Raw genomic sequence first — 56793 nt, forward strand, 5'->3', positions numbered from 1 at the left:
GCCCCCGGGGGTCGCGGGCGGGGGGGGCCCCCGGGGTTTAACCCCGGGCGCTTCCCCCCCCCCCCGCCGCCCCCTGCCCCCTTAAACACCCCACGAAGGTGGGTTCAGGCCGTGGCTGCTTGGTCTGCCAGTCGCTTCGCGACTGCCACGACCTCCGGCAGGATGCGCGACACGGCTTCCTTGGTGAGGCGTCCCTCTGGGCCGGAGACGGACACGGCGGCCAGCGTCGGGCCGCCGACCACGGGTACGGCGATGCAGCGCACGCCCAGTTCCTGTTCGGACTCGTCCAGCGCGTAGCCGCGGGCGGCGATCTCGTCGAGCGAGTCGAGGAGCTCTGACGCGTCCGTGATCGTGTTCGCGGTGTAGGCCGGCAGGCCGGTGCGGTCGAGGAGCTGGCGCACCTCGTCGCGCGGGAGCTGCGAGAGCATCGCCTTGCCGACGCCGGTGCCGTGGGGGAGCAGGCGGCGGCCGACCTCGGTGAACATGCGCATGGAGTGCTTCGAGGGCACCTGCGCCACGTAGACGACCTCGTCGCCGTCCATCACGGCGAGGTTTGCCGTTTCCTCCACCGAGTCAACCAGCTGCGAGAGGAACGGGCGCGCCCAGGTGCCGTACTGACGCGAGGCGGTCTCGCCCAGGCGGATCAGGCGGGAGCCGAGGGTGTAGCGGCGGTTGCTGTTCTGGCGCACGTAGCCCAGCGTGACCAGGGTGCGGATCAGGCGGTGGATCGTGGGCAGCGGGAGGCCCGAGACCGTGGCAAGTTCGGACAGGGAGGCCTCGCCTCCTGCGTCTGCCAGGCGTTCCAGCAGCTCGAAGGCCCGTTGCAGGGACTGCACGCCACCTGTGGACACGTGCGGCTCCTCTCATTGCAGTTCCGCAATGCAAAAACTATAGTCCACACAGCAAAACCGAGAGAGGTGGATCCAGGTGCAGGTCCTCACCGAAGAGGCTCTTGAGTTCGTTGCGAAGCTGCACGAGGCGCACGCCGCGCGCCGGGACGAGCTGCTCGCCCTGCGCAAGGAGCGGCGCCCTCTCGGGTTCCTGCCTGAGACCCAGCACGTCCGGGACGGGGAGTGGCGGGTGGCGGAAGCGCCGGAACCGCTGCGGGACCGCCGGGTCGAGATCACCGGGCCCACCGAGCGCAAGATGACGATCAACGCGCTCAACTCGGGAGCCAAGGTGTGGCTCGCGGACCTGGAGGACGCGAACACGCCGCACTGGGACAACGTCGTGCAGGGCCAGGTCAACCTCTACGAGGCGGCACGCGAGACGATCGAGTACACCTCGCCGGAGGGCAAGGAGTACAAGCTCAAGGGCGGGCCGTACCCGACGATCGTGGTTCGGCCGCGTGGATGGCACCTCGACGAGCGGAACCTCACCTTCAACGGGCGGACCGCCGTTGGTGCGCTGGTGGACTTCGGGTTGCACTTCTTCCACAACGCCGAGTTGGGCAGGCCCTACTACTACCTGCCGAAGATGGAGTCGCACCTTGAGGCGCGGCTGTGGAACGACGTCTTCACCACGGCACAGAAGCTCAAGGGTGTCCCGTACGGGACCATTCGCGCGACGGTGCTCATCGAGACGATTCCCGCCGCGTTCCAGATGGAGGAGATCCTCTACGAGCTGCGCGACCACGCGTCCGGGCTCAACGCCGGGCGGTGGGACTACCTCTTCAGCGTCATCAAGTACTTCCGGGACGCCGGCGCGGACTACGTGCTGCCGGACCGCAACAGCGTGACGATGACGGCGCCGTTCATGCGCGCGTACACCGAGCTTCTGGTGAAGACGTGTCACAAGCGCGGGGCGTTTGCCATGGGTGGCATGGCCGCGTTCATCCCGAACAGGCGTGATCCCGAGGTCACCGAGAACGCGCTGCGCAAGGTGCGTGAGGACAAGACGCGCGAGGCGAACGACGGCTTCGACGGGTCGTGGGTCGCGCACCCGGACCTCGTGCCGATCTGCCGCGAGATCTTCGACGGCGTGCTCGGGGACCGGCCCAACCAGATCGACAAGCAGCGGCCGGAAGTCAGCGTCACGGCCGAGCAGTTGCTGGACTTCAAGTCGGCGGGCGGTGCGGCCACGCGGGCGGGGCTGGAGTCCGCCGTCGACGTCGGCGTGCGGTACATCGCGTCGTGGCTGGGCGGCAACGGTGCGGCGGCGATCCACAACCTCATGGAGGACGCGGCCACCGCGGAGATCTCGCGCAGCCAGATCTGGCAGTGGATCAACAACAAGGTCGTGCTCGACGACGGCACGCAGGTCACCGCGGACGCAGTGCGCGAGGTGCTGGCACGGGTCGGCGCCGAACTGGAGGGGCCGCACGTCGCGGCCGCCGTCGAGCTGTTCGAGCAGGTCGCGCTGTCCGAGGACTTCGTCGACTTCCTGACGCTGCCGGCGTACGAGCGCATCTGATGTACCGGACCTCGCTGTCACCCGAGGACGTCGCGCGGGTGACCGCCCGGTTGTCCACTGTGGAACGCAGCTGGCCGGTGGGCCGTCAGCCCGTGCACACGTGCTACGTGCCCGCCGGTCGCGTCATCGCGACGACCATCGGCGACTGGGGGCGGGAGGCGCTGGCGTCCATCGAGCCGGAGCTGCTGCCCGAGCTGCCGGAGGGTGTGCTCGGCCGCGTCGAGGCCAAGCTGCGCCGGGAACCGGTCGAGGACCTCAGGATCGACTTCGAGGACGGCTACGGCGCGCCCGAGGACGACGTCGAGGACATGGACGCGGAAAGCACGGCGCACCTCGTGGCGAGGTGGCTGGAGGAGGGCGTCGCGCCGCCGTCGTTCGGGCTGCGGATCAAGTCGTTCGACACCAAGGCGTTGCGCGAGCGCGGGCTGCGCACGTTGGACATCTTCCTGACAGCACTGGGAGAGGTTCCGCCAGGTTTGGTGATCACCTTTCCGAAGGTGACATCAGTCGACCAGGTCGAGGTGTTCGGCGAGGTGCTGGACCTCTTCGGCGAGGAGCTGAAGTTCGAGATCCAGGTCGAGACCACCCAGTCCATTGTGGAAAACGAGGGACGGCTGGCGATCCCGCGGTTCATCGAGGCGGGCAGGGGCCGGGTGACAGGTCTGCACTTCGGCACCTACGACTACACGGCGGGCTGCGGGCTCTCCGCGGCGCAGCAGCACCTGGCGCACGGCGCGTGCGACTTCGCGCGGCACGTCATGCAGGTTTGCGCTGCTGGGACCGGGGTGCGGCTGTCCGACGGCTCCACCAACGTGCTTCCCGTGGGAGATCAGAAGAAGCTCGGCTGGGACACGCACTACCGGTTGGTGCGGCGATCACTGGAGCACGGTTTCTACCAGGGTTGGGATCTGCACCCGGTACAACTGGTGACACGATATGCCGCCGTTTACGCCTTCTACCGCGAAGGTGCGGCCGCGGCCGCGTCACGGTTGAAGTCCTATGTGCAGAACGTCTCGGGTGGTGTTCTGGACGAACCCGCGACCGCCCAGGCGTTGTCGTCCTTCTTCCTCCGAGCGGTGGACTGCGGTGCGCTCGATCCGGTGGAAGTGCAGGTCGCGACTGGTCTCGACGAGTCAGCGCTGAGGAGCCTCGCAACCCGATCAGGCTGACCGGGTAATCACCCGTTCGTGTGGTTCTGTCAATGGGTGTCGAATGTTCCCGGCAATGGGTGCAGGGTGGCTCGCATGAGCATGCGTGCTGGTCTCTGGACCGGGCTACCCGACCTCGACGCGGCGGAGCACAAGTACCAGGTCGTCGCGTGCGAGGCGGATGTGGACACGTTGATCGGCCTGCTGGGCAGGCCCGAGTGCAACGACGGATCGCTCGACCACTTCGGCAGGCCGCTGACCGCCGAGGGGGATCCGGACCACAACGTCGTGCTCGCCGTGCGAGGCGAGTGGGGCTACATGTACTACGTCGACAACACCTTCATGGGCTGGCCGAAGGGGTCGGCGGAAGCGCCGTACGTCAACGAGAAGTACACCGACTTCCCGCCCGGCGTCGGCGTTCCGCTCGACCTGTACCGGCAGCTGCTGATCGAGTTCATGACGACCGGCGAACGTCCGACCGGCGTGGACTGGTACTGCGAGGCGGACCTGTTCCACTCGTGGCGCGACCAGCAGATGTCCCTGCGGACCGGCGAGAACCGCTGACCCTCGGCTGACGGCTGGTTCAATGGCCTCATGAAGGCCGTGGTGATCGGTGGGGGAATCGCCGGCTTGCTCGCCGCTCGGGTGCTGACCGAGTCGTGCGACGACGTGGTGGTCCTGGAACGGGACGAGCTGTCCGACGAGCCCGAGTACCGCGCGGGCGTGCCGCAGGGCAGGCACGTGCACGGGTTGCTCGTGCGCGGCGGCGAGATCATGGAGGGGCTGTTCCCCGGTTTGTACGACGAGCTCGTGCAGGCGGGAGCGCACCTGATGGACGCGGGCGAGATGCGCATCCTCAACCCGCTGGGGTGGGTGGCCTCGACGCGGACCGGTCTGCCGCTGCTGGTGGCGAGCAGGCCGTTGCTGGAGACGCACCTCCGCCGCCGGGTGACCGCGAAGATCGTGGACGGCGTGCACGTCACCGGACTGTCGTTCCGGGGCTCCACTGTGGACGGTGTGCGGACCCGGGACGGCCGGATCGACGCCGATCTCGTGGTGGACGCGTCCGGTCGTTCGTCGAAGCTGCCCGCCTGGCTGGCGGATGCCGGGATCACGGTGCCGGAGCCGGTCGTGGTCGACTCGCGGACCGGGTACGCGACACGGCTCTACACGGCGCCGCCGGAGGTTCCGGTCGTGGTCGCCGAGTCGCTGGCCGCGCCGCACCACCCGCGCGGGGGCATCGTGATGCGCGTCGAAGGCGACCAGTTGATGGTCACGGCCCAGGGTGCTGGTGGTGATCACCCGCCGCGGGACCCCGAGGGGTTTCAGCGGTTCCTGGACTCGTTGCGCGGGCCGATCGCCGAGATGCTCGCGGACGCCGAACCCGTCACGCCGGTGTACCTGTTCGCGCGGACGGCCAGCCGTCGCAACGCGTTCGAGCAGACGCCGGGGTGGCCGGGCGGGCTGGTCGCGGTCGGCGATGCGGTGTGCGTGTTCAACCCCGTGTACGGGCAGGGCATGACGGTCGCCGCGATGGCCGCGCTGTTGTTCCGGCGGCACAAGGACTTCAGCGCCAAGGGGTGCCGCACCTTCCAGCGGAAGGTCGCGAAGACGGCCAAGGGTGCGTGGGCGCTGTCCAGCAGTGCCGACCAGGGCTGGGCGGGCGGGCAGCACGCGCCCGGCCCGGTCGAGCGTGTTTTCGGCTGGTACCTGAAGAAGTGGCAGACGGCCCTGGTGCACGACCAGGACGTCTTCCGGCGGTTCCTGCGCGTCGTGCACCTGGTGGACTCGCCTGCCGCGCTGCTGAACCCGGTCGTGTTCAGAAGGCTGGCAAAGTACTCCAGGCCAAGCCCGCGTCGGGAGCGTCGTCGCGCAGGATCGAACCCTCGATGAGGCCGTACGGGCGGTCCGCCGCGTAGAAGACCTCGTTGTCGTTCTCCAGCCCGAACGGGCTCAGGTCCACCAGGAAGTGGTGCTTGTTCGGCATGGAGAGCCGTACCTCGGCGACCTCCGGCCGGGACTGCAGCACGGCCTCGCCCATCGCGTACAACGTCTGCTGCAACGACAGGGAGTGCTTGTCCGCGAACGTCTTCAGCATGATCGACCGGATCTCGGCGAACGACTTCGCCCAGTCCACGTCCGTGCCGGCGTAGCGCCAGCGGGCCGTCACCGACGTCGCGAGAATGCGGTCGTCGGTCTCCTTCAACGTCGTGTACGGGTCCTTCGGGTAGCCGTGGAACTCGGACCCGGTCGACTTCAGCACGACGAGGTCGCGCACACCCGAGACGACCCACGCCTGCGAGCCCTCGATCGTCACGGCCGTGGTGCGCTTCTCGTCCGAGCCGCGCACGAACGAGTGGTCGTGGCCGTCGATGCGCTCCCAGCCGTGCTCGTCGATCAGGATGCGCGCACCCGTGATGGCCTCCTGCGACGACACGAAGTGCCGGCCCAGGCGCAGCGCGAAGTCCTCGATCTCCCCGACCGGCGCTTGTTTGGCGAACGCGTAGACGGTGTTCTTCTGCGTGTCGGTGGCGAGGACCTTCGCGTTGTCGCCGGTGAGGTGCGTGTCGGCGAGGTCTCCGCGCAGCGACGTGCTGACCGTGAGGTCCTTGATCGTGTGCACGGAACCGTTGCGCGACACCGTGACGAGGCGGTTCTCCGCCTTCCCGTACTGGTTCGGGCCCAGGACGATGGCCATGTTGTTCAGCTCCCGATCAGCTTCTGCAGCCGCAAGGCGGCGATCTTCGCGAGTTCGTCGTTGACGACGCGGAGCTCGACGTCCGGCGGGTTGTCCATGCGACTGGACAGGTTGTCGAGCATCTCCGCACCGCTCAGGCCGGTCGCGCACACCAGGTAGATGTGCCCGAACCGATCCTCGTACGCGGCGTTCGCCGCCGCCAGGCGATCAGCCTGGCTGCTGTCCACACCGGACTGTTCGGACCGCGACCACCTGGCCGACACCCCGCCTGTCTTCTGTCGTTCGCCGATGCGCGGGTGCCCGGCGATGGCGCCGAGCACCTCCTCGTCGGAAAGTCCTTGTGCGGCAACCGAAGAAGCCGCGAGGAGTGCATCCATCGACGCGTACGGCCTGCCCGCCGCGATCGCGTCGACCCAGCGGGGTACCGCGAGGCACTCGGTGAGCAGAGGCCGGAGTTCGTCCTCCGGGGCGCTGTTGAAGCTGTCCACGGCTCTCCAAGTTTCTGTATCGCGGAAACTAACTTCCACATTCTTGACCGCCGCCTCTTGGGCTGTCTAGTGTCTCCATAGAGTGAAATTCAACTTCCGCAGTGTGAAATTTTAGGGTGGAAGGCAGCCAGACGATGTTCGACGCAAACCTGTCCATGCTCTTCACCGAGCTGCCGTTGCTGGAACGCCCGGCAGCCGCGCGGGCCGCCGGGTTCGACGCGGTCGAGATCTGGTGGCCGTTCGCCGACGCCGTACCGGAGACGCGGGAGGTCGAGGCGTTCGAACGGGCGATCGTGGACGCGCAGGTGCGCCTGGTCGGCCTCAACCTCTACGCGGGCGACATGCCGGCGGGTGACCGCGGCCTGGCGAGCTGGCCGGGCCGGGAGGCGGAGTTCCGGGCGAACGTCGAGGTCACCGCCGCCATCGCGGCACGGCTCGGCTGCCGCACGCTCAACGCGTTGCACGGCAACTTCGAGACCACCGCGCAGACCGTCGCCAACTACCGCTTCGCCGCCGACGTCGCGGCGGAGATCGGCGCGCAGGTCGTGGTCGAACCGCTGAGCGGCGCGCCGCAGTACCCGATCAGGACCGCCCACCAGGCGTTCGAGCTGATCGACGAGATCGACCGCGGCAACGTGAAGCTGCTCGCGGACCTCTACCACCTCGCCACGAACGGCGACGACCTCGACACCCTCGCCGACCACGTCGACCGCATCGGTCACGTGCAGATCGCCGACGCTCCCGGACGCGGTGAGCCCGGCACCGGCGATCTCGACCTCTTCGGGCACCTCGCGAAGCTCCGCGCCAACGGCTACTCCGGCTTCGTGGGCGCCGAGTACAAGCCCGTCACCCACTCCTTCGCTTGGAGGGACCACGCATGACCAGGATCGGTTTCATCGGACTCGGCATCATGGGCTCGCCGATGGCGGCCCACCTCGTAGCCGCCGGGCACGACGTGACGGGCTTCGACCTCAGCTCGGCCTCGCTGGAGAAGCTGGTCGCCGACGGTGGCACGGCAGCGGCGTCCGCCCAGGACGCCGTCACCGGCGCCGAGGTCGTCATCACGATGCTGCCGAACCACCCGCAGGTGGAAGAGGTCGTCAACAGCGTCAAGTTCGACGACGGCACGTTGCTGATCGACATGAGCACGATCCGGCCGTCCACGTCGATCGAGATCGCGCGCAGGCTCACCCACGTCCGCGTGCTCGACGCGCCGGTGTCCGGCGGCCAGACCGGTGCTCAGCAGGCGTCGCTCAGCATCATGGTCGGTGGCGAGGAGGCCGACTTCGCGGCCGCGCGCCCGTTGCTGGAGGTCGTCGGCAAGACGATCGTCCACGTCGGACCGCACGGCGCCGGCCAGGTCGTGAAGGCCGCGAACCAGCTGATGGTCGGCGGCATCTACGCGCTGGTCGCCGAGTCGATAGTGCTGCTGGAGGCGTCCGGCGTCGACCCGAAGGCGGGCCTGGACGTGCTCGCCGGCGGTCTCGCGGCGAACCGGATCCTGGACCTCAAGCGCGAGACGATGATCGCGCGCGAGTTCCAGCCCGGCTTCCGGATCGACCTGCACCACAAGGACATGGGCATCGCACTCGACGCGGCACGGGCCGCCGACGTCGCGCTGCCGGTCACCAACCAGATCGCCGCACTGGTCGCGGCGGCACGCGCGCAGGGCTACGGGTCGCTCGACCACTCCGCGCTGCTCAAGGTCATCGAGAACTTCGCGGGAAGGGGCTGACCCATGCCGAAGATCCCCGTCATGCAGGCGGTCGTCGAGGTGCTGAAGTCCGAGGGCGTCGACACCGTGTTCGGCTGCCCCGGCGCCGCGATCCTGCCGCTGTACAAGGCGATGGAGCAGGACGGCACCATCGAGCACCTCATCGTGCGGCACGAGGAGGGCGCCACGCACATGGCCGACGGCTGGTCGCGCACGACCGGCAACGTCGGGGTCGCGATCGGCACGTCGGGCCCGGCCGGCACGAACATGATCACCGGCCTGTACACCGCACAGGCCGACTCGGTGCCGATCCTGTGCATCACCGGTCAGGCCGCGGTGTCGAAGCTGCACCAGGAGGCGTTCCAGGCCGTCGACATCGTCTCGATCGCCGCGCCCGTCACGAAGTGGGCGGTGCAGGTCAGGGAAGCCGCGCAGATGCCGTGGATCTTCCGCGAGGCGTTCCGGATCGCCCGGTCCGGCCGTCCGGGCCCGGTGCTGATCGACCTGCCGATCGACGTGCAGAAGCAGGAGATCGAGTGGGATTCGAGCATCGACGAACCGTTGCCGGTGCTGAAGAGCGCGCCCTCCGAGGCACGTGTCGAACGGGCGCTGGAGATGCTGCTGGCCGCAGAACGCCCACTGCTGCTCGCCGGTGGTGGCGTCATCCTGGGCGAGGCGTCCGCCGAGCTGCTGGAGCTGGCCGAGTTCCTGCAGATCCCGATCCAGGCCACGTTGATGGGCAAGGGCGCGATCGACGAGGACCACCCGTTGTACGCGGGCATGACCGGCATCCAGACGTCGCAGCGGTACGGCAACGCGTCGTTCCTGGAGTCGGACCTCGTGCTGGCGCTGGGCGCGCGGTTCGGCGACCGGCACACCGGCGACCTCGCGACCTACCGCGGCTCGCGCAAGTTCATCCACGTCGACGTCGAACCGACCCAGATCGGCAAGGTGTTCGGGCCGGACCTCGGGATCGTCGCGGACACCGGGCTCTTCCTGAAGGCCCTGCTGGACAAGGCGAAGCAGCACGGGCCTCGCGAGAAGGGCGCCTGGGTCGACCGGTGCCAGGAGCTCAAGCGCACGCTGCTGCGGCGCGAGGACTTCGACACCGTGCCGGTCAAGGCACCGCGGGTGTTCAAGGAGATCAACGAGTTCTACGGCCCGGACACCTACTTCGTCACGGCCATCGGGCTGTACCAGATCTGGTCCGGGCAGCACCAGAAGGCGCACAAGCCGCGCCACTACCAGGTGTGCGGCCAGGCCGGTCCGCTCGGCTGGGAGATCCCGGCGGCCATCGGGGTCAAAAAAGCGCGACCTGACGCCGAGGTGGTCGGCATCGTCGGTGACTACTCGTTCCAGTTCCTGGTGGAGGAGCTCGCGGTCGGCGCCCAGTACGACGTGCCGTTCGTGCTGATCATGCTGAACAACGAGTACCTCGGGCTGATCCGGATGGCCGAGGACCACGGTGGCTACGACATGAAGTACGAGGTCGACATCCACTACGACACCACGGGCTCGGACAACGTCAAGATCATGGAGGCCTACGGGTGCTCGGGCATCCGCGTGGCCGATCCGTCGGAGATCCGCACCTCCCTCGAATGGGCCCGCAAGGAAGCCGACCGCACTTCTCGGCCAGTCCTCGTCGAGATCATGATCGAACGCGAGGGCAACACCGCGAACGGCACCTCCATCGCCGCCATGCGCGAATACGAGCCCGTCCCGTGACGTTCCGTGACGGAACGCGGGGGCCCTACGTTTCCTCCAGGGAAACGCGGGGCCCCCGCGTTCCAGAAAAGCAGGCGGTGGTCGTTGCGCCGGACAAGTTCAAGGGGTCGTTGACGGCGCCGCGGGTTGCGGAGGCCGTGGGCCGTGGGCTGCGGGAGGTGGTTCCGGACGTGGCCGTGCGACTTGTGCCGGTGGCCGACGGCGGTGACGGCACGGTCGACGCCGCCGTCGCCGCCGGGTTCGTGAAGGTGGGGCGCTGGGTCACCGGTCCGGTCGGCAGGCCGGTGCCCGCGTCGTTCGCCGTCTGCGGCACGACCGCCGTGGTCGAGGTGGCGTCGGCGGCCGGGCTGACGTTGCTCGACGCGCCCGCGCCGCTCGAAGCGACGAGCTACGGCGTCGGCGAGCTGCTGAAGGCGGCGCTGGACGCCGGCTGCACCACGATCGTGCTCGGGCTGGGCGGCAGCGCGTGCACGGACGGCGGCGCCGGGATGCTCGAAGCACTGGGCCGGACGTCGTTCGACGGCGTCGACCTGGTGCTGGCCTCGGACGTGGACAACCCGTTGCTCGGGCCCACGGGCGCGGCCGCGGTCTACGGGCCGCAGAAGGGCGCCTCACCGGAAGAGGTCGAGATCCTCGAAGCGCGGCTCGCGGCCTTCGCCTCGCGGGTGGGCCTGGAGCACGCGGAACGGCCTGGTGCCGGTGCGGCGGGCGGGATCGGGTTCGCCGCGCTCGCGGTCCTGGGCGCGCGGTTCCGTCCCGGCATCGAGGTGGTGCTGGAGCTGGCCGGGTTCGCCGAGGCGGTGGCGGACGCGTCGCTGGTGATCACCGGTGAAGGGTCGCTGGACGCGCAGACCCGGCACGGCAAGGCGCCGCTGGGTGTGGTCCGGGCCTCCGGGGACGTGCCGGTGGTCGCGGTGGCCGGCCGGTGCTCGGTCGCGCCCGGTGATCTCGGGCTCAAGGCCGTCTACGCGCTGCTGGACGTCGAACCGGACGTCACCAGGTGCATGGCGCGGGCTGAGTCGCTCCTCACCGAACTCGGCGGTCGCATCGCCCGCGACTGGATGTCAGAGTGAGCGGCATGGACCTGGTCTTCCGCGCCCGCAGAGTGATCACCCCGCAGGGCGAGATCGCGGGCGACGTCGGTGTCGTCGACGGCCGGATCGTCGCCGTCGAGCCGTTCATCGACTCGCCGAACGTCGTGCACCTCGCGGACGACGAGGTGCTGCTGCCCGGCCTGGTCGACACGCACGTGCACGTCAACGACCCCGGCCGCAGCGAGTGGGAGGGCTTCGAGACGGCGACCCGCGCGGCCGCCGCCGGTGGCGTCACGACGATCATCGACATGCCGTTGAACAGCATCCCGCCGACGGTCGAGCCGGCCGCGCTGGAGATCAAGCGCAAGGCCGCCGCGAACGTCTCGGTGGACGTCGGGTTCTGGGGCGGCATCGTCCCCGGCAACCTGGAAGACCTGAAGCCGCTGCACGAGGCCGGGGTCTTCGGCTTCAAGTGCTTCCTGCTGCACTCGGGTGTCGACGAGTTCCCCGCGGTTTCCAAGGCCGAGCTCGAAGCGGCGCTGCGAGAGTTGGCGACGCTCGACGCGTTGACGATCGTGCACGCCGAGGACGCGCACACCGTCCGCGAGTCGGAACCGGACTACGCGGGGTTCCTCGCCTCCCGTCCGCGCGAGGCCGAGAACCGGGCGATCAGCGACGTCGTCGAGCTGACCCGCAGGACCGGCGCCCGCACGCACATCCTGCACCTGTCTTCGTCGGACGCGCTGTCGATCCTGGAGGCGGCGAAGCGGGAGAGCCTGCCGATCAGCGCGGAGACCTGCCCGCACTACCTCACGTTCACCGCCGAGGAGATCCACGACGGGCAGACGGAGTTCAAGTGCTGCCCGCCGATCCGCGAGGCGGAGAACCGCGAGGCGCTGTGGCAGGGTCTGCGTGAGGGCGTCATCGACCTCGTCGTCAGCGACCACTCGCCGAGCACGGTCGAGCTGAAGGCAGGCGACTTCGCCACGGCGTGGGGCGGTATCGCGTCGTTGCAGCTCGGTCTGCCCGCGGTGTGGACGGGGGCGCGGGAACGCGGCTTCCAGCTCACCGACGTCGTCCGCTGGATGGCCGCGCACCCGGCACGTCAGGTCGGGCTGGAGACCAAGGGCGCCATCGAGGCCGGCAAGGACGCGGACCTCGTGGTGTTCGCGCCGGACGAGACGTTCGTGGTGGACAGGAACGCACTCCACCACCGCAACCCGGTCACGCCGTACCACGGACGGACGCTGCACGGCGTCGTGCGGCAGACGTGGTTGCGCGGCAAGGAAATCGGTCAGACGCACGGCAAGTTGCTCAGACGAGGAGAAGCATGACGGAGTGGACCCGGCTGCCCGATCTCGCCTCACGCGCGGTCGGTGGCGGTGTGGTGTGGGCGAACGACGAGCTGTTCGCCGAGCGGGAGAACCTGATCAAGCCCGCCGAGCCGGTCTACCAGACCTACACCTTCGGCCACAAAGGACAGATCTACGACGGCTGGGAGACTCGGCGGCGCAGGGAACCCGGTGTCGACCAGGCGGTCGTCCGGCTCGGGATGCCCGGTGTGGTGCGCGGGGTCGTCGTCGACACGGCGTTCTTCAAGGGCAACTACCCGCCGTTCTGCTGGGTCGAGGGCGCCCACGTCGACGGCTACCCGTCCGCCGACGAGATCACCGAGTGGTTCCCGCTGGTCGAACGTTCGGCGCTGAAGGGCGACGAGAAGCACTTCTTCGACGTGAGCGAGGGCCGGCGCGTCACGCACGTCAGGCTCACCATCGACCCGGACGGCGGCGTCGCCCGGTTGCGCGTGCACGGCGAACCGGTGGCCGACCCGAGGCTGCTCGTCGGAGGCATCGACCTGGCGGCGCTGGAGAACGGTGCGGTCGTGACCGGCTGCAGCAACATGTTCTACAGCGCGCCCAACAACCTCATCGCCCCTGGTCAGGCCACGGTCATGGGGGAGGGCTGGGAGACCGCGCGCCGGCGTGACGACGGCAACGACTGGGTGTCCGTCCGGCTCGCCGCCGCCGGGGTGGTGCAGCTGGTCGAGCTCGACACGAGCCACTTCAAGGGCAACGCGCCGGGCTGGGCGTCGGTGCGCGGCTGCGACGAGCGCACGGATCCGGACGCGTGGTTCGACGTGCTGCCGCGCACCAGGCTGCAGCCCGACACGCGGCACCGGTTCGTCGTGGACGCCGTCGAGGCGACGCAGGTCCGGTTGGACATCTACCCGGACGGCGGGATGGCGAGGCTCCGGGTGATCGGGACGCCCACCGGTGATGGCGTGGCGCACCTGCGGTCGGTCTGGGCGGACACCACCGGCTGAATGCCCACCGGGTGACCCTTCGATCGTTGTGGGCCAAAAGCAGCAACTAAACGTGGTTGTACGACTACAGTCTGATTCTTCTCCCTACCTCGGGTGGTTGTCTTCGTCACACGATCGGTGGAAGCGTTTCCTCCCGCAAGATCGGGGATCTAGGGAGGAAATCCATGCAACCGATGGTGCGTGCCTTCGGGGCCGCGCTCGCGAGTTCTGCATTGATCTTGGGTGTGTGTCAGGTCGCGACCGCGGCTCCGGAGGAGCAGGCGGAGTTCAAGGTCGGCGCGATCGACTGGAAGCCGTGCGCCGAGATGCCGACGGTCGACTGCGGCTTCTTGACGCTGCCGATCGACTACGCCAAGCCGAACGGTGAGAAGTTCCAGCTGGCCGTCTCGCGCCGCAAGGCGAACGACCAGGCGAACCGGATCGGCGCGATGGTCATCAACCCCGGTGGCCCTGGTGGTTCGGGTGTCGACTTCTCGTTCGGCGCGGACCGCTACTTCAGCAAGGAGATCGTCGACAAGTTCGACGTCATCGGCTTCGACCCGCGCGGCGTCGCGCGCAGCCAGCCGATCAAGTGCTCGGCGGACCTGCTGCAGAAGCAGCCTTCGTCGTACCCGAAGACGGTCGCCGAGTACGACCAGCTCGTCGCGTTCAACAAGGAGCTGCGCGAGGACTGCCGCAAGCAGACCGGTCCGATCTTCGACCACGCCTCGACCTACGACGTCGCGAACGACATCGACTCGATCCGCCGGGCGCTGGGCGAGAAGAAGATCAACTACTACGGCGTCTCGTACGGCACGATCATGGGCCAGCACTACGCGGCGCAGTACGGCCAGAACATCCGCGCCATGATCATCGACTCGAACATGGACCACAGCCTCGGCACCTGGAAGTTCCTCGAGACCGAGGCGCGCGGTGCGCAGGACATGTTCAACGAGTGGGTCAAGTGGAACGACCGCACGCCGGGCTCGCCGCTGTACGGCAAGGACGTGCGCAAGGTCTGGAAGGACCTGCTCGCCAAGGCGGCCCGCGGTGAGCTGACCTACCCGGACGGCTCCAAGATGACGCCGGAGAACCTCGGCTCGATGGTGGTCGGCATGGGCTACGGGCCCGCGTTCAAGTCGTTCGCCCAGCGGGTCAAGGACCTGAGCGAGGGTGCCCCGGTGCCCGCCCGTGCGTTCGCGCCGGGTGAGACGTTCGAGAACCCGTTCCCCGGCATCTTCTGCAGCGACTACAACCTGCGCGTCAGCTCGTGGGGCGAGTACCAGGCGTTGAACGCCATGGAGAACCACGTCGCGCCGGACACCCTCGGCTCGTCGATCGGGCACGGCGCCATGATGGGCTGCATCGGGTTCCCGAAGGCCACGAACCCGCAGCGGCCGCTGAACATCAAGCACGCGCCGAAGATCCTCATGACCAACTCCGCGCACGACACGGCGACGGTCTACGAGTGGGCGGTCAACGCGCACCGGCAGTCCCGTGACACCACCGTCTTCGTGACCTACGAAGGCTGGGGCCACGGCGTGTACGACCGCAGCGAGTGCACGCTGAAGATCAACAACGAGTACCTGGTGTCGCTGAAGCTGCCGCGCAGCGGCACCACGTGCGCCGCGGTCGAGCCGTCGGTGCAGGACGCCGGGGTGCTCTCGGCGAAGCCGAACGTGCCTGCCGGACCGTTCTGAGTCCACTTGGCCGACGACTACACCCCCGGCGCACCTGCCGGGGGTGTAGTCCGTTCATGAACCCGGAAGGGTGAGGTTTCGTGCTACTCGGTGTCACCACGCGGACGCGGTGAGGTGGCCGAAAGGCGCCCGTGAACCGCGCGAAACCTGGACGTAACAAGCTCAGGTCGACAGTTCACCTCCGCGAAACGTTCCACGTAAGCGGGGGAAACAGGACCTCTCGATGCTCCCTGCAACCGACGTGCAGTGGAGGTCGACGTGAACACAGGTGACACGGCCTGGGTGCTGATCAGCGCGGCGCTGGTCATGCTCATGACGCCGGGCCTGGCCTTCTTCTACGGGGGCATGGTCCGTTCCAAGAGCGTCCTGAACATGCTCATGATGAGCTTCATTTCCCTGGCCGTGGTCAGCGTCCTCTGGGTGCTGTACGGCTACAGCCTGGCGTTCGGCAACGACATCGGTGCCGGCCTGCTGGGCGGATTCGGCAACATCGGGCTCAAGGGCGTGATCGGGCAGCTCACCGGCGCCGACGGCCACCAGACCCCGGTGCTGGCGTTCGTGATGTTCCAGCTGATGTTCGCGATCATCACGCCCGCCCTGATCTCCGGCGCGATCGCCGACCGCGCGAAGTTCTGGGGCTGGACGCTGTTCATCGGCCTGTGGGTCACGATCGTCTACTTCCCGGTGGCGCACTGGGTGTTCGCGTTCTCCAGCGCGGACGGCTCCACGGTCGGTGGCTGGATCGCCAACAACCTCAAGGCGCTCGACTTCGCCGGTGGTACCGCGGTCCACATCAACGCCGGTGCCGCGGGTCTCGCCGTCGCGCTCGTGCTCGGCAAGCGCAAGGGCTGGCCGAAGGAGCCGATGCGGCCGCACAACCTGCCGTTCGTGCTGCTCGGTGCCGCTCTGCTGTGGTTCGGCTGGTACGGCTTCAACGCCGGTTCGGCGCTGGCCGCCAACGAGACCGCCGCCGTCGCGTTCACCACGACCACCGTCGCCACCGCCGCCGCCGTCCTCGGCTGGCTGCTCGTCGAGCAGTTCCGCGACGGCAAGCCCACCACCCTGGGTGCCGCGTCCGGTGCCGTCGCCGGTCTCGTCGCCATCACCCCGGCCTGTGCGTTCGTCAGCCCGCTCGGTGCCATCGCGATCGGCGTCATCGCCGGTGCGCTGTGCAGCCTCGCCGTCGGCCTCAAGTTCCGCTTCGGCTTCGACGACTCGCTGGACGTCGTCGGTGTCCACCTCGTCGGTGGTCTCGTCGGCACGCTCCTGATCGGCTTCTTCGGCACCACCAGCGTCAACTCGGCCGGTGCGGACGGTCTGTTCTACGGCGGCGGGTTCAGCCAGCTCGGCAAGCAGGCGGTCGCGGCCTTCGCGGTGCTCGGGTTCTCGTTCGTCCTCACGTTCATCATCGCGTTCGTGGTGAACAAGACGGTCGGCTTCCGCGCCTCCGAAGAGGCCGAGGTCGCCGGCATCGACGAGGCGGAGCACGCCGAGTCGGCCTACGAGTTCGGCGCGTTCTCCAGCGCTCGCGGTGCGAACAAGGGCAGTGTGACCGCGGGTGCGACCGCGGTTCTCGAGGGGAGCAACAAGTCATGAAGCTGGTCACCGCGATCATCAAGCCGTTCACGCTCGACGACGTGAAGGGCGCCCTGGAACAGCTCGGGGTGCTGGGCATGACCGTCAGCGAGGTGCAGGGCTACGGCCGCCAGAAGGGCCACACCGAGGTCTACCGCGGTGCCGAGTACTCCGTGGACTTCGTGCCCAAGATCAAGGTCGAGGTCGTCGTGGACGACACCGCCGTCGAGAAGGTGCTGGAAGCGGTCGTCGAGGCCGCCCGCACCGGCAAGATCGGCGACGGCAAGGTCTGGGTCACTCCGGTCGACGCCGTGGTGCGGGTCCGCACCGGCGAACGTGGATCGGATGCGCTGTAAAAACTGAGGAGACGGTCCGTGGAGAACAACGAAACGGCCGTCGTCACGGCTGACGACCTGGTGCGAGCGCGCGAACGGCTGCTCGCGCCAGGTCGTCGTCGCTTGACCGCCGAACCTCTGCGCGAAGCACTCGTGGACCTGCACGAGTTCTGGTTGACCAAACACGCGGGGGGAGCGGGGATATCCGGATCGGGTATCGCGCTCGTGGCGGTCGGCGGGCTGGGGCGGCGTGAGCTCGTGCCCTACTCCGACCTCGATCTGGTGCTGGTGCACAACGGCCTCAAGAACATCGACGAGATCGCCGAGAAGCTCTGGTACCCGCTGTGGAACTCCGGCATCGGACTCGACCACTCGGTCCGCACGGTCGGTGAGGCGCTCCGGGTGGCCGCAGGTGACCTGCGGACGGCGTTGGGACTGCTGGACATCCGGCACATCGCGGGCGACCAGGAGGTCACCCAGAAGCTCGCGGAAGGCGCGAAGCAGGCGTGGCGCGGCAACGTGCGCAACCGCCTGGACGAGATCTCCGAGTCGTCGCAGAAGCGCTGGGCGCGCAGCGGCGAGATCGCGCACCGCGTCGAACCCGACCTGAAGCACGGCCGCGGCGGCCTGCGCGACCTCACGATCCTGGACGCGCTGTCGCTGGCGCAGCTCGTGGACAGACCTTCCGCCGACGTCGACGAGGCCCGCAAGCTGCTGCTGGACGTGCGCACCGAACTTCGCCGTGCCGCGCGCAAGCCGCGTGACGTGCTGCGGGCACAGGACGGTGACGAGGTCGCCTCCGCGCTGGGGCTGACCGACCGGTTCGCCTTGGCCCGTGCGCTCTCCTCTGCCGCACGGACGGTCGTCTACGCGTTCGACGTGGCGATGCGCGCGGCACGTGCTGCGGCACCGAAACGCGGGCTCGGCGCGTTCCTGCGGGGACAGCCGCCGCGCCGGCCGTTGGACGAAGGCGTTGTGCTGCACGGGTCCGAGGTTTCTCTGGCCCGTGACGCGATGCCCAGCCGTGATCCCGCGTTGTTGTTGCGGGTGGCCACGGCGGCGGCGCGCAGCAAGCACCCGATCGCGTCCGGCACGCTGACCCGGCTCGCGGACTCGGCGCCGGAGCTGCGCCAGCCGTGGCCGCGCGAGGCCCGCGAGGAGCTGCTCGCGTTGCTGGGCAGCGGAACCGGGCTCGTGGACGTCGTGGAAGCGTTGGACCGCACGGGGTTGTGGGGCCGGCTGTTCCCCGAGTGGGGAGCCGTGCGCGACCTCCCGCCGCGCGACGCCGCGCACATGTGGACGGTCGACCGGCATCTCGTGCAGACGGTCGCGCACGCGGCCCGGCTCGCGACCACGGTGTCGCGGCCCGACCTGTTGCTGCTGGGCGCGTTGGTCCACGACATCGGCAAGGGCCGGCAGCAGGACCACTCCGAGGTCGGCGCCGCGCTCGCGACCCAGATCGGCGAGCGGATCGGGTTGTGGCCGCAGGACGTCGAGACGTTGCACATGATGGTGCGCCATCACCTCCTGTTGCCGCACACCGCGACCCGGCGTGACGTCGAGGACCCCGCGACCGTGCACCGGGTGGTGGAGACGCTCGGTGGCGACGCGGTCCTGCTGGAGCTGCTGTACGCGCTGGCCGAGGCGGACTCCCTCGCGACCGGACCCGGTGTGTGGACGGACTGGAAGGCCTCGCTGCTGGCCGACCTGGTCGCCCGCTGCCGGACCGCGATGGCCGGGGAGGCGTTGCCCAAACCGGAACCGCTCGACCCGGCACACGTGGCGATGGCGGAACGCGTCGCGGCGTCCGGGAAACCGGAGGTGCTGCTGGAGAAGCAGGACCACGCGGCGATCGTGACGGTGCTCGCGCCGGACCTGCCGGGCCTGTTGTCCAGGGCCGCGGGTGTGCTCGCGTTGAACTCGCTGGAGGTCCACGCGGCGACGTTGCGCTCGCACGGTGGCGCGACGGTGGACGCGTTCACCGTGTCACCGCGCTTCGGTTCGCTGCCCGACGCGGCGTTGTTGCGCGAACAGCTGGCCAGGGCGATCGAGGGCTCGCTGCCGTTGGCCGAGAAGCTCGCCGCGAAGGAACGCGACTACGGCGGCCCGCCGCAGGACCCGCCGCCCGCGAAGGTGCTGTGGTTCGACGACGAGGCGACCGGTGCCGTGGTGCTGGAGCTGCGCGCGGCCGACCGCATCGGGCTGCTGCACCGGGTGGCCGGCGCGTTGGAGCAGTGCGGTGTCGACGTGCGCTGGGCGCGCGTGTCCACGTTGGGCGCCACGGTCGTCGACTCGTTCAGCATCACCGCGACCGAACTGGACCGGCGGCGGATCGAACGGGCCGTGCTGGAGGCGGCCAGGTAGCGGTTGAGTAGCACTACGCACAACCTCTCCGGGTGCTCACGCTCCTCCCGCGATTCGGAACCCTGCAGTCTTGTGGGTGTCCGGAAAGCGTCCTCGAGGGGTGGACCACTTCCCGGACGGGTGGACCCGGCCGGAGCAGGCCGGTGGTGAGAAGTTCGCGGCGTCGGGGGAGGCACCGTGCAATCGCACCGCCGGCCGCTCCGGTCGGTTGCTTCCCCCGGCGCCGAGTTGTGCATTCAGTCATAAATCGGACCAAACTGAACGAGAGGGAAGGTCAACACGTCTTCTAGGACATGACCGCCGTGTTGAACACGCAGACCGCTGTCATCCGAGTGCGGCCACGCTCGCTCGTGGTCCTCGCCGGGATTCCCGGCGCGGGCAAGACGACCCTGCTGGGCCGCATGGACGCGGACGAGCCGGTCACCGTGCTCGACTCGGACCAGGTGCGCCTGTGGCTGGAGCCGCGCGTGCGGCTGCCCTACAGGTACTGGCGGGTGTTCGTGCATCTCACCCATCGGCTGCGGGTGTTCTGGGCCGCGCTGTTCAGCCCGGGCCTGCTGGTCGTGCACGAACCGTCCACCCGTCCCGGCACCCGGTTCATGCTCCTGGTCGCCGGTCTGCTGGCGCGGCGTCCGCGGCACTTCCTGTGGCTGGACGCCTCGGCCGCTCAGGCCCTCGACGGCCAGATAGCCCGCCGCCGGGTGGTCCGCGTGCACGCGTTCGAACGGCACGTCCGGCGGGGTTCCTCGATGCGTTCCCGCTTCGAGGCGGGCTGGGTGCCCTTCGGCTTCGGCGGCGTGACGCTGCTCACCCGTGCGGGAACCTCGGGTGGTCTGCGCATCATGGTGTCGTGATCAAGGCCGTCCTCTTCGACTTCGCGGGCACCCTGTTCGGGCGTCCCACCTACCGCTGGCTCTCCCCGCCGCACCTCTCCGTGCTGCGCGCGCCCGCTCCCTACGTGGCGCGCATGAACGCAGCCGAGCGCGCGGTCTGGGACGCCCGCGACCTGACCCCGCTCGCGAACCGCTCGGCCTACTGGACCCTGTTCCGGCTGGCGGGGCTGACGATGACCGACGACCTGTTCCAGCGCCTGCACAGCCCGGCGTTCTGGCTGCCCTACTCCGACACGGCCGCGGCCCTGTCGGCCGCGCGGCCGTTGAAGGTCGGGGTGCTGAGCAACATCTCGTGGGACATCCGGAGCGTCTTCGCGCGCGAGTCCCTGTCGGTGGACGCCTTCGCGCTGTCGTTCGAGATCGGGGTGTCGAAGCCGTCCGCCCGCGCGTTCGAGGCGGCCTGCGTGCGGCTCGACGTCGCACCGGACGAGTGCCTCTACGTCGGCGACGATCCCGTCACGGACGGTGCCGCGGTCAAGGCCGGGCTGAGGTTCGCGCAGATCTCGACAGCTCCGGTGGGACGCCGTGAGCCGGTGCTGCTGGAGGCCCTGGCGAGCCACGGGATCGGCTGACGGCGCGGTTGGCTAGTCTGGGAGGCGTGTTCTCCACGCTTTCCGACCGGCTGACCACGGTTCTCCAGGGCCTTCGCGGCAAGGGGCGGCTCAGCGACGCCGACATCGACGCCACCGCGCGCGAGATCAGGGTCGCCCTGCTCGAGGCCGACGTCGCGCTGCCCGTTGTGCGCGGCTTCATCGCCAAGGTGAAGGAACGCGCCAAGGGCGCCGAGGTCCACCAGGCGCTGAACCCGGCGCAGCAGGTCGTGAAGATCGTCAACGAGGAGCTCGTCAACGTCCTCGGCGGCGAGACGCGCCGGCTCAACCTGGCGAAGAACCCGCCGTCGGTGATCATGCTGGCGGGTCTGCAGGGTGCCGGTAAGACGACGCTCGCCGGCAAGCTCGCCAAGTGGCTGAAGGGGCAGGGGCACACGCCGTTGCTCGTCGCGGCCGACCTGCAGCGCCCCAACGCGGTGACGCAGCTCCAGGTCGTCGGTGAGCGCGCGGGCGTGCCCGTGTTCGCTCCCGAGCCCGGCAACGGCGTCGGCGACCCGGTCGCGGTGTCGCGCCGCGGTGTCGAGGAAGCCAAGGCGAAGCAGCACGACATCGTGCTCGTCGACACGGCCGGCCGGCTGGGCGTCGACGAGGAGATGATGAAGCAGGCCATCGACATCCGGGCCGCGGTCGACCCGGACGAGGTCCTGTTCGTGGTCGACGCGATGGTCGGTCAGGACGCGGTCAACACGGCCACGGCGTTCCGCGACGGCGTCGGCTTCACCGGCGTGGTGCTGACCAAGCTCGACGGCGACGCCCGCGGTGGTGCCGCGCTGTCGGTCCGCGAGATCACCGGCCAGCCGATCCTCTTCGCGTCCAACGGCGAGAAGCTCGAGGACTTCGACGTCTTCCACCCCGACCGGATGGCCTCGCGCATCCTCGGCATGGGTGACGTCCTCACGCTGATCGAGCAGGCTGAGCAGCACTTCGACCAGCAGCAGGCCGAGAAGGCCGCGCAGAAGCTGCACTCCGGCCAGTTGACGCTCGAGGACTTCCTGGAGCAGATGCTCGCCATCCGCAAGATGGGCCCGATCGCGAACCTGCTCGGCATGCTGCCCGGCGCAGGTCAGATGAAGGACCAGCTCGCGATGCTGGACGAGAAGCACCTCGACCGCATCCAGGCGATCATCCGCGGCATGACCCCGGCGGAGCGCGACGACCCCAAGATCATCAACGCTTCCCGCCGGCTGCGCATCGCGAACGGTTCGGGCGTCAAGGTCAGTGACGTCAACGACCTGGTCAACCGCTTCTTCGAGGCCCGCAAGATGATGGCGTCGATGGCCGGCCGGATGGGCTTCGGCGGCGGTGGCGGCAGCAAGAACCGCAAGGGCAAGAAGGGGAAGAAGGGCAAGGGCGGACGCGGCCCGACGCCCCCGAAGATCAAGGGCGGCTTCCCGGGGATGTTCCCCGGCGGCATGCCCGGTGGTCTGCCCGGCATGCCGCCCGGTGGTGGCCTGCCGAACCTCGGCGGCGGCATGAACGAGCTCCCGCCCGGCTTCGACCCGTCGAAGTTCAAGTTCGACGGCGACGACAAGAAGAAGTGACCATGCACCTGCGCGGCGTCGTCCTGCCGGACGGCGAACCGCGAGACCTGTGGGTTGTCAACGGCCGTGTGCGCACCCAGCCGGTGCCGGGCGCCACGACGGTCGTCGACGGCGGGTTCCTGGTACCGGGCCTGGTCGACGCGCACTGCCACGTCGGCCTGGGCGAGCAGGGCCCCGTCGAGCTGCCGGAAGCCGTCGACCAGGCGATCACCGACCGCGACGCGGGCGCGTTGCTGATCCGCGACTGCGGTTCACCGATCGACACCACGCCGTTGCAGGAACGTCTCGACCTGCCGCGGATCATCCGCGCGGGCCGGCACATCGCCCGGCCCAAGCGCTACCTCCCGCACCTCGGCGTCGAGATCGAGTCGGACCTCGCGTCGGCCGTGGCCGAGCAGGCCGCGTACGGCGACGGCTGGGTGAAGCTCGTCGGCGACTGGATCGACCGCGGCGCGGGCGATCTCGCTCCACTGTGGACGGACGAGGAGCTGGCCGCCGCGATCAAGGTCGCCCACGATGCGGGTGCGCGCGTGACGGCCCACGTGTTCGGCGAGGACGCGTTGCCCGGCCTGATCAACGCGGGCATCGACTGCATCGAGCACGGCACCGGCCTGACCGGCGACACGATCGCCCTGATGGCCGAACGGGGTACGGCGCTGGTCCCGACGTTGATCAACATCGAGACGTTCCCCGGCATCGCGGACAGGGCCGGCAAGTACCCCGTGTACGCCAGCCACATGCGCGACCTGCACGCCCGCGTCTCGACCACCGTGGCGTCGGCGATCGAGGCGGGCGTGCCGGTCTACGCGGGCACGGACGCGGGCGGCGGCATCAAGCACGGCCGCATCGTCGACGAGATCGTCTCCCTGCACCGCGTGGGCATGAGCGCGGCCGACGCCATCGGTGCCGCGTCGTGGCACGCCCGCTCGTGGCTCGGCTTCCCGTCGCTGGTGGAAGGCGCGGCCGCGGACATCGTGGTCTACGACGAGGACCCCCGCCTGAACCTCGACGTCCTGCGGTCGCCGCGCATGATCATGCTCAGGGGCCGGATCCACTGAGCATTCGACCGCAAGTCCTGCGCGCGTTCGCCGTCGATGATGGGCTCCTTCATCCACCTGAGGCGGATGAAGGAGCCCATCATCGAGCACCTGGCACGCAGCGGTCAGGCGCGCGTACCGGGCAGAGCTTCTGACCAGGTGCTCAGCTCTCGAAGTGGGCCATCGCGCCGACCTGGTACGAGCCGCCCTTCTGGTGCGTGATCACGGCCATCCGGTTGGCCGCGTTGATGAGCCCGATCAGGCACACCAGCGCGGCGGTCTCCTCGTCGTCGAAGTGCTTGCGCAGGTTCTCCCAGGTGTCGTCGCTGACGCTGACGCCCCGGGTGCCCTCCTCGGCGAACGCGAGCGCGGCCTGCTCGGCCTCGGTGAACACGGTGGTCTCGCGCCACCCGGCCACCAGGTGCAGCCGCATCGGATCCTCGCCGGCCGCGATGGCCTCCTTGACGTGCATGTCGAGGCAGAAGCCGCACCCGTTGAGCTGGCTGGCCCGCAGGCTGACCAGCTCGATGACGGTCTTCGGCAACGGCGACTGGTGGAGCACGGTGTTGAGCCCGGCGAACCGCTTCGCGAGCTTGGAACCGGTCTGGGTGGCGAACAGGTCGATGCGCATGGCGTTCTCCCTCGTGGTTTGACTCGAACGACCACGAGATGCCGCACTGCCGGGCTTTGTGACTGTGATCCACCCCACTGTCACAAGTCGCCGCCGAGTGGTGTCTTGTGACCATGGACGCCGCCACCGACACGTTCGTCAGCCACCGCAACCTGCTCTTCACGATCGCCTACGAGATGCTCGGCTCCGCCGCCGACGCGGAGGACGTGCTGCAGGAGACGTGGCTGAAGTGGTCCGGGGTCGACCACGCGGACGTCGAGAACCACCGCGCCTACCTGGTCCGCATCGTGACCCGCCAGTCCCTGGGCCGCCTGCGCACCCTGGGCCGCCGCAAGGAGTCCTACGTCGGCTCGTGGCTCCCAGAGCCGCTGCTCACCGCCCCCGACGTCGCCGAGGACGTGGAGCTCGCGGACAGCGTCTCGATGGCGATGATGCTCGTCCTGGAAACCCTCACCCCGACCGAACGCGCGGTGTTCGTCCTGCGCGAAGTCTTCGACCTCGACTACGACGAAATCGCCGCTGCCGTCGGCAAAAACCCCGCGGCCGTCCGCCAGATCGCCCACCGCGCCCGTTCCCACGTGGCCGCCCGCCGCCCGCGCGAGGTCGTGACGCAGACCGAGTCCCGCGAGGCCCTCGCCGCCTTCCAGCGCGCCACCGAAACCGGCGACCTGCAGGCGTTGCTCGACCTGCTCGCCCCGGACGTCGTGTTCCTCGGCGACGGCGGCGGCGTGAAACAGGCCGTGCCGCGCCCGGTCGTGGGCGCGTCGAAGGTGGCGCGCATGCTGCTCGGCGGCCTGACCAGGGTGGCCGGCTGGGCGCTGGAACCGACGCAGGTCAACGGTTACCCGGCGCTGGTGTTCACGTTCGAGGGCGAGCTGGACACGGTGCTGGCGGTGCGGATCGACGACGGGTTGATCAGCGGGCTCTACGCGGTGCGCAACCCCGAGAAGCTGTCGCACATGGGACAGGTGACCGCTCTGCGCCGCTGAGGTCGCGCTGGCCCCTTCCGACGACCCCGCTCGCTGAGGTTTAGTAGCAGCGTTTGTTCGCCGATCCGTTCACCAGGAGAAGGGACATCCGGCAGGGACCCGATCTGACCATCTTTTGGCCAGATGCTTGGCCCGGTTTCCGTCGGTGCCGCACAGTAACCTCGGATTCGGGGGCGGCAAGGTCCCCCCAAGGGGGATCGCGGTCCCCACTCCAAGCGTATCGCGAGGCACCGACAGTGCATCGGTGCTTCAGAAGCCGTCGATCGCGAGGTGACCTGATCATGAAGGTGTCGCAGTCCGCTGTTCCTCCGCAGGCAGCCGCGGCGTGACTAGATTGCAGAGCGTGAGTGAGCCGGAGTCCCTGGAGCCCAAGCGCGGCTTCATCGAGAGCGTGCGGGACATCAGCCGCAACCCGGAGCCCGAGCGGGTCGGCCAGCGCTGGGGATTCGGCGCGTTCCTGCTGGTGGAAGCCGTTTTCATCCTGAGTGCCGTGTTCATCACGGCGGTGGGCAACAGCTACGGAGCGACGCTGGAGAGTTCGACCGCGCTGGTCCTGATCGGGTCGTTGGTGCCGATCATGCTCGCGGCCGCGCTCGCCGTCGGGATCACCTACGTCCGCGGCAACGGGCCCGTCGTCGACCTGCGGCTCAGCATCACCAAGGCGGACATCGTCATCGGTCTCAAGATCGGTGTCGTCGGCCTGGTCTTCACCTACGCGGCCGCGACCGTGTGGGCAAGAATCGTCGGCAAGGAGAACGCCACGAGCGCGGTCGGCGAGCTCTTCAGCCACGCGAACCTGCCGCTCGCCGCCGCCATCACGATGTTCGTGTACATGAGCTTCATCGGGCCGATCTGCGAGGAGATCATCTTCCGCGGGCTGCTCTGGGGCGCGGTCGAACGGCAGGGCTGGAGCCGGTGGGCCGCGTTCGTGCTGACCACCGTGATCTTCGCGGTGAGCCACCTCGAACCGCAGCGCACCTGGCTGCTCCTCGTGATCGCGATCCCCATCGGGGTCGCCCGCCTGATCACCCGCCGGCTCGGGGCGAGCATGGTGGCGCACGTGATGAACAACTTCCTGCCCGGACTGTCCCTGCTCCTGCTCTCGGCCGGTGTCATCTGATGGACCTGAACAGCGACCTCGGCGAGGGCTTCGGCATCTGGAAGCTCGGCGATGACGACGCGCTCCTGAGCATCATCACCAGCGCGAACGTCGCGTGCGGCTTCCACGCCGGTGATCCGTCGACGATGCGGAAGGTGTGCGAGGAGGCCGCCAAGAACGGCGTCCGGATCGGTGCCCAGGTCTCCTACCGCGACCTGGCGGGGTTCGGCAGGCGGTTCATCGACGCCGACCCGATCGAGCTCGCCGACGAGGTGCTCTATCAGATCGGTGCGCTCGACGCGTGCGCACGAGCAGCAGGCACCGAGGTCGTCTACGTGAAGCCGCACGGCGCTCTCTACAACGCGACCGTGCACCACGAGAAGCAGGCCGAAGCCGTGGTCAACGGCACGAAGGCCTTCAAGGACCTGCCGATTCTCGGCCTGCCCGGCTCGCAGCTGCTCAAGAAGGCGAGTGAAAGGGGCCTCAGACCGGTCCAGGAGGCGTTCGCCGACCGCGGCTACACCCCGCAGGGCACGCTGGTTCCGCGCAGTGAACCGAACGCCCTGCTCACGAGCACCGCACAGATCGTCGAGCGCGCCCGGAGCCTGCAGAACGGCGAGATCATCGCGGTCGACGGCACGATCATCAAAACGAGCGCGGAGTCGTTGTGCGTGCACGGCGACACGCCAGGCGCGGTCGAGCACGCACGAGCCGTGAAAGAGGCGCTGGGAACCGTCGCGGCGTTCGCGTAGCGACCCGATTCGGATCCACCGGCTCCCATCTGGCAGAATTGCCGGTTGTCCGCCGCGGTCGGCCCCCTCTGCCCGGGCCGCGGCTGTGCGAACCACCAACACAGAGTTCTGAGGAGTACCAGGCCCGTGGCCGTCAAGATCAAGCTTCAGCGTCTCGGCAAGATCCGTCAGCCGTACTACCGCATCGTGGTCGCCGACGCGCGCACCCGTCGCGACGGCAAGGCGATCGAGACGATCGGCAAGTACCACCCGAAGGAAGAGCCGTCGTTCATCGCGGTCGACTCCGAGCGCGCGCAGTACTGGCTGGGTGTCGGCGCGCAGCCGACCGAGTCGGTGCAGCGTCTGCTGGAGATCACCGGTGACTGGCAGAAGTTCAAGGGCCTGCCGGGTGCCGAGGGCACGCTGAAGGTCAAGGAGCCGAAGCCGTCGAAGGCCGACCTGTTCGCCGCCGCGCTCGCCGCCGCGAACGAGGAGCCGATGACCGAGGCCACCACTCCCAAGGCGAAGAAGGCCAAGAAGGCCGACGAGGCCCCCAAGGCTGACGAGGCCACCAAGGACGAGGCGTGAGCTTGTTGGCTGACGCCCTCGAACACCTCGTTCGCGGCATCGTCGACCACCCGGACGACGTCCGGGTGAACCTCGTCACGACCCGCCGCGGCCGCACCCTCGAGGTCCACGTCCACCCGGACGACCTCGGCAAGGTGATCGGTCGTGGCGGTCGCACCGCGACGGCTCTGCGCACCGTGATGGCCGGCATCGGCGGTCGTGGTGTGCGGGTCGACGTCGTCGACACCGACCGCTGAGAACGAGTTTTCAGGGCAAATGGACGTAGTTGTCGGCCGTGTGGCCAAGGCGCACGGGATCACCGGCGAACTGGCCGTTGACGTGCGCACTGACTCTCCCGAGATGCGTTTCGCGATCGGGGCGAAGATGCAGGCCAAGCTGCGCGACGGCACGTCTCGAAGCCTCACCGTGTCAGCCGCCCGGCCTCATGCCGGGCGGCTGCTCGTGCGTTTCGAGGAAGTCGTCACGCGCGACGTGGCGGAGGCGTTGCGCGGCACGTTGCTGCTGGGCAGCACCGACGACCTGCCGCCGAACGACGATCCCGACGAGTTCTACGACCACGAGCTCGAAGGGCTCACGGCCGAGCTCGTCGACGGCACGAAGATCGGCACGGTCAAGGAGATCGTCCACGGCCCCGGCGGTGAGCTGCTCGTGATCATCCGTGATCGCGGGGAGGCGCTGGTGCCGTTCGTGCGCGAGATCGTGCCCACCGTGGACGTTCGCGGCGGCCGTGTCGTGGTCGACCCGCCAGAGGGCCTGCTCGATGCAGATTGACGTCGTCACGATCTTCCCCGAGTACCTGGCGCCGCTGCGCGCCGCGTTGCTCGGGAAGGCGATCGACAAGGGCCTGATCAGCGTCGGCGTTCACGACCTGCGCGACTGGACCCAGGACGTGCACAAGGCCGTGGACGACAGCCCGTACGGCGGTGGTCCCGGCATGGTCATGAAGCCGGACATCTGGGGCCAGGCGCTCGATGACGTGTGCACGGACTCCACCCGCCTCATCGTGCCGACGCCTGCTGGACGTCCGTTCACGCAGGCGTTGGCGCACGAGTACGCGAACGAGTCGCATCTCGTCTTCGCGTGCGGCCGTTACGAGGGCATTGACCAGCGTGTGGTCGATGACGCCGCACGGCGCGTGCGCGTCGACGAGGTGTCCATCGGCGACTACGTGCTGGTCGGCGGCGAGGTGGCGGTGCTCGCGATCGTGGAAGCGGTCGCGCGGCTGCTGCCGGGCGTGCTCGGCAACCCGAAGTCGCACGCCGAGGACTCGTTCCAGGACGGCCTGCTGGAAGGCCCGAGCTACACGCGGCCGGAGGTGTGGCGTGAGCTCGCCGTGCCGGACGTGCTGCGGTCCGGCAACCACAAGCTGATCAACCGCTGGCGTCGTGACCAATCGCTCGCCCGGACCTTCGAAAGGCGTCCTGACCTGCTGGAAGCGTTGCCTCCGGATGCGTTCGACAAGCACGACCGGGCACTGCTCGCACGCCTGCGCGAGGGCGGGGAGTAGCCCGATTTCATTCCGGAGTGCCTGGTCTGGCACACTGGAACAGTTGCCGCCGCCGGTTGTCATACCGGTGTGCGCTCCAAGCCGACCCCCATCATGTCGTGCACAGCCATGGAACATGCTCTGGGGAGTTCACAGACACACGTGAGGACCACCGATGAACATCCTGGACGCACTTGACGCCCAGTCGCTGCGCTCCGACATCCCGAGCTTCCGCGCGGGTGACACGCTGAAGGTCCACGTCCGCGTCATCGAGGGCTCGCGCGAGCGCGTCCAGGTGTTCCAGGGCGTCGTGATCCGTCGCCAGGGCGGCGGCATCCGCGAGACCTTCACCGTCCGCAAGGTCTCCTTCGGTGTCGGTGTCGAGCGCACCTTCCCGGTGCACTCGCCGAACATCTCCGAGATCGAGGTCGTCACCCGCGGTGACGTGCGTCGCGCCAAGCTGTACTACCTGCGCGACCTGCGCGGCAAGGCTGCGAAGATCAAGGAGAAGCGCGAGGCCAAGCCGGTCTCCTGATCGGTGGCTTCGAGCCCAGAAGAGTCGGACGACGCCTCCGCACCGGACGAACCGGAGCGGGGGCGTACTCCTGTCTGGAGACAAATCCTCTACGTCGTCGTGACGGCCGTCGTGCTGACGGTGCTGATCCAGACGTTCGTGGCGCGGGTCTACGTGATCCCCTCGGCGTCGATGGAGCGCACGCTGCACGGGTGCGGCGGCTGCGAGAACGACCGGGTGCTGGTCGACAAGCTCGCCTACCGGTTCGGCGACGTCGAACCGGGTGAGGTGATCGTGTTCCGCGGCCCCGAGGCGTGGACCACGAACGACTTCCGTGCCACGCCGTCGACGAACCCGGTGGCGCGCGCGGTGCAGAACATAGGTTCGTTGCTGGGCATAGCGCCCGCGAGCGAGCGTGACTTCGTCAAGCGCGTCATCGCGTTGCCCGGCCAGACGGTGATGTGCTGCGACGAGCAGCACCGTCTCGTCGTGGACGGCAAACCGCTCGACGAGCCGTACGTCTACTGGCAGCCGGGCACCACGTCGGCGGACCACGAGCCGTTCGCTCCTGTGCTCGTGCCGGAGGGGCGGTTGTTCGTGATGGGGGACAACCGGATGAACTCCACGGACTCCCGCAAACAGGGCGGCGGGGGCGTAGCGGGCACGATCCCGATCGAGAACGTCATCGGGAAGGCCAGGTACATCGTTTTCCCGAAAGATCGGTGGAGTGTTGTGTCGGATCACAACCCGCAGCCCCTAGGCTGATCTCGTGGTTGACGTCGATCCAGAGCAGACCCCGTCCAGCGACGAGCCGACTTCGGACGCTTCGGATAAAGCATCGAAGAAGAAGAAAAAGGGCAACTTCTGGAAGGAACTGCCGGTCCTCATCCTGGTCGCGTTCGGCCTCGCGATCGGCATCCAGGTCTTCCTCGGCCGGGTCTACATGATTCCGTCGGAGTCGATGGAGACGACTCTGCACGGGTGCGCCGACTGCTACGGCGACCGCGTGCTCGTGGACAAGGTCACCTACCGCTTCACCCAGCCGTCGCCCGGTGACGTGATCGTGTTCCGCGGGCCGCCCGCCTGGCAGAACGACTTCGTCACCAACGAGCCGGGCAACCCCGTCTCGCAGGGGCTGTCGTGGCTCGGGTCGCTGATCGGTCTGCCCTCGGCGAACGAGGAGGACTTCGTCAAGCGCGTGATCGCCGTCGGCGGCCAGACCGTGAAGTGCTGCGACGAGCAGAACCGCGTGACGGTGAACGGCAAGCCGCTGGACGAGCCGTACAAGCACTTCGACGAGGGCACGCCGGCCGAGCAGGAGTCGTTCGAGGAGATCAAGATCCCGGACGGGATGCTGTTCGTGCTCGGCGACAACCGCAACCACTCGTGCGACTCGCGCTGCCAGGGCCAGGGCGGGCTCAACGGGCTCGTGCCGGTGGGCGACGTGATCGGCAAGGCGCGTGTGATCGTGCTGCCACCGTCGCGGTGGGGCGGGGTGACGGACCACAACCCGCAGGTGGTCTCGATGGGTGCACCGGGATGGCAGGAGAGCGTCCCGATGGGTCTGGGTATCGTCGCCGCGTGGCCGCTTCTGCTGCTCGGACGTCGAGTGCGAGACCGATTCCGCCGATGACCATGCTGTTGCCGCCCCGTGCGGTCGTGCGGGGTTCTTCGGGGAACTGGGCGTTGCAGGCCACGCTGGAACGACGCGGGCTCGGGCCGGTCGCCGGTGTGGACGAGGCCGGACGAGGGCCGTGCGCCGGGCCGTTGGTGATCGCGGCGTGTGTGCTGCGGCCGGGTGACGCGTCGCGGTTCGAGGGCCTGAACGACTCGAAGCTGATGACGGCTTCGGCTCGCGACCGGATGTACGACCTGGTGCTGAAGCGTGCCGTAGATCACTCCGTGATCGTCGTGTCGCCCGCCGAGATCGACTGGCTGGGCATTCACGTCATGAATCTGGAGGGCATGCGGCGTGCCGTTGCGCAGATGGCGACGCATCCTGGGTACGTGCTGACGGACGGTTTCAAGGTGCCCGGGATGCCCGCGCCGAGCGTCGCGGTGATCAAGGGCGACCAGGCGGCGGCGTGCGTGGCGGCGGCATCCGTGCTGGCCAAGGTCACGCGCGACCGGATCATGGCCGATCTGCACGAGCGTTATCCCCAGTACGGCTTCAACGAGCACAAGGGCTACTGCACGCCGGACCACACGGCGGCGTTGATGGAGCACGGCCCGTGTGCGGAGCATCGCTGGTCGTATGTAAATGTGGCAGCGGCGGCCGCGAAGCACGGTCTCGCCGCGCCGCACAGGGTGGCGCGCGGCACGACCGCGACCGCCGTGGTCCAGAATGATGCAGCCCCGGTTGACTCCGGGGAGCTCGCGACGAGGGAGGGCGCGGAGCAGATGACCCGCGCGGAGGCGTAATGAGTGCAGAGGATCTCGAGAAGTACGAGACCGAGATGGAGTTGTCGCTGTACAAGGAGTACCGCGACATCGTCAGCCAGTTCTCGTTCGTCGTGGAGACCGAACGGCGTTTCTACCTGGCCAACTCGGTGGACGTGCAGGTGCGCAACGCCGACGGCGAGGTGTACTTCGAGGTGCGCATGTCGGACGCGTGGGTGTGGGACATGTACCGCCCCGCTCGGTTCGTCAAGAACGTTCGTGTCATCACGTTCAAGGACGTGAACGTGGAGGAACTGGACAAGCCGGACCTGCGTCTGCCGGAAAGCGGGCCGTTCCCCACATAGCACACCCCACCGACAATTCCGCCGTTTCAACATCGACAACGGCCGACTTGTCCACAGGCGCCGAGTTGTCCACAGATTCCCCTCAGCCCGGTCGCCCACCTCGCCCCACCCTGCAAGGTCGTACCCAACGACCCGCAGGGAGGCGAGGACAGTGGTGGCACAGGCACCGGTCGAGACCAGGAAGCAGGAACTGGGCCGTCGGGGCGAGGACCTGGCGTGCACGTACCTGGAGGGACAGGGCCTCGTGGTCCTGTCCCGCAACTGGACGTGCCGTGACGGTGAGCTCGACGTCGTGGCGGTGGAGGGCGACCACCTGGTCGTCTGCGAGGTCAAAACCCGGTCCGGCCCCGTCTGGGGCCGCCCGGACGAGGCCGTGGACGCGGGCAAGCTCTCCCGTCTGCGCCGCACAGCCCTGCGCTGGCTCGCCGCTCACGGCGTGGGGTGGTGTCAGGTCCGGGTCGATCTGATCTCGGTCACCTGGCCGCCAGGCGGCGAACCGCACCTGCAACACCTGCGGGGAGCCTGACATGGGCTTGGCGCAGGCGTGGTCCGTCGCCCTCTACGGCGTCGACGGCCTCGCGGTGGAGATCGAGGCCGACGTGGGTGTGGGCCAGCCCCGCACCCATCTCCTGGGCCTTCCCGACGCGTCGTTGCACGAGTCGAAGGAGCGCGTCAAAGCCGCCGTCCGCAACAGTGCGGAGGAGTGGCCCAAGCAGCGCATCGTGCTCGGCCTGTCCCCGGCCAACCTGCCCAAGGGCGGCAGCAGCTACGACCTGGCCATCGCCTGCGCCACCCTGGCCGCCGCCGGCTCGCTCCCCACCGAACGCCTGGCCACCACGGTCCTGCTGGGCGAACTGGCGCTGGACGGCCGGGTGCGCCCGGTCCGCGGCGTCCTGCCGTCCCTGCTGGCCGCCCGCCGGGCAGGGCTGCGCAGCGCGATCGTCCCGGTGGACGCCCTGCCGGAGGCGGCCTTGGTGGACGGCGTGGAAGTCCACGGCGCGCTGACGTTGTCCGAAGTCCTCTCGTGGCTGCGCGCGGAAGACGTGACGCTGCAGGCTCCCGCCGAGGTGTCCGTTCCGCCTTCCCCGGAGGTTCCCGACCTGGCCGACGTGGTGGGCCAGCCGGAAGCCCGCTGGGCCTTGGAGGTGGCCGCAGCCGGTGCCCACCACCTGCTCCTGACGGGCCCACCCGGCACGGGCAAAACGATGCTCGCCGAACGCCTGCCGGGCCTGCTCCCGCCCCTGACCCGAGAAGACGCCCTGGCCGTCACCGCGGTCCACTCGGTCGCGGGCACGCTGTCGTCCGACTCCCCGCTGGTCTCCAGCCCACCGTTCGTCGACGTCCACCACACGACTTCGATAGCGGCCCTGATAGGCGGCGGTAGCGGCATGGCCAAGCCGGGCGCCGCCTCCCTGGCCCACAAGGGCGTGCTGTTCCTGGACGAGGCCTGCGAGTTCGGCCAGAAGTCCATCGACACCCTCCGCACGGCCCTGGAATCCGGCGAGGTCCGCATCCCGCGCCGCGACGGCGTAGCCCGTTACCCGGCCCGCTTCCAGCTGATCCTCGCCACGAACCCCTGCCCGTGCGCCCCGCCGAAGGAAATCGACTGCATCTGCACCAGCACGGTCCGCCGCCGCTACCAGGCTCGCCTCTCCGGCCCGCTCCTGGACCGCGTGGACCTCCGAGTCCAAATGCGAGCCACCACAGCCATGACCAACGCCGACGCCGTCCCGCCAGAACCCACCGCAACCGTCAAAGCCCGAGTCCTGGAGGCCAGATCCCGAGCCGCCACCCGCTGGTCCGCCCACGGCCACAACTGGCCGACCAACGCCCAGGTCCCAGGCCCAGCCCTGCGCCGGGAGTTCGCCCTGCCACGCCAGACCACGGCCGTGCTGGACCGAGCCCTCGCCAGCGGCGCCCTGACAGGCAGAGGGGCCGACCGCTGCCTGCGAGTCGCCTGGACCCTCGCCGACCTGGCCGAAGCCGACCGCCCCACCGCCGACCACGTAGCCGCAGCCCTGAACTTCCGAGAACGCCGCTCAACCTGACCTGCTCGCCCACCCACCAAACAGCCGGTCGCGAGCCCACACCCCCGACGCCGCGACCCACCCCAGCCGAGCGGGCCGCCCGCACACCCCAACCAGCTGGCTACCGCATCCGCTCCGCAGCGCCTGAAGGCCGGCTACCCGCTCAAGCCAGTCGAGCGTGAACACCCACTCGCGCCCGGCCCCGACTTCGGTCCCGCCGCGGTCCCTGACTGGTCTCATTTCGGCTCCGCCCAGTTGCCGAACCGTTCCCAGCCACGCCTTGGCTGGCAACTCTCAGTCCCAACCCTCGACCCCGATTCCGGTCCCGACTTGCGCCCCGCCCCAGCTGCGACTCCGCCGATCTTGACTCGGCGCCAGCTTCCAAACCCCAACGCCAGCTTCGTCCTCGCCCGCCCTGTCCTCGCTCCACCCCGTCGTCCCATCCCTGTTTCCATCCCCGCCTCGAAAGCCGCCGGGCGCAGAGCCCTCGAGCACCGGCTCGCGTCCGGTTCCGAGCGGGTCGTCCGTCCCATCCCCAGCGGGCGACCCGCTCACCCCCCCGTCCAGAACAGGAGCCCGACCATGACTCCACTCCTCGCCCCAGCCGTCCCCGCCGCACCTGCGCTCCTCCAACTGTCCTGCACAGTCCGCAGGCGAACATCCGGTGCCAGCCCGCCAAACCCCTGGCGCCCCGCACCCTGGCACCGCTGGCTGCCGTGGTGGTGGTTCCGGTGACCAATCCACCGACCGATGCCGTTCGCCTGGCGAGGGCCTACCTGTCCCGCGTCGCGGAGCCCTACCCGGCTGCGCTGGCAGCACTCGTCGCTCAGGTGGGCCCCGTGGAGGCCGCCGAGCTGGTGCGCGCGGGTGAGGTGACGCCGTCCGTCGCCAGTCAGACTTCGGCCCGCCGGGCCGAGGAACGCGCACACGAAGACCTCGAGCTCGTCGCCAAGAAGGGCGGTCGGCTCCTCGTGCCGGAAGACGACGAGTGGCCGCGGTGGCCGTTCGTGGCGCTTGGTGGTGTGGCGGCGCAGCGGTGCGGCGGCGAGCCCTTGGCGTTGTGGGTGCGTGGGCCGCACGACCTCGCGGAGGTGACGGACAAGGCCGTGGCGATCGTGGGATCGCGGGCCGCCAGCGGGTATGGCGAGCACGTGGCCGCGGAGTTCGCGTACGGGCTCGCGGGGGCAGACGTGACCGTGGTGTCCGGTGCCGCGTACGGGATCGACGGCGCGGCTCACCGAGGTGCGCTCGGGGGCGGCGGACTGACGGTCGCGGTGCTGGCGTGCGGGGTGGACGTCGCTTATCCCGCTGGGCATCAGGGACTGCTCGGGAAGATCGCGCGCGAAGGGTTGATCGTGAGCGAGTACCCGCCTGGGGTCACGCCTGCGCGGCATCGGTTTCTCACGCGCAACCGGCTCATTGCGGCGTTGGGCGGCGGCACGGTCGTCGTGGAGGCCGGGCGGCGCAGCGGGGCCAAGAACACGGCTGCGATCACGTTGGCGTTGGGGCGGCCGTTGATGGCGGTGCCCGGGCCCGTCACGTCGGCGAGTTCGGTCGGGTGTCACGAGTTGTTGCGGGACGGGCAGGCGGTGTCGGTCAGTTCGGTGGCCGAGATCGTGGAGTCGGTGGGGCGGTTCGGCGACGACCTCGCCACCGAGCCCGCGGAGAAGGAAAGCGAGCTCGGAGCACCGCAAGGCGAGGCCATGCGCGTGTACGAGGCCATGGGCAAGCGGTGCGGCGTCAGTGACGAGGTCGTGTCGGTCGAGTCCGGGGTGCCGTTGGAGCGGGTTCGGGCCCTGTTGCCCGAGTTGGAGCTCGCCGGGTTGGCCCTGCGGGCCGATGGCGGCTGGCAGAAGCTGGAGGTGCGGTGATCAGCTGCCGCGGATGGCGTCCGCGAACTTCCTGGCCTGGTCGAGGCTCGTGAACGGGCCCGGCAGCTCGACCGAGTCGCCGGTCAGCGGCTGGGAGATCTCGGGAGCGGAAAGCAGCTCGTCGTTGACGAGGAAGGCGATGCGCTTGCCGACGTTCGCGCGTGTGAGCTCTTCCCAGTGCTGCCGGCCCTCGGCGGTGAACCGCAGGCGGACGGCGTAACCCGACGGAGTCTGTTCGGCTTCGGCGTCCTCGATGTCCACCGTGGACAGGGAAGTCGGTGCCAGCACGAACTTCTCGGTCGCGTCGGCGGCGCAGGTCACCAGAGGCAGATCCGGGTCCGCCTTACCGCGCAACGGGTCTGGCTCCGCGCAGCTGAGCGCGGACAACGCCTCGGCCTGCACAGAACTGTTCGTGCTCTGGCGCTCGCGTGCGGCGGTGCCCAGTGCTTCAGGAGAGGAGGTGTCCAGGACCACGCGGAACTCGGCGCGTGCGCGGTCCAGCGGCGTGGCCGAACGGGTCGTCCACAACGCGGCCAGCGTCACCAGCACCGCCACTGCGGCGAACGCCACCGGCCGGAGCGTTCGGGCGCGGAGGTGGTGCGGGACCACGACGGTGGCCGCGACCACCAGGACCGTCAGGATCGACCAGAAGGTGAAGCCGAAGTCCCTGGCCACCTTGAGGGCGATGTCGGTCTGGGGCGCGGAGGACTGGCAGATCGGCACTGCCTTGCCTTGCTCGGTCGGGCAGGCGAGGTAGACGCCGCGCAGACGGGCCGACCACGTCCACAGGACCGAGAACAACCAACCGCCGACCAGGCAGGCCGACGGGATGGCGAACTTGAGGAACGCAGGTACCCGAGCGGCGCCCGGGTCGGATTGACGCCAGGACGTGCCGAGGACGTCGAGCCACCAGCACAGGCCGAGAACACCGACCACCAACGGAAGGAGGACGGACGGAGCGATCGGAATGCCGACCGGAGCCAGGCCGGAGACCCGTGTGTAGAGCGCCAGGTGGCTGCCGATCACCAGACCCGACAACAGCGCGGCTGCGGTCAGGAACGGGCGCAAGCGGTTGCGGTCCTCCTGCCAGGCGCCGCGCCAGAGAGCGAACGCGGCGAACAGGGTCAGTGGGATGCCGATCACCACTCCGGTGATCACCGGGGTCGACTTGTTCTCGGTGCTGCCGCGGAGAAGGAGGTCCTGCAACGTGACGAACGCGGCGCCGGCTGCTGTGGCGCCGAGGAAGGCCTGGCCGACTGGCGAGGCCAGCAGACGCATCGGGTTCGTCAGGGCCTGGGAGCGTTCGTCGGCACCGGGGTGGCGGCGCAGCCAGGTGCGAACGACGGAACGCGTCTGCGCGGTCACGCGTGTGCGGACCGCGGTCAGGAGACCTTCCACGCCGTACTGAGCGGCGTGCAGGTCGGCGGAGTGTTCGCGGGCGCGCAGGAAAGCACGGGCGATCAACTCGGTCAACAGGGTCAGTGCGGCAACGCGGAACGTGCTCAGCAGGAAGGAGGCGATGCTGCCGCGGTTCAGCAGAACGTCGAACCACAGCGCCAGCAGGGCGAAGAAGCCCGTGAAGAGGTTCGCGAACCGCAGCACGGTGGCCAGCTGGTACCACCACAGGTCACCTGCGTGCACGTGTGCGAGCTCGTGACGCACCACGGCGTCGAACACGGCTTTGCGTTCGCCTGGCATCGAGTGCAGCGCCAGGAGTTCCGGGCCGAGCACGATGATCGGCTTGCGCGGCGCGCCGGTGACGTAGGCGCGGCTGCCCAGGTGCTTGCCGAGGCGGATGTCCACGCGTCGCGGAGGGCTTACCTGGAGAATGAGGTCGTTGACGGCGTTGTTGGCTTCGTCGAGACCCGTGGCGCTGAGCGGGGCGGAGCGGCGGATGCGGATCGCCGTGTAGACGCCGTAGACCGCGATGCCAGGCGTCAGCAGCGTCTGCAGTTTTTGCAGGAAGGTGCCGGCACCGCCGTGCTCGATGCCGGACAGCCAGATCGCGACGAAGATGACGTTGAGCAGCACGGTTGCTGTGAGGAGGAGCAGCAGGAGGACCATTTCCGACGGGAAGGCCCTCGGGTTGACCTGCGGCTTCGCTTCCGTCATCTGGAGGCGTCCCCGGACTCGCGTCCCGTGTCCTGGTCGTTGTCGCGCAGCACGAGCGCGGCGATGACGGCGTCGGCGAGCGCCTCGGCCTTCTGCCGCTCCATGCCGAGTGAGAGGGCGCGCTGGAGGGCGATCTGGCGCACCTCGGCCAGCTGGGAGGCGGTGAGCGGCGTGGGCGGCAGTTCCAGCGGTTTCTGGGGCTTGCCGCGGACCTTGCGCCACGCCTTGCGCACGGCGTTGGTGGTGCCGTCGCGCACGGCTTTGCCGACGCTGTCGGACACCGCGGTGACCACGCTGCCGGACACGAGGGCGATCACGGGCGTCGCCATGGCGACGATGTCGCCGAGGCCGAAGCCCAGTGGGTCGTCGTGGGCCTGGCGCAGCCTGCGTTCGGCCCGCTCGGGGCTCTCCAGGTAGGGCGCGGCGACGATGTCGAAGGAAGGCAGCTCCTCGGGAGCGATCTTCCGCACGACCCGGCGGGCGAGCTCGTCGGCTGTTCGGACGGTGGTGCTGGGTACCATCGCTACTCCGAAAGGTGATCTGTGCGTGCCACCAAGTCCCTGGTCGTCACAGGGAGTTGAAACGTTATCGTGTTGGCGATCATGAGAGCGCTCTCAAATGGCGCGAGGGTGTGGCGATACTTGACCAATCGCCCCGACTGGCGCAGCGTCTTGGCCTATGTCCCCGCCGCCGCATGGTCGGACACGCCGTGTCGATCTGGTTCGCCTGCGCGAAAAACTGCCGGCGTCCGTCGCCGACGTTGTGCGGCAGTACGAACGGCACCTGACCTTGGAACGTGATCTGTCGCCGCACACCGTGCGCGCGTACATCGGCGATTCCGTAGCGCTTATTGGCCATGTCGCGGGGAATAAACCGGAAAAAGCCGACGTCGGCCGCATCGACCTGACGAGCCTGCGGTCATGGCTTGCCGCACAACGAGCGGCAGGTGCCAGCCGCACGACGCTCGCCCGGCGTGCTGCCGCTGCGCGGACGTTCACCGCCTGGGCGCATCGCACGGGCCATCTGGCCGCGGATCCGGGGCCGCGACTTGCCGCTCCGCGGCCGCACCGGACGTTGCCGTCCGTGTTGCGCGCGGATCAGGCGAAGGACGCGATGACGGCCGTATCCTCCGGCGCTTCCGAAGGCGATCCGGTTGCGCTGCGTGATCAGGCCGTGGTGGAGTTGCTGTACGCCACGGGTGTCCGCGTGGCTGAACTCTGTGGTCTTGATCTCGATGACGTGGACTACTCCCTAAGGGTGATTCGGGTTCTGGGCAAAGGTGGACGCGAGCGCAGCACGCCGTTCGGCGTGCCGGCCGAGCGAGCGCTGCGGCGGTGGGTCGACGAGGGGCGAAATGCCCTGGTAGCACCGGATTCCCCACCGGCGCTGTTTCTCGGTGCCCGCGGTGGCCGGCTGAACCAGCGGGCCGTTCGCAGTCTGGTGCACGACGTCGTCGCCGTGGTACCGGATGCGCCGGACATCGGGCCGCACGGGTTGCGCCACTCCGCTGCGACCCATTTGCTGGAAGGAGGAGCGGACCTGCGCACCGTCCAAGAACTGCTTGGTCACGCTACGCTCGCAACGACTCAGCTTTACACACACGTCACTGTCGAACGGCTGAAGGCGATCCATGACCGAACCCACCCCCGTTCCTGACGCCGCAGGGGGAGGATCGCGTACGGCGACCGTGCCCCCTGAACCCGTGCTGCCCGCACCAGCTTCGAAGCAGGCGAGCAACGGGCACCGTCAGAACGGCGCGCCGCGCGCCGAGGCGAGCACCGGGGAGCCCGGTGCCGACGCGCACGTCAACGGCACGCCCGCTGCCGTTCCGACTGCGGTGACGCGCGCGGACGCGAGGTCCGGTGACGACGTCGAGGCCGGCATCGTGGCGTTGTGGCGCAGCTACGGCGAGTCACGCGACCAGAACCAGCGCGACCGCCTCGTGCTGCACTACGCACCGCTGGTCAAGTACGTCGCCGGCCGGGTCGGCACCGGTCTGCCCGCCCACGTGGACGTGGCCGACCTGATCCAGTCGGGCATCTTCGGCCTGGTCGACGCGATCGAGAAGTTCGAGCCGGAACGCGGCCTCAAGTTCGAGACCTACGCCATGCAGCGCATTCGCGGCGCGATCCTCGACGACCTCCGCTCGCAGGACTGGGTGCCGCGCTCGGTCCGCAGCCGCGCCCGCGACGTCGAACGCGCCCTGGAACGCCTCGGCGCCAAGCTGCAGCGCACGCCCACCGACCGCGAGCTCGCCGCAGAGCTCAAGATCGGCCTGGCCGAGCTGCGCGAGCTGTACGGCCAGCTCCAGCTCACCAGCGTCGTGGCCCTGGACGAGCTGATCGCCCCGAACAAGGGCGGCTCCTCCCTTGCCGAGTCGCTGCCCGACGACGCCGCCGAAGACCCAGTCGCCTCGCTCGTCGACCAGGACAGCCGCCGTCAGCTCGCCGACGCGATCGCCCAGCTCGCCGAACGCGACCGAGTGGTCGTGACCCTGTACTACTTCGAGAACCTGACGCTCGCCGAGATCGGCAAGGTCCTCGGCGTCACCGAGTCCAGGGTCTGCCAGCTGCACACCCGTGCGGTCCTGCGCCTGCGCACCAAGCTCAACGAGCAGTCCGAGGCCTGACCGCACCTCCTCCCGCACCCGCGACCCGGCACGCGCCGGGCTCCCGGACGACCGCGCTGTCATGCCGCCGCAACGAGTCGGGATCACCGCGCGCGGGCGCGTTCAGGTGCCGTGCGAGCCGCACAAACATGACTTCAACCCTCTTTCCGCCCCTTGCCAGGGCTAATTCACTCGAACGGGTGGCTCTTGGAGTAGCTCCAAGCACGCCGTGTACGTGCGGACGGCAGCCACCTCGCGGCACCCGTGGCGTGCAGTGAGCGCACATGGCGACAGGGCGGGTCGCCGCGGTCGGGGTGTGGTGTCGTCAGCCGCCGGGAGCGGTGCGGGGTGCCTGGTCTGGTCGCCGTGCGGGCGTGCTGGAGGAGTGCGTGGCGGCAGGGCTGTCGTGGCTGGTCGCGTTGGGGTCGGGCGGCAGGTGGGCCGGGAGGCGGGCGGGAGGGCCGCCGGGGTGCCGCCTCCCGGCACCTGTCGGGTGGCTGCGGTGCGCAACGGGGACGCGCCGCGCTCGGCCGCCGGGGTAAGCGGCGGGAGGCACCCGATCGGATCGCCGCGCGGGACGGACGGAGGCCGCGCGGCGTGAGGGGCTAGCTGCCTCGTGAGGGCGCTGCGGGGGTCAGCGGCAGCAGGCGGACGCGGCCCCACGTCACGAGGCGCAGCGGGTCCAGGTATTCGTCGCCTCGGCGGACGCCCCAGTGCAGGCAGGGGGAGGCGCAGTGGCCCTCTTGCAGGTGTCCGACGACATCGCCTCGCCGCACCTGGTCGCCTGCTGTGACGGTCGGCGTGACCGGCTCGTAGGTCGTTCGGAGGCCGCCGCGGTGTTGCACGGAGACCAAAGTTCTGGCCGCGACCGCTCCCGCGTAGACCACCACGCCGTCGCCGGCGGCCAGGACGGCCGTGCCCGCGGGGGCGGAGAGGTCGGCGCCGCGGTGGCCTGGCCCGAACGGCGTGGTGGGGGACTGGAAAGCGCGTACCACCGGGTGCGGGGGTGGCAGCGGCCAGGAGAAGCGGGCTGGGGACGGGGCCAGGAGGGTCGTGAGCACCAGTGCGGCGGGGAGGAGGGGCATGGGTCAACGGTCGGGGGTGGGGACCTCGTGGACCAGCGGGTATCGGGAAGCTGTGGACAACTCGCCGGTTGTGGACAACTCGCCGGTGGGGGCAGGGGGCGATTCGAAGTTTGTCGGGGGTGGGGCGTAGACTGTTGGGCGCGTCCCGTCTGTGCGCGGGACGACTTCGCGTGCCAACGCAGATTCTGACCAGCTGATCCCAGCCGGATCGAGTCACGACGTCCGACGGTCCTGACGGTGGAGGAACCTCACCGCGGGTGCGGGCGGCGGCATTGGCACCAGGGCTCCGAGCCACCCGGCTCGGAGCGTCAACCGAACCGACGCGCGAGGCGAGACCGAACGCGTCCGACAGACGAGGTGCGAACCGGCCATGGCCGTCGTAACCATGAAGCAGCTGCTCGACAGCGGCGTGCACTTCGGGCACCAGACCCGGCGCTGGAACCCGAAGATGAAGCGCTACATCCTCACCGAGCGCAACGGCATCTACATCATCGACCTGCAGCAGACGCTGACCTACATCGACCGGGCTTTCGAGTTCGTCAAGGAGACGGTCGCGCACGGCGGGTCGATCCTGTTCATCGGCACCAAGAAGCAGGCGCAGGAGGCCATCGCCAACGAGGCGCTCCGCGTCGGCATGCCCTACGTGAACCAGCGCTGGCTGGGCGGCATGCTCACCAACTTCTCGACGGTCCACAAGAGGCTTCAGCGGCTCAAGGAGCTGGAGTCGATGGAGCAGACCGGCGGCTTCCAGGGTTTCACCAAGAAGGAAATCCTGATGATGAACCGCGAGAAGGACAAGCTGGAGCGCACGCTCGGCGGTATCCGCGACATGTCCAAGGTGCCCAGCGCCGTGTGGATCGTGGACACCAAGAAGGAGCACATCGCGGTCGGTGAGGCTCGCAAGCTGAACATCCCGATCGTCGCGGTGCTCGACACCAACTGCGACCCGGACGAGGTCGACTACCCGATCCCGGGCAACGACGACGCCATCCGGTCGGCCGCCCTGCTGACCAAGGTCGTCGCCGAGGCCGCCGCCGCCGGTCTCATGGCCCGCTCCGGTGCCCGCCGCGACGCCGCGGACGGTCAGGACAAGCCCGAGGTCGCGAGCGACGAGCCGCTGGCGGAGTGGGAGCAGGAGCTCCTCACCAACTCGGCCGAGGCCCCGGCCGAGCAGCCCGTCCAGTCCTGATTTCCCCCACGCGGCGCCCGACCACCTCGGGCGCCGCGTGACACAAGCGCGTACATCGCAGAAGGAAAACGATGGCGAACTACACCACCGCGGACGTCAAGAAGCTCCGCGAGCTGACCGCCGCCGGCATGATGGACTGCAAGAAGGCGCTGGACGAGGCTGACGGCGACTTCGAGAAGGCCGTCGAGATCCTGCGCATCAAGGGCGCCAAGGACGTCGGCAAGCGCGCCGAGCGCACCACGTCCAACGGCCTCGTCGCCGTCAAGGACGGCGCGATGGTCGAGCTGCGCTGCGAGACCGACTTCGTGGCCAAGAACGCCGACTTCATCGCCCTCGCCGACGAGATCGTCGCGATCGCCAAGGCCAACGCGGTCGCCGACGTCGAGGCCCTCAAGGCCGTCGAGGTCGACGGCAAGTCGGTCGACGCGCTGGTCCAGGAGTTCTCCGCCAAGATCGGCGAGAAGCTCGAGCTGGCCAAGGCCGTCAACTTCGACGGCACCGTCTCCACCTACCTGCACAAGCGTGCCGCTGACCTGCCGCCGGCCGTCGGCGTGCTGGTCGAGTACACCGGTGGCGACGCCGAGGCCGCCAAGGGTGCCGCGATGCAGATCGCCGCGATGCGCCCGAAGTTCGTCACCCGTGACGAGGTTCCCGAGGAGCTCGTGGCCAACGAGCGCCGCATCGCCGAGGAGACCGCTCGCGAGGAGGGCAAGCCGGAAGGCGCGCTGCCCAAGATCGTCGAGGGTCGCGTCAACGGCTTCTTCAAGGACGTCGTGCTCCTCGAGCAGGCTTCCGTGACCGACAGCAAGAAGACGGTCAAGGCTCTCCTGGACGAGGCCGGCGTGACGGTGACCCGTTTCGCTCGGTTCGAGGTCGGCCAGAGCTGATTCGCATGAGGGCGGGGTTGCGGTACACCAGCGACCCCGCCCTTGGCGTGTCCGAAGCTCTACCGGCGTGTGTTCGCGGATGGCGCGAACCAAGTCGCTGCCCCAAGGGCCACACTTCCGACGGCGCAAGGAGAGGACCTGTGAGCGAAGAAGGTAGCCACGGCTACAACCGGGTGATGCTCAAGCTCGGTGGCGAGATGTTCGGCGGCGGTGGCGTCGGCGTTGATCCCGACGTCGTCCAGACGGTCGCCCGGCAGATCGCGGCCGTCGTCGGGTCCGGCGTTCAGGTCGCCGTCGTGATCGGTGGTGGCAACTTCTTCCGCGGGGCCGAGCTCCAGCAACGCGGCATGGACCGGTCGCGCGCCGACTACATGGGCATGCTCGGCACGGTCATGAACTGCCTGGCGCTGCAGGACTTCCTGGAGCGCGAGCACGGCATCGACACCCGCGTGCAGACCTCCATCCAGATGACGCAGGTCGCCGAGTCCTACATCCCCCGCCGCGCGATGCGCCACCTGGACAAGGGACGCGTCGTGATCTTCGGTGGCGGCGCGGGTCTGCCGTACTTCTCCACGGACACGACCGCGGCCCAGCGCGCGCTGGAGATCGGCTGCGAGATCGTCCTGATGGCCAAGGCCGTCGACGGCGTCTACACCGCCGACCCCAAGATCGACCCCGACGCGTTGATGTTCGACAACATCACCCACCGCGAAGTGCTGGAGCGCGGCCTCAACGTCGCCGATGCCACGGCCTTCAGCCTCTGCATGGACAACAACATGCCGATCCTCGTCTTCAACCTCCTCACCGAGGGGAACATCGCGCGCGCGGTGCGTGGTGAGAAGATCGGCACCCTGGTCAGCACCCCCGGTGGCCGCCCGGCGTTCTAGGCCTGCTGGGATCTGATCAGGAACCGGGAAGAAGCACACGCAGAGCAAGGAGCAGTCGTGATCGACGAGACCCTCCTCGACGCCGAGGAGAAAATGGAAAAGGCGGTCTCGGTGGCGAAGGAGAACCTCGCCTCCGTTCGGACCGGTCGTGCGACTCCCTCGATGTTCAACCGCATCCACGTCGACTACTACGGGTCGCCGACGCCGTTGAACCAGATGGCGAGCATCACGGTTCCCGAGGCCCGCATGGCGGTCGTGAAGCCGTACGACGCGAGCCAGCTGAACGCGATCGAGAAGGCCATCCGGGACTCCGACCTGGGCGTCAACCCCGGCAACGACGGCACCGTGATCCGCGTGGTCATCCCGCAGCTCTCCGAGGAGCGCCGCCGGGACATGGTCAAGGTCGCGAAGCAGAAGGGCGAGGACGCCCGCGTCTCCGTCCGCGGTGTCCGCCGCAAGGCGAAGGAAGAGATCGACAAGCTCGTCAAGGACGGCGAGATCGGTGAGGACGACGGCGCGCGTGGTGAGAAGGAGCTCGACGCTCTGACCCACAAGTACACCGCGCAGGTCGACGAGCTCGTGAAGCACAAGGAAGCCGAGCTTCTCGAAGTCTGATGTTCCTGTTGGTTTCGCCCGGCCGAGTCGGCGCAGGCGCGTAGTAGCTCTGGCCGGGCGGAGGTCGTGATGGGAGCACAGGTGGCAGGCAGTCCCGCGGACGTGCCCGCGTCGAAGCCGTCGCGCGCGGGACGTGACCTGCGAGCGGCGATCCTGGTCGGCGTCGGGCTCGGTGCCGTGATCATCGTGTCGTTGCTGACGGTGCGGCAGACCTTCATCGGCATCGTCGCGGCCGCCGCGGCGGTGTCGACGTGGGAGCTGTCGAACGCGTTCCGCAAGGGTGGCATCAACGTCGCGTTGTGGCCCGCGCTCATCGGCGGCCAGGCGATGATCTGGCTCTCCTGGCCGCTGGAACGCGCCGGCATGATGACCGCGTTCGTGGTCACCGTCCTGGCGTGCATGATCTGGCGGTTCCGCGGCGGTTCGGACGGCTATCTGCGCGATCTCAGCGCGTCCGTCTTCACCGTCGCGTACGTGCCGTTGTTCGCGTCGTTCGCGGCCATGCTCGTCGTACCGGAGGACGGCAAGGGCCGCGTGTTCGCGTTCCTCATCGGTGTCGTGCTGTCCGACGTGGGCGGCTACGCGGCCGGTGTCTTCCTGGGCAAGCACCCGATGGCGCCGTCGATCAGCCCGAAGAAGTCCTGGGAGGGCTTCGCCGGGTCACTGGTCGCGGGCGTGGTCGGTGGCGCGATCACGGTGACGACGCTGCTCGACGGCCAGTGGTGGCACGGCGCGCTGTTCGGCGCCGCTCTCGTCGTCACGGCCACGGCGGGCGACCTGGTCGAGTCGCTGATCAAGCGCGATCTGAAGATCAAGGACATGGGCACGCTGCTGCCCGGCCACGGCGGCCTGATGGACCGGATGGACTCGCTGCTGCCGTCGGCCGTCGCCTCCTGGCTGCTGCTGCACCTCTTCGTCCACTAGTCGTCGTACGGGTCATCCGCCTCGATGCGCGGCTCGGCCTCGATCACGCGGGACTGGTCGATCACCGAGAACGCCATGCCCGCGTGGTCCTCGACGACGGTGATGCGCCCGTACGGGGTGTCGTAGGGCTCGACGGTCACCCGTCCGCCCAGCTCCAGCACCCGGTACGCCACCGAGTCGGTGCCGATCTCGGGCGCGGCGTTGAAGTACACCATCCAGTGCGACCGCTCCCCGTACGGGAACTCGCGCCCCATCTTCTGCCTGCCGATGACCTCGGTGCCCTCGACGGACCAGGTCGCGTAGTCCAGCCGGTGCCCGTCGCCGATCTGCGTGATGTCGTAGTGGCACAGCTCGCCGAAGAACTCGTCGGCCGCCGCGCCGTCCCGGGTGTTGAGCTCGGCCCACGCGTAGGAGCCGTGTCCGCCCATGCCGAACCGCCAGTCCGGCGGCACGTGCCGGAACCCGACCACGGCGCCGGTCGGGTCGGCGATCACGGTGCTCTGCGTGTGGTCGGCGGCGTCCTCGGGGTTGCGCAGCACGGACCCGCCGAGGTGGAACGCCTTCTCCGCGGTGGCCCGCGCGTGCGGCGTGACCAGGTACAACAGCCACGGTTCCGGCTCGCCCCGCGGCAGTCCGGCGACCGGGATGCCGTCGACCATCGCCACGGTGTAGCCGGCGTCGTCGGCGTAGTGCCAGCCGAACAGGCCGGTGTAGAACTCGATGGCGGCCTTGAGGTCGTCGACGGTTCTCTCGACCCAGCACGGGCTTCCGCCGAGCAACGGCGCGAGCTGGGGCGTGTTGGGCGCGATCGACACTGCCGCCTCCTGCAGGAAAGAGATGCGGCCACGCTACGCCGTAATTGGACGAATTCGAACTGTCACCGGCAAATCGAGGCCCTACAGTGTCTTCGTGAGGGGATTCGTGCGGGCGGCGCTGAACGCGGTGCGCCCGGTGGAGGTCGTGCCGAGCCCGAACATCTGGCACTGGCCGGACGTCTACGAGGTGGAGAACCGCGCGCAGGACGTCCACGGCGCGATCTGGTCGGCGTTGAGCGAGGAATGCCCGTTCGACGGTCGCGACGTCGTGGACGTCGGGTGCGGCGACGGCTTCCACCTGCCGCTGTTCGCCTCGTCCGCGCGCTCGGTCGTCGGCGTCGAACCGCACCCGCCGCTCGTCGTGCGCGCCAAGCACCGCACCGCCGGGTTGCCGAACGTCCGCGTGGCCGCAGGGCCCGCGCAACGGCTGCCGCTCGACGACGGCTGCGCTGACCTCGTGCACGCCCGCACCGCCTACTTCTTCGGGCCGGGCTGCGAGCCGGGACTGCGCGAGGCCGACCGGGTGCTGCGACCGGGCGGTGCGCTGGCGATCGTGGACCTGGACGGCCTGGCCGAGCCGTACGGGCCGTGGCTGCGTGCCGACGAACCGCGCTACGACCCGGTGGCGGTCGAGAGGTTCTTCGCGGACAACGGTTTCTCGCTTCGGCGGGTCACCGCGCAGTGGCGCTTCGAGAAGCGGGAGGACCTGGAGTCCGTGCTGCGCATCGAGTTCTCGGCCGAGGTCGCCGAACGGGCGATCGCGTCCGTCGACGGCCTGAGCTTCCCGGTGGGCTACCGGCTGCACGTGCGCCGCAAGCCCAAGGGGTTGATCGTGTGATCCACGAGGCCTGCTAGACCGTTCGGGCGCTGTCGCCCGAACTCGTCTCATGTGTACAGTCCCTCAGCTTCGTCGCTGCGACGTACTACTGGGGGTACGTGATGAGACGTCGGTTCCTGCTGTCCTTGTTGATGGTGCTCGGGGCGCTGGTCGTCCCGCCGGCCTCGTACGCGGCGCCGCCGTCAGCCGACCTGAACGCGATGTTCACCGCCTACGGAAACCAGGGCGGGCACTGGACCGGTGGGGACAGCACGGTTTCGGTGCCGCTGCCGGACGGCCGGACGGCGTGGTTCTTCTCGGACACGTTCCTCGGCACCGTCAACGCCGACTTCAGCCGTCCGAAGACGGCGCCGTTCATCCGCAACTCGGTGGTGGTGCAGCAGGGCGGCCAGCTCGTGCAGACCCTGCACGGCGGCACCTCGCAGAACCCGGCCACGCTGGTGACCGGCGCCAATCCCGACGAGTTCCACTGGATCGGGGCCGCGAAGGTGGAGGGCAACGCGGTCAAGGCGTTGTACGGGCGGTACAAGAGCGCCGGTTCGGGGCCGCTCGACTTCCAGCGGGTCGGCACGACTCTCGTCACCTTCAGCCTGCCCGCGCTGACGGTCGCGAGCGTCACCGACCTGTCGCTGCAGAACAAGATCGGCTGGGGTTCGGCGATCCTCTCCGACAGCGGTTACGACTACGTCTACGGCACCGAGGACGCCGACGGCTTCAAGTTCGCGCACGTCGCGCGGGTGCCGTCGGGCAACCTCGGTGCCGCGTGGCAGTTCTGGAACGGCACGGCGTGGGGCAGCGACGAGACCCAGTCGAAGCGGCTGTTCTCCGGCGGTGGCACCGGGTTCTCGGTGATCCGCAAGGACGGGCAGGTCGTCGTCGTCACGCACGACGGCAACGTCGGTTTCAGCCCGTGGTTCGTCGCGTACACGGCTTCCTCGCCCACAGGTCCGTTCACCGGGCCCGTCTACCTGCACAAAGCGCCCGAGCCGGGGCAGAACCCGTGGCAGTTCGCCTACGACGCGCAGCTGCACCAGGAGCAGGCGGCTGCCGGCACGTTGCTCATGTCGTACAACCTCAACAGCCTGCAGAACGACGACAACTACGCCGACGCCCGGATCTACCGGCCGAGGTTCGTCGACATCACCTGGCCGCGCCCGAGCCCCGGAGCCGGTGTGCCCGCGGCGCCGGCGAACGTCAGCCTGGCGCTCGGTACCGACGGCGGCGGCACGGTCACCTGGAACGCACCGGACGGACTCAGCTTCTGGCTCTACCAAAGGGATGTGACCGCCGGCCAGACGCACTTCTCGCACGGCCCCAACAGCGTCACGACCAAGTCGCAGCAACTCGGCGGGCTCAAGGACGGGCACACCTACGAGTTCAAGGTCTCCGCGGTCGACGCGGTCGGCGAAGGTGCTTTCTCCGCAACGGTTTCCGCCACCGCGCACGTCATCCCGCCGACTGCGCCGACGAACCTGCGCGCGACCCCCGGCACCAACGTCGACGTCGCGCTCGCGTGGGACGCGGTGCCGGGCAGCAACGTGCTGTACGCGGTGCAGAAGCGCGATGTGACGGCCGGTGAGACCGACTTCGCCGACGTCTGGTTCCCCAGCCCGGCGAACACCACCCACACCGTCACGAACCTGCTGCACAACCACGCCTACGAGTTCCGCGTCATCGCGCGAAACGGTGGTGGCGAGAGCCCGCCGTCGAACGTCGTGAGCGCCACCGCGATCTCCGCGCCACCACCCGTACCGGCCGGCCTGACCGCCGTCGCGCAGAACGACGGCAGCGCCGAGCTGAGCTGGAGCTCCGCGGGTGACGGGCTCTGGTACTGGATCTACCAGCGCGACGTCACCGCGGGAGCGGCGTTCCAGCGCCTCGAATATCCCGTCACCAACGGCACCTCGGCCCAGCCGGGGCTGCTGACCAACGGGCACGTGTACGAGTTCGCGGTCAGCTCGGTCAACAGGTTCAGCCAGGAGTCGGCCAAGTCGGCCGCGGTCAGCGTGACGGCCAGGTGGGACAAACCCGCCGCGCCCGCGAACCTCACGGCGACGGCTCAGGGCGACGGCGCCGTCAAGCTCACCTGGAGTTCCACCGGCGAGAACCACTGGTACTGGATCTACCAGCGGGACGTGACCGTGGGCGAGACCGAGTTCACCAAGCTCGACTACCCCGTCACGGACGGGACGACGTTCACCGCAGGCCTGCTTCTCAAAGACCACGTCTACGCGTTCAAGGTCAGCGCGATCAACGCCGGTGGCGACGGGCCGTTGTCGGCCGAAGTCCAGGCGACCGCCCGTTACGACGCACCGGCCGCACCGGCGAACCTCACCGCGACGCCCGGCGACGGAACCGTTGCGCTGAACTGGACAGCGCCCGCCTCCGGCGCCTGGTACTGGATCTACCAGCGGGACGTGACCGCAGGCGACACGAACTTCACGAAGCTCGAGTACCCGATCACCGACGGGACCGCGTTCACCGCCGGGCTGCTCACCAACGGGCACACCTACGAGTTCAAGGTCTCCGCGATCACCGCCGGAGGCGAGGGCGCCGCGAGCGCCGCGGTGTCCGCGAAGCCGATGCCGCCGTTGCCCGCCAAGGTGACCGGGCTTTCCTCTGCGCCACAGGCATCCGGTGAGATCAAGCTGTCGTGGAACGCTCAGCCGAGCGTCTACTACTGGATCTACCAACGCGACGTGACCGCCGGGCAGCAGTTCACCAAGCTGCCGTTCCCCGCCTCCGACGCCTCGTTCACCGCGGGCGGGCTGACCCACGGGCACGTCTACGAGTTCAAGATCGCCGCGACCGACCTCGCGGGTGACGGGCCCGCGTCGGACGTGGTGCGCGCGACCGCGCAGTTCGCCGTGCCGGCGGCGCCGGGCAACCTGCGGGGCAGCGCCGCCGGTGACGGAAGTGTCGACCTGGTCTGGGACTCCGCCGGGCCGAACCTCTTCTACTGGGTGTACCGGCGGGACGTGACGGCGGGCGAGACCGGGTTCACGCGGGCCGCGTTCCCGACCGACAAGACCGGCCTGTCGTGGGAGCAGCTGCAGAACGCGCACGTCTACGAGTTCTACGTCCGCGCGGAGAACGCGGGCGGGCTCGGAGCCGCGTCGAACACGGTGTCGGCCAAGTCGCTCGGCGGGCTGCCGCAGCCGCCGTCGGGCCTCACCGCCTCGCCCGGCAACGGTCGCGTCGTGATCTCGTGGACGGCCAGCAGCACACCCGACGTCCTCTACTGGGTCTACTACCGCGATGCTTCCCTCGGGGAGAACTTCCGCAAGCTGGACGTGCCGTTCGGCTCGCCGACCGCGACCCTGGAGCCGCTGACCAACGGTCACACCTACGAGTTCAAGGTCGCCGCGACGAACTGGGCCGGTGACAGCCGGACGACCCCGGTGGTCAGCGCACGGCCGTTGCCGCCGGTGCCCGCAGCGGCGTCGCTGACCGCCATCGCGGGCAACGGTGAGGTCGGCCTCGGGTGGAACGCCGTCGACCAGGCGACCTACTTCTGGGTCGAGTACCGCGACATCACCGCTGGTCAGGGTGCGTTCCAGCGGTTGCCGCTGCCGGTGTCGAACTGGGCTTTGACGGTCAAGCCGTTGGCCAACGGCCACGAGTACGAGTTCCGCGTGATCTCCGGCAACGTGGCGGGGGAGAGCGGCCCGTCGAACACCGTGCGCGCCACGCCCGTGCCGCCGCCTCCTGCCGCCCCGTCCAACCTGCGTGCGGTGGCGGGCAACGGCAAGGTGTCGCTGTCGTGGAACGCGAGCCCGTCCGGCCCGGTGTACTACTGGGTGTACTTCCGGCCGCAGGGGCACCGCGACTGGTACTACTTCCAGTACCCGGCGAGCGGAACCTCGTTCGTGGCAACGGGTCTGCTGAACGGGTTCACCTACGAGTTCAAGGTGACCGCGGCCAACCCGGGCGGCCAGTCGCCACCGTCCAACGTGGTCAGTGCGCGCCCGTTCCTGCCGCTGCCCGCCGCGCCGCCGAACCTGCGGGCCACCGCGGGCGACGGCCAGGCGACGCTCACCTGGGACCCGAGTCCGTCCGGGCCGGTGTTCTACTGGGTGTACTTCAAGCCGCAGGGCCAGAACGACTGGTTCTACTACCAGTTCCCGGCGAGCGGAACTTCGTTCGTGGCAACGAACCTGCTGAACGGCTTCAACTACTCGTTCCGCGTGACGGCGGCCAACCAGGCGGGTCAGAGCCCGCCGTCGAACGAGGTGACGGTCAAACCGATGCCACCGCTGCCGGCCAAACCGACAGGGCTCAGGGCACCTTCCTACGCGCACAGTTCGCGGTTCACGGTGAGCTGGGACGCGAACCCGGTGGCAGGCGTGACCTACTCGCTGGAGGTGCGCGACTACACCCACAACGGCGGTTGGTACCCCTGGGAGTCCACCCGGCAGACCAGTTCGCTGTTCGATCCGCCGGCGTACGGCCTCGTCTGGGAGTTCCGGGTGATCGCGCGGAACATGACCGGCAGTTCGGAGAGCAGCGACACGGTCAGCCAGGTCTCGTTGCCATGGCTGCCATATGGCTCCCCACCGACGTACGGGTACAACCCCGCCAACGGCGCGGACGGTTCCGCCGCGCTCCTGGCGTTCGGAGCGGAGTGCGCGGACAGCTTCCGGCAGAGGGTCTGCTTCAACCGGACGGTGACCGGGAACCAGCCGTCGACCATCGGCGACTACCTCTTCTACGCGGGCGACAAGGCGGACTTGAACAAGCGTCTGCGCTGCGAGGCCTACCAGAACGCCGCGCTGTTCCGCAGGAGTGGCGCGGGCGCGGTGAACTCGGTCGGCCAGGACCTGCTGCGGCACGAGGCCGTCCACTCCATGCAGGAGGGCGGGTACATCCCGCCTGTGGGGTTCTGGGCGTTCCTGGCGTTGTACGGCTCGGAGTCCCTGCACTCGCTGGTTGCTACAGGGACCCCGTGGAAGGACAACGCGTTCGAGATCCAGGCAGGTCTGGAGCGAGGCGGCTATCAGGCGTTCGACGACGCCCAGGCGCTGTGCAGCAGTTGGAGCGTCCGGCAGAACTACTAGCGCGGACTAAGCTCCGGTTCGTGGAGAAGCGAAACGCAGGCAGGTTGAACCGCCAGGTCGGCGTCGTGGGGCTGGGCTGCTGGCAGCTCGGCGCCGACTGGGGCGAGGTGGACGAGAGCGAGGCGCTCGCGCTGCTGCACGCCGCCGCCGACACGGGTGTCGACTTCTTCGACACCGCGGACGTGTACGGCGACGGCCGCAGCGAGACCCTCGTCGGGCGGTTCCTGAAGGAACGCAAGGACGACGGTGTCTTCGTCGCCACGAAGATGGGGCGGCGGCTGCCGGCGCAGACCACGGAGGGGTACAACCGGGAGAACTTCCTCGCGTGGAACGACCGGAGCCGCCGCAATCTGGGTGTCGACACGCTGGACCTCGTGCAGCTGCACTGTCCGCCCACGCCGGTGTACAGCCGGGACGAGGTGTTCGACACCTTGGACGAAATGGTTGAGCAGCAACGGATTGCCGCTTATGGCGTGTCGGTGGAGAAGGTCGAGGAGGCGCTGGCCGCGATCCGGCGGCCGCACGTGGCCAGCGTGCAGATCATCCTGAACGCGTTCCGGCTCAAGCCCCTCGAAGAGGTGCTGCCCGCGGCGCGGGAGGCCGGCGTCGCGATCATCGCGCGGGTGCCGCTCGCGTCCGGGTTGTTGTCCGGGAAGTACGACAGGGCAACGACTTTCGCCGCCGACGACCACCGCAACTACAACCGCAACGGTGCGGCGTTCGACGTCGGCGAGACCTTCTCCGGGGTGCCGTACGAGGTCGGTCTGGAGGCGGTGGAACGCCTCCGGCCGCTCGTTCCGGAAGGTGCCACGATGGCCCAGTTCGCGCTGCGGTGGATCGTCGACCAGCCCGGTGTCACGGTCGTGATCCCCGGTGCGCGCAACGTGGAGCAGGCGCGGGCGAACTCGCGGGCGGCTGACCTGCAGCCGGTGGACGAGAAGGCCGTCGCGGCGGTGTACGACGAGCTGATCCGGCCGCACGTGCACGACCGGTGGTAGGTCACTCCTCGGCGAGGATGGCGTACAGCTTGCGGCGCAGCTCGTTGTAGAGCTCCACGGCGCGGGCCTTCTGCTCCGGCGTGCCCGCGTGGGAGATCTGCTCCATCGCGCTGCCGAGCAGGCGGATCGCCGTGCGCAGCTCGCCGTCGACCGGGTCGAGCTGGATGTCGATGTCGCGCCAGGGCGGGGCCGTGTGCTCCGTCCTGCCGTGGTCGGTGAGCGTGAACAACTTCTTGCCTCCTTCTTCCTCCGCGGAGATGAGGCCTTCGTCGGCGAGCATCTGCAGCGTCGGGTAGACCGAGCCGGGGCTCGGGCTCCACGCGCCGCCGGTGCGCCTGGCGATCTCCTGGATGATCTCGTAACCGTGCATCGGCCGTTCTGCCAGCAAGGACAGAACCGCCGCCCGGACGTTGCCGCGCCTCTGGCGGCCGCCCCTGCCACCGCCCCCGAAGGGGCCGTGGCGATGCCTGTGGTGGTGCTCTCTGTGGTGTGGTCTCATCATCATGTCGTTAACGATATATCGGAACCTATCGCGATGCAACGGTCTTGTTGTCCTGGAGTTCGTGGGACACTGGATGTGCTATGACCTCGCTTCCCCTTGTCTTCGACGCGCCCAAGCGCGGCCTCCCGCCGCGCCACCTGGTCGACCTCTCACCCGCTCAGCGCGCGGAAGCCGTTGCCGCCCTTGGTGAGAAGCCGTTCCGTGCCAAGCAGCTGTCGAACCACTACTTCAGCCGCCTGACCGTCGACCCCGCCGAGATGACCGACATCCCGGCCGCCTCGCGCGACAAGCTCGTCGCCGACCTGATGCCGCCGCTTTTCACGGTCGTGCGCAAGGTCACGTGTGACGAGGGGACCACCTCCAAGACCCTGCTGCGGGCGCACGACGGCACGCTCATCGAGTCCGTGCTCATGCGCTACCCGGACCGCGCGACGCTGTGCATCTCGTCGCAGGCGGGCTGCGGCATGGCGTGCCCGTTCTGCGCGACCGGCCAGGGCGGATTGCAGCGCAACCTGTCGACCGCGGAGATCGTGGACCAGGTGCGCTTGGGCGCCGCGGCGATGCGCGACGGCGAGCTGCCGGGCGGCCCCGGCCGCCTGTCGAACATCGTCTTCATGGGCATGGGCGAACCGCTCGCGAACTACAAGCGCGTGATCGAGGCCGTGCACCGCATCACCGCTCCCGCGCCGGACGGCCTGGGCATCTCGCAGCGCACGGTCACCGTCTCGACGGTCGGTCTGGTGCCGGCGATCCGGAAGCTGACCGAGGAGAAGCTGCAGGTGCGGCTGGCGGTGTCGCTGCACACGCCGGACGACGAGCTGCGCGACACGCTGGTGCCGGTCAACACGCGGTGGAAGGTCTCCGAGGTGCTGGAGGCGGCGCGGGCGTACGCGGACCAGACCGGGCGTCGGGTCAGCATCGAGTACGCGTTGATCCGCGACATCAACGACCAGGGCTGGCGGGCGGACCTGCTGGGCAAGAAGCTGCGCAAGCACCTCGGGCAGCTGGTGCACGTGAACCTGATCCCGTTGAACCCGACGCCGGGCAGCAAGTGGGATGCCAGCCCGAAACCGGTGGAGCGGGAGTTCGTGCGGCGGGTGCGGGAGCAGGGTGTGGAGTGCACCGTGCGGGACACGCGCGGGCAGGAGATCGCGGCGGCCTGCGGTCAGCTCGCCGCAGAGGGCTGACCTGGGCGTCCGCTTGGCATGACGGCCATTACCGACCATTGGGTGCTAGCATTGACTGCAATGACAGCATCGGAGGTGGGATCATGGCAGTCCTGACGATCCGCGACTTCGACGAGAGTCTGAAGGCGAAACTGAGAGTTCGCGCAGCTGAACACGGCCGGTCGATGGAAGCTGAGGTGCGTGCGATCCTCGCCGCCGTGTTGACCAAGTCCGACCCGGGGCCTGGCATGGGAACGAGGATTCAGCAACGTTTCGCCGACGTCGATGACGTCTCGCTCGAACTGCCCCAGCGCACAGAGCCAGCGCGAGCAGCGGAGTTTCCCGAGTGATCGTTCTTGACACCAACGTCGTTTCCGAGCTCATGAGGTGGGCTCCGAACAACGAGGTGGTTCGCTGGGTCGACCGGTACCCGGCCGATGAAGTCTTCCTCACCGCTGTCACAGCTGCCGAGCTGGCGTACGGCGTCGAGCGGATGCCGGACGGCCAACGCAAGACCACGCTCGCGGTCAAGGTCTCCGAACTGCTGACCGAGGACTTCCAGGGGCAAATCCTGCCGTTCGACGGTGCTGCGGCCGTTTACTACGGCGAGATCGCGGCGGCACGCGAGGCACAGGGTTCCCCGATCAGCACGGCCGATGCGCAGATTGCCGCGACCTGCCGCCGGTTCGCGGCGTGCTTGGCCACCCGCAACACGAAGGACTTCGCGGACACCGGCATCACGTTGCTGAATCCGTGGGGCGCCGGCGAGTTGTGAGTTCGCCGCGATGAAGCTCGAGGGGGAACGCTGGCGCACGCTCGTCAGCACCGTGCGGCTGGGCCGTGACGAGTACCG

General features: G+C 69.0%; 55 protein-coding genes and 1 pseudogene (1 of these 56 running past the window's edge). 47 read left to right on the plus strand and 9 right to left on the minus strand.

All coding sequences use genetic code 11. The features are described from left to right. Window positions 1-104 precede the first annotated feature (104 nt). Window positions 105-851, minus strand: a complete 747-nt coding sequence (locus ABZV40_RS22155; protein ID WP_355444455.1) for an IclR family transcriptional regulator — start codon at window positions 849-851, stop codon at window positions 105-107. A 76-nt stretch (window positions 852-927) separates the two neighbouring features. On the opposite strand from ABZV40_RS22155, the gene aceB reads away from it, so the two are divergent. The 4 genes from aceB (at window position 928) to ABZV40_RS22175 (ending at window position 5453) form a co-directional block, all read left to right on the plus strand. Next, window positions 928-2412, plus strand: a complete 1485-nt coding sequence (gene aceB / locus ABZV40_RS22160; RefSeq protein WP_355444457.1) for a malate synthase A — start codon at window positions 928-930, stop codon at window positions 2410-2412. Further along, complete coding sequence (locus ABZV40_RS22165; protein ID WP_355444460.1) at window positions 2412-3581, plus strand: aldolase; 1170 nt, start codon at window positions 2412-2414, stop codon at window positions 3579-3581. Before aceB ends, ABZV40_RS22165 begins: the two co-directional genes overlap by 1 nt. 75 nt (window positions 3582-3656) lie before the next feature. Then, a complete protein-coding gene (locus ABZV40_RS22170) occupies window positions 3657-4124 on the plus strand; it encodes an Imm1 family immunity protein (protein WP_355444463.1) in 468 nt (155 codons plus the stop codon). A 30-nt stretch (window positions 4125-4154) separates the two neighbouring features. After that, window positions 4155-5453: a 2-polyprenyl-6-methoxyphenol hydroxylase-like oxidoreductase gene (locus ABZV40_RS22175; protein WP_355444466.1), complete on the plus strand. Its 1299-nt coding sequence runs from the start codon at window positions 4155-4157 to the stop codon at window positions 5451-5453. Here the strand turns inward: ABZV40_RS22175 and pucL are convergent. Further along, window positions 5380-6258, minus strand: coding sequence for a factor-independent urate hydroxylase (gene pucL, locus ABZV40_RS22180; protein WP_355444469.1), 879 nt, complete (start codon window positions 6256-6258; stop codon window positions 5380-5382). The genes ABZV40_RS22175 and pucL overlap by 74 nt on opposite strands. A gap of 5 nt (window positions 6259-6263) precedes the next feature. Then, window positions 6264-6785, minus strand: a complete 522-nt coding sequence (uraD, locus tag ABZV40_RS22185) for a 2-oxo-4-hydroxy-4-carboxy-5-ureidoimidazoline decarboxylase (RefSeq protein WP_355444472.1) — start codon at window positions 6783-6785, stop codon at window positions 6264-6266. Between the two features lie 95 nt (window positions 6786-6880). On the opposite strand from uraD, the gene ABZV40_RS22190 reads away from it, so the two are divergent. The 14 genes from ABZV40_RS22190 to ABZV40_RS22255 all read left to right on the plus strand — a co-directional run bounded on the left by ABZV40_RS22190 (window position 6881) and on the right by ABZV40_RS22255 (window position 23598). Then, a complete protein-coding gene (locus tag ABZV40_RS22190) occupies window positions 6881-7627 on the plus strand; it encodes a TIM barrel protein (RefSeq protein WP_355444475.1) in 747 nt (248 codons plus the stop codon). Then, window positions 7624-8481, plus strand: a complete 858-nt coding sequence (locus tag ABZV40_RS22195) for an NAD(P)-binding domain-containing protein (protein ID WP_355444478.1) — start codon at window positions 7624-7626, stop codon at window positions 8479-8481. The genes ABZV40_RS22190 and ABZV40_RS22195 overlap by 4 nt, the downstream gene beginning before the upstream one ends. Window positions 8482-8484: 3 nt before the next feature. Then, complete coding sequence (gene gcl / locus ABZV40_RS22200; RefSeq protein ID WP_355444481.1) at window positions 8485-10185, plus strand: glyoxylate carboligase; 1701 nt, start codon at window positions 8485-8487, stop codon at window positions 10183-10185. 77 nt (window positions 10186-10262) lie between these two features. After that, window positions 10263-11258: a glycerate kinase gene (locus tag ABZV40_RS22205; protein WP_355444484.1), complete on the plus strand. Its 996-nt coding sequence runs from the start codon at window positions 10263-10265 to the stop codon at window positions 11256-11258. A 5-nt stretch (window positions 11259-11263) separates the two neighbouring features. Beyond that, on the plus strand, window positions 11264-12553 hold the full coding sequence (gene allB / locus ABZV40_RS22210) for an allantoinase AllB (protein ID WP_355444487.1): 1290 nt from the start codon (window positions 11264-11266) through the stop codon (window positions 12551-12553). Further along, complete coding sequence (gene alc / locus ABZV40_RS22215) at window positions 12550-13542, plus strand: allantoicase (protein ID WP_355444490.1); 993 nt, start codon at window positions 12550-12552, stop codon at window positions 13540-13542. The genes allB and alc overlap by 4 nt, the downstream gene beginning before the upstream one ends. 164 nt (window positions 13543-13706) lie before the next feature. Further along, complete coding sequence (locus ABZV40_RS22220; RefSeq protein ID WP_355444493.1) at window positions 13707-15221, plus strand: alpha/beta fold hydrolase; 1515 nt, start codon at window positions 13707-13709, stop codon at window positions 15219-15221. A 258-nt stretch (window positions 15222-15479) separates the two neighbouring features. Beyond that, the gene (locus ABZV40_RS22225) at window positions 15480-16817 is read left to right on the plus strand and encodes an ammonium transporter (RefSeq protein ID WP_355444496.1); all 1338 of its coding nucleotides are present in this window, start codon (window positions 15480-15482) and stop codon (window positions 16815-16817) included. Then, a complete protein-coding gene (locus tag ABZV40_RS22230) occupies window positions 16814-17152 on the plus strand; it encodes a P-II family nitrogen regulator (protein ID WP_355444499.1) in 339 nt (112 codons plus the stop codon). The genes ABZV40_RS22225 and ABZV40_RS22230 overlap by 4 nt, the downstream gene beginning before the upstream one ends. Before the next feature lie 18 nt (window positions 17153-17170). Then, window positions 17171-19495, plus strand: coding sequence for a [protein-PII] uridylyltransferase (locus ABZV40_RS22235; RefSeq protein WP_355444502.1), 2325 nt, complete (start codon window positions 17171-17173; stop codon window positions 19493-19495). Window positions 19496-19788: 293 nt separating this feature from the next. Further along, the gene (locus tag ABZV40_RS22240; RefSeq protein WP_355444505.1) at window positions 19789-20349 is read left to right on the plus strand and encodes an AAA family ATPase; all 561 of its coding nucleotides are present in this window, start codon (window positions 19789-19791) and stop codon (window positions 20347-20349) included. Beyond that, complete coding sequence (locus ABZV40_RS22245; protein WP_355444508.1) at window positions 20346-20960, plus strand: HAD-IA family hydrolase; 615 nt, start codon at window positions 20346-20348, stop codon at window positions 20958-20960. The genes ABZV40_RS22240 and ABZV40_RS22245 overlap by 4 nt, the downstream gene beginning before the upstream one ends. Before the next feature lie 26 nt (window positions 20961-20986). Next, window positions 20987-22540, plus strand: a complete 1554-nt coding sequence (gene ffh, locus ABZV40_RS22250; protein ID WP_355444511.1) for a signal recognition particle protein — start codon at window positions 20987-20989, stop codon at window positions 22538-22540. Window positions 22541-22542: 2 nt separating this feature from the next. Next, the gene (locus ABZV40_RS22255; RefSeq protein ID WP_355444648.1) at window positions 22543-23598 is read left to right on the plus strand and encodes an amidohydrolase family protein; all 1056 of its coding nucleotides are present in this window, start codon (window positions 22543-22545) and stop codon (window positions 23596-23598) included. 142 nt (window positions 23599-23740) lie between these two features. On the opposite strand, the gene ABZV40_RS22260 is transcribed toward ABZV40_RS22255, so the two are convergent. After that, window positions 23741-24208, minus strand: a complete 468-nt coding sequence (locus ABZV40_RS22260) for a carboxymuconolactone decarboxylase family protein (RefSeq protein ID WP_355444514.1) — start codon at window positions 24206-24208, stop codon at window positions 23741-23743. Between the two features lie 113 nt (window positions 24209-24321). Here ABZV40_RS22260 and ABZV40_RS22265 point away from each other — a divergent pair, with 113 nt between their 5' ends. From ABZV40_RS22265 to dprA, 15 genes and pseudogenes are all read left to right on the plus strand, one after another. Then, the gene (locus ABZV40_RS22265; RefSeq protein ID WP_355444517.1) at window positions 24322-25197 is read left to right on the plus strand and encodes an RNA polymerase sigma-70 factor; all 876 of its coding nucleotides are present in this window, start codon (window positions 24322-24324) and stop codon (window positions 25195-25197) included. 343 nt (window positions 25198-25540) lie between these two features. Then, window positions 25541-26317 carry a type II CAAX endopeptidase family protein gene (locus ABZV40_RS22270; RefSeq protein WP_355444520.1) on the plus strand — a complete coding sequence of 259 codons (777 nt, stop codon included), beginning with the start codon at window positions 25541-25543 and terminating at the stop codon, window positions 26315-26317. Then, window positions 26317-27048, plus strand: a complete 732-nt coding sequence (locus ABZV40_RS22275) for a 5-oxoprolinase subunit PxpA (protein ID WP_355444523.1) — start codon at window positions 26317-26319, stop codon at window positions 27046-27048. The genes ABZV40_RS22270 and ABZV40_RS22275 overlap by 1 nt, the downstream gene beginning before the upstream one ends. 126 nt (window positions 27049-27174) lie before the next feature. Further along, a complete protein-coding gene (gene rpsP, locus ABZV40_RS22280; RefSeq protein ID WP_355444525.1) occupies window positions 27175-27615 on the plus strand; it encodes a 30S ribosomal protein S16 in 441 nt (146 codons plus the stop codon). Continuing rightward, the gene (locus ABZV40_RS22285) at window positions 27612-27851 is read left to right on the plus strand and encodes an RNA-binding protein (protein WP_030468017.1); all 240 of its coding nucleotides are present in this window, start codon (window positions 27612-27614) and stop codon (window positions 27849-27851) included. Before rpsP ends, ABZV40_RS22285 begins: the two co-directional genes overlap by 4 nt. 19 nt (window positions 27852-27870) lie before the next feature. Beyond that, window positions 27871-28386, plus strand: a complete 516-nt coding sequence (gene rimM / locus ABZV40_RS22290; RefSeq protein ID WP_355444528.1) for a ribosome maturation factor RimM — start codon at window positions 27871-27873, stop codon at window positions 28384-28386. Continuing rightward, on the plus strand, window positions 28376-29122 hold the full coding sequence (trmD, locus tag ABZV40_RS22295; RefSeq protein ID WP_355444531.1) for a tRNA (guanosine(37)-N1)-methyltransferase TrmD: 747 nt from the start codon (window positions 28376-28378) through the stop codon (window positions 29120-29122). The genes rimM and trmD overlap by 11 nt, the downstream gene beginning before the upstream one ends. 154 nt (window positions 29123-29276) lie before the next feature. After that, window positions 29277-29636 carry a 50S ribosomal protein L19 gene (gene rplS / locus ABZV40_RS22300; protein WP_189256706.1) on the plus strand — a complete coding sequence of 120 codons (360 nt, stop codon included), beginning with the start codon at window positions 29277-29279 and terminating at the stop codon, window positions 29634-29636. A 3-nt stretch (window positions 29637-29639) separates the two neighbouring features. After that, a pseudogene (lepB, locus tag ABZV40_RS22305) lies at window positions 29640-30368 on the plus strand (signal peptidase I); the annotation flags it as partial. Between the two features lie 16 nt (window positions 30369-30384). After that, on the plus strand, window positions 30385-31248 hold the full coding sequence (gene lepB / locus ABZV40_RS22310; protein ID WP_355444534.1) for a signal peptidase I: 864 nt from the start codon (window positions 30385-30387) through the stop codon (window positions 31246-31248). Next, entirely contained in the window at window positions 31245-32036 is a 792-nt protein-coding gene (locus ABZV40_RS22315; protein WP_355444536.1) for a ribonuclease HII, read from the plus strand. The genes lepB (ABZV40_RS22310) and ABZV40_RS22315 overlap by 4 nt, the downstream gene beginning before the upstream one ends. Beyond that, window positions 32036-32359, plus strand: coding sequence for a DUF2469 domain-containing protein (locus tag ABZV40_RS22320; protein WP_030468024.1), 324 nt, complete (start codon window positions 32036-32038; stop codon window positions 32357-32359). Before ABZV40_RS22315 ends, ABZV40_RS22320 begins: the two co-directional genes overlap by 1 nt. Window positions 32360-32513: 154 nt before the next feature. After that, a complete protein-coding gene (locus tag ABZV40_RS22325) occupies window positions 32514-32885 on the plus strand; it encodes a YraN family protein (protein ID WP_355444539.1) in 372 nt (123 codons plus the stop codon). A gap of 1 nt (window position 32886) precedes the next feature. After that, on the plus strand, window positions 32887-34407 hold the full coding sequence (locus ABZV40_RS22330; RefSeq protein ID WP_355444542.1) for a YifB family Mg chelatase-like AAA ATPase: 1521 nt from the start codon (window positions 32887-32889) through the stop codon (window positions 34405-34407). Window positions 34408-35117: 710 nt separating this feature from the next. After that, on the plus strand, window positions 35118-36257 hold the full coding sequence (gene dprA / locus ABZV40_RS22335; RefSeq protein WP_355444545.1) for a DNA-processing protein DprA: 1140 nt from the start codon (window positions 35118-35120) through the stop codon (window positions 36255-36257). On the opposite strand, the gene ABZV40_RS22340 is transcribed toward dprA, so the two are convergent. Beyond that, window positions 36258-38369: a M48 family metalloprotease gene (locus tag ABZV40_RS22340; protein WP_355444548.1), complete on the minus strand. Its 2112-nt coding sequence runs from the start codon at window positions 38367-38369 to the stop codon at window positions 36258-36260. After that, complete coding sequence (locus tag ABZV40_RS22345) at window positions 38366-38890, minus strand: hypothetical protein (protein WP_355444551.1); 525 nt, start codon at window positions 38888-38890, stop codon at window positions 38366-38368. The genes ABZV40_RS22340 and ABZV40_RS22345 overlap by 4 nt, the downstream gene beginning before the upstream one ends. A 157-nt stretch (window positions 38891-39047) precedes the next feature. Between ABZV40_RS22345 and ABZV40_RS22350 the strand changes: the two genes are divergently transcribed. Continuing rightward, on the plus strand, window positions 39048-40025 hold the full coding sequence (locus ABZV40_RS22350; protein ID WP_355444554.1) for a tyrosine recombinase XerC: 978 nt from the start codon (window positions 39048-39050) through the stop codon (window positions 40023-40025). Then, window positions 40000-40998: a FliA/WhiG family RNA polymerase sigma factor gene (locus ABZV40_RS22355; RefSeq protein ID WP_355444557.1), complete on the plus strand. Its 999-nt coding sequence runs from the start codon at window positions 40000-40002 to the stop codon at window positions 40996-40998. Before ABZV40_RS22350 ends, ABZV40_RS22355 begins: the two co-directional genes overlap by 26 nt. A gap of 584 nt (window positions 40999-41582) precedes the next feature. Here ABZV40_RS22355 and ABZV40_RS22360 read toward each other — a convergent pair. Next, window positions 41583-42062, minus strand: coding sequence for a M23 family metallopeptidase (locus tag ABZV40_RS22360; RefSeq protein ID WP_355444559.1), 480 nt, complete (start codon window positions 42060-42062; stop codon window positions 41583-41585). A gap of 370 nt (window positions 42063-42432) precedes the next feature. Here ABZV40_RS22360 and rpsB point away from each other — a divergent pair, with 370 nt between their 5' ends. The 5 genes from rpsB to ABZV40_RS22385 all read left to right on the plus strand — a co-directional run bounded on the left by rpsB (window position 42433) and on the right by ABZV40_RS22385 (window position 46564). After that, window positions 42433-43251 carry a 30S ribosomal protein S2 gene (gene rpsB, locus ABZV40_RS22365; protein WP_355444562.1) on the plus strand — a complete coding sequence of 273 codons (819 nt, stop codon included), beginning with the start codon at window positions 42433-42435 and terminating at the stop codon, window positions 43249-43251. A gap of 71 nt (window positions 43252-43322) precedes the next feature. Next, window positions 43323-44138, plus strand: coding sequence for a translation elongation factor Ts (gene tsf, locus ABZV40_RS22370; protein ID WP_355444564.1), 816 nt, complete (start codon window positions 43323-43325; stop codon window positions 44136-44138). A 140-nt stretch (window positions 44139-44278) separates the two neighbouring features. Next, window positions 44279-45025, plus strand: a complete 747-nt coding sequence (pyrH, locus tag ABZV40_RS22375) for a UMP kinase (protein WP_355444567.1) — start codon at window positions 44279-44281, stop codon at window positions 45023-45025. Window positions 45026-45082: 57 nt separating this feature from the next. Beyond that, a complete protein-coding gene (gene frr / locus ABZV40_RS22380) occupies window positions 45083-45640 on the plus strand; it encodes a ribosome recycling factor (protein ID WP_355444569.1) in 558 nt (185 codons plus the stop codon). Between the two features lie 81 nt (window positions 45641-45721). Then, a complete protein-coding gene (locus ABZV40_RS22385) occupies window positions 45722-46564 on the plus strand; it encodes a phosphatidate cytidylyltransferase (RefSeq protein WP_355444571.1) in 843 nt (280 codons plus the stop codon). On the opposite strand, the gene ABZV40_RS22390 is transcribed toward ABZV40_RS22385, so the two are convergent. Next, a complete protein-coding gene (locus tag ABZV40_RS22390) occupies window positions 46561-47379 on the minus strand; it encodes a VOC family protein (RefSeq protein ID WP_355444574.1) in 819 nt (272 codons plus the stop codon). The genes ABZV40_RS22385 and ABZV40_RS22390 overlap by 4 nt on opposite strands. A 94-nt stretch (window positions 47380-47473) precedes the next feature. Here ABZV40_RS22390 and ABZV40_RS22395 point away from each other — a divergent pair, with 94 nt between their 5' ends. The 3 genes from ABZV40_RS22395 (at window position 47474) to ABZV40_RS22405 (ending at window position 54272) form a co-directional block, all read left to right on the plus strand. After that, entirely contained in the window at window positions 47474-48217 is a 744-nt protein-coding gene (locus tag ABZV40_RS22395) for a class I SAM-dependent methyltransferase (protein WP_355444577.1), read from the plus strand. A gap of 101 nt (window positions 48218-48318) precedes the next feature. Beyond that, the gene (locus ABZV40_RS22400) at window positions 48319-53274 is read left to right on the plus strand and encodes a fibronectin type III domain-containing protein (RefSeq protein WP_355444580.1); all 4956 of its coding nucleotides are present in this window, start codon (window positions 48319-48321) and stop codon (window positions 53272-53274) included. 20 nt (window positions 53275-53294) lie between these two features. Continuing rightward, window positions 53295-54272: an aldo/keto reductase gene (locus tag ABZV40_RS22405; protein WP_355444583.1), complete on the plus strand. Its 978-nt coding sequence runs from the start codon at window positions 53295-53297 to the stop codon at window positions 54270-54272. Between the two features lies 1 nt (window position 54273). Here the strand turns inward: ABZV40_RS22405 and ABZV40_RS22410 are convergent, their stop codons facing one another. Next, window positions 54274-54660 carry a PadR family transcriptional regulator gene (locus tag ABZV40_RS22410; RefSeq protein ID WP_355444586.1) on the minus strand — a complete coding sequence of 129 codons (387 nt, stop codon included), beginning with the start codon at window positions 54658-54660 and terminating at the stop codon, window positions 54274-54276. A gap of 194 nt (window positions 54661-54854) precedes the next feature. On the opposite strand from ABZV40_RS22410, the gene rlmN reads away from it, so the two are divergent. From rlmN to ABZV40_RS22430, 4 genes are all read left to right on the plus strand, one after another. Beyond that, entirely contained in the window at window positions 54855-55961 is a 1107-nt protein-coding gene (rlmN, locus tag ABZV40_RS22415) for a 23S rRNA (adenine(2503)-C(2))-methyltransferase RlmN (protein ID WP_355444589.1), read from the plus strand. 83 nt (window positions 55962-56044) lie between these two features. Further along, the gene (locus ABZV40_RS22420) at window positions 56045-56290 is read left to right on the plus strand and encodes an Arc family DNA-binding protein (protein WP_355444592.1); all 246 of its coding nucleotides are present in this window, start codon (window positions 56045-56047) and stop codon (window positions 56288-56290) included. Then, window positions 56287-56715: a type II toxin-antitoxin system VapC family toxin gene (locus ABZV40_RS22425; RefSeq protein ID WP_355444594.1), complete on the plus strand. Its 429-nt coding sequence runs from the start codon at window positions 56287-56289 to the stop codon at window positions 56713-56715. The genes ABZV40_RS22420 and ABZV40_RS22425 overlap by 4 nt, the downstream gene beginning before the upstream one ends. A gap of 10 nt (window positions 56716-56725) precedes the next feature. Beyond that, a protein-coding gene (locus ABZV40_RS22430) for a hypothetical protein (RefSeq protein WP_355444597.1) crosses the window boundary here: on the plus strand, window positions 56726-56793 show its start. Its footprint extends 574 nt past the window's final position; only the first 68 of its 642 coding nucleotides appear in the window; it begins with the start codon at window positions 56726-56728; the stop codon falls past the right edge of the window.

Origin of the sequence: Lentzea sp. NPDC004782, assembly GCF_040609115.1 — a bacterium.
In the GTDB taxonomy this organism is placed as follows: domain Bacteria; phylum Actinomycetota; class Actinomycetes; order Mycobacteriales; family Pseudonocardiaceae; genus Lentzea.

Excerpts from the sequence above, each read along its gene's own strand:
- ABZV40_RS22165 (WP_355444460.1), top strand. The coding sequence starts at position 2,412 with ATGTACCGGACCTCGCTGTCACCCGAGGACGTCGCGCGGGTGACCGCC.
- ABZV40_RS22170 (WP_355444463.1), top strand. The coding sequence starts at position 3,657 with ATGAGCATGCGTGCTGGTCTCTGGACCGGGCTACCCGACCTCGACGCG.
- ABZV40_RS22175 (WP_355444466.1), top strand. The coding sequence starts at position 4,155 with ATGAAGGCCGTGGTGATCGGTGGGGGAATCGCCGGCTTGCTCGCCGCT.
- pucL (WP_355444469.1), bottom strand. The coding sequence starts at position 6,258 with ATGGCCATCGTCCTGGGCCCGAACCAGTACGGGAAGGCGGAGAACCGC.
- ABZV40_RS22190 (WP_355444475.1), top strand. The coding sequence starts at position 6,881 with ATGTTCGACGCAAACCTGTCCATGCTCTTCACCGAGCTGCCGTTGCTG.
- ABZV40_RS22195 (WP_355444478.1), top strand. The coding sequence starts at position 7,624 with ATGACCAGGATCGGTTTCATCGGACTCGGCATCATGGGCTCGCCGATG.
- gcl (WP_355444481.1), top strand. The coding sequence starts at position 8,485 with ATGCCGAAGATCCCCGTCATGCAGGCGGTCGTCGAGGTGCTGAAGTCC.
- allB (WP_355444487.1), top strand. The coding sequence starts at position 11,264 with ATGGACCTGGTCTTCCGCGCCCGCAGAGTGATCACCCCGCAGGGCGAG.
- alc (WP_355444490.1), top strand. The coding sequence starts at position 12,550 with ATGACGGAGTGGACCCGGCTGCCCGATCTCGCCTCACGCGCGGTCGGT.
- ABZV40_RS22220 (WP_355444493.1), top strand. The coding sequence starts at position 13,707 with ATGCAACCGATGGTGCGTGCCTTCGGGGCCGCGCTCGCGAGTTCTGCA.
- ABZV40_RS22230 (WP_355444499.1), top strand. The coding sequence starts at position 16,814 with ATGAAGCTGGTCACCGCGATCATCAAGCCGTTCACGCTCGACGACGTG.
- ABZV40_RS22240 (WP_355444505.1), top strand. The coding sequence starts at position 19,789 with ATGACCGCCGTGTTGAACACGCAGACCGCTGTCATCCGAGTGCGGCCA.
- ABZV40_RS22255 (WP_355444648.1), top strand. The coding sequence starts at position 22,543 with ATGCACCTGCGCGGCGTCGTCCTGCCGGACGGCGAACCGCGAGACCTG.
- ABZV40_RS22260 (WP_355444514.1), bottom strand. The coding sequence starts at position 24,208 with ATGCGCATCGACCTGTTCGCCACCCAGACCGGTTCCAAGCTCGCGAAG.
- ABZV40_RS22265 (WP_355444517.1), top strand. The coding sequence starts at position 24,322 with ATGGACGCCGCCACCGACACGTTCGTCAGCCACCGCAACCTGCTCTTC.
- ABZV40_RS22275 (WP_355444523.1), top strand. The coding sequence starts at position 26,317 with ATGGACCTGAACAGCGACCTCGGCGAGGGCTTCGGCATCTGGAAGCTC.
- rimM (WP_355444528.1), top strand. The coding sequence starts at position 27,871 with ATGGACGTAGTTGTCGGCCGTGTGGCCAAGGCGCACGGGATCACCGGC.
- trmD (WP_355444531.1), top strand. The coding sequence starts at position 28,376 with ATGCAGATTGACGTCGTCACGATCTTCCCCGAGTACCTGGCGCCGCTG.
- rplS (WP_189256706.1), top strand. The coding sequence starts at position 29,277 with ATGAACATCCTGGACGCACTTGACGCCCAGTCGCTGCGCTCCGACATC.
- ABZV40_RS22315 (WP_355444536.1), top strand. The coding sequence starts at position 31,245 with ATGACCATGCTGTTGCCGCCCCGTGCGGTCGTGCGGGGTTCTTCGGGG.
- ABZV40_RS22320 (WP_030468024.1), top strand. The coding sequence starts at position 32,036 with ATGAGTGCAGAGGATCTCGAGAAGTACGAGACCGAGATGGAGTTGTCG.
- ABZV40_RS22330 (WP_355444542.1), top strand. The coding sequence starts at position 32,887 with ATGGGCTTGGCGCAGGCGTGGTCCGTCGCCCTCTACGGCGTCGACGGC.
- ABZV40_RS22340 (WP_355444548.1), bottom strand. The coding sequence starts at position 38,369 with ATGACGGAAGCGAAGCCGCAGGTCAACCCGAGGGCCTTCCCGTCGGAA.
- ABZV40_RS22345 (WP_355444551.1), bottom strand. The coding sequence starts at position 38,890 with ATGGTACCCAGCACCACCGTCCGAACAGCCGACGAGCTCGCCCGCCGG.
- ABZV40_RS22350 (WP_355444554.1), top strand. The coding sequence starts at position 39,048 with ATGTCCCCGCCGCCGCATGGTCGGACACGCCGTGTCGATCTGGTTCGC.
- ABZV40_RS22355 (WP_355444557.1), top strand. The coding sequence starts at position 40,000 with ATGACCGAACCCACCCCCGTTCCTGACGCCGCAGGGGGAGGATCGCGT.
- ABZV40_RS22360 (WP_355444559.1), bottom strand. The coding sequence starts at position 42,062 with ATGCCCCTCCTCCCCGCCGCACTGGTGCTCACGACCCTCCTGGCCCCG.
- rpsB (WP_355444562.1), top strand. The coding sequence starts at position 42,433 with ATGGCCGTCGTAACCATGAAGCAGCTGCTCGACAGCGGCGTGCACTTC.
- tsf (WP_355444564.1), top strand. The coding sequence starts at position 43,323 with ATGGCGAACTACACCACCGCGGACGTCAAGAAGCTCCGCGAGCTGACC.
- ABZV40_RS22400 (WP_355444580.1), top strand. The coding sequence starts at position 48,319 with ATGAGACGTCGGTTCCTGCTGTCCTTGTTGATGGTGCTCGGGGCGCTG.
- rlmN (WP_355444589.1), top strand. The coding sequence starts at position 54,855 with ATGACCTCGCTTCCCCTTGTCTTCGACGCGCCCAAGCGCGGCCTCCCG.
- ABZV40_RS22420 (WP_355444592.1), top strand. The coding sequence starts at position 56,045 with ATGGCAGTCCTGACGATCCGCGACTTCGACGAGAGTCTGAAGGCGAAA.